The sequence below is a fragment of the Paenibacillus ferrarius genome (assembly GCF_002027705.1).
Classification (GTDB): domain Bacteria; phylum Bacillota; class Bacilli; order Paenibacillales; family NBRC-103111; genus Paenibacillus_E; species Paenibacillus_E ferrarius.
In genome coordinates, this window is record NZ_MBTG01000014.1 from 57,672 (window position 1) to 115,342 (window position 57,671).

Consider the following 57,671-nt stretch of genomic DNA (forward strand, 5'->3'; position numbering starts at 1 on the left):
GCAAAGAAATCGCGCTCATCCCGCAGTCTGTCCAGTATTTGGATCCTTTGATGCGCGTCGGGGAGCAGGTGCGGCAGTCCGTTCGTCAAGGTGATCCTGCAGTGCTTCAACGGAAAGCTTTTAACAAGTATGACCTTGCCGAGTATGTTGCAAAATGGTTTCCGTTTCAGTTATCCGGCGGAATGGCTCGTAAAATTCTCATTTCGACCGCAACGGTTAGTGGAGCTAGGTTGTTAATTGCCGATGAGCCGACTCCTGGTCTAGATGACTTGGCAATGACGGAGACATTGTCTCGTTTCCGTCAGAAGGCAGAGGAAGGCTGTGCGGTGATGCTGATTACACACGATGTTGAGGCGGCTTTAACTGTAGCGGATAGAATAGCCGTACTTTATGCAGGAACAGTTGTAGAAATCGCACTTCGCAGTGATTTTACGGCAGATGGAGAAATGCTGAGGCACCCCTACACGAAGGCGCTATGGAAAGCACTTCCCAGCCAACAATTTGCTGCAATCCCCGGCGTTCAACCTGCACCAGCTGCTTTACCCAAGGGCTGCGTGTTTGCTCCACGCTGTTCTCTGGCTACATCGGAGTGTGAAGAGTTTGCTCCTGAACCACGCAAGCTTAGGCATGGAGAAGTGAGGTGCTTGCATGCCACTTGAGGGACAGAAGCTCGGTTATCGTTATAATAAGGCATTATGGGTTTTTCAACATGTGGACATTTGTATGGAACGTGGAGAGATTGTGGGACTTGTCGGGCCTAGCGGTTGTGGAAAATCTACACTTGGGAAACTGCTTGCTGGTCATCTTCGACCACATGAAGGAAAAGTTATTGCTGATGGGGAACGGAAACCCCACGTTGAGCGAAATTCAGTGCAATTAGTGCTGCAGCATCCGGAACAAGCTGTGAACCCTAGGTGGAAGCTGCGTCGCACTCTTCAAGAATCAGGATCGAGCAACGATCATATACTTGCTGAATTGGCCATCGAAAACAACTGGCTAGATCGATATCCAAACGAATTATCAGGTGGTGAGTTACAACGTATTTGTGTTGCTAGAGCGCTTGGTGACGAAACCCGCTATCTGATAGCGGATGAAATGACAACTATGCTCGATGCGATCACCCAAGCGCAAATATGGCATTCTGTACTGAACTGGGCGAAACTCAATGGGACAGGTGTATTGATCATTAGTCATGAACGTCATTTAGTCAACAAAATATGTGATCGGGTTATTGAATGGAAGGATTTGGTTGAGTGACTAATCTCACATTATCAGCATGACTCGAAAGAGCTATTTTAAGACTCGATTTAAAAAGTTACAACGAATCTAGCATGTTCCTTGAACATAACCCATATAGTTGCAAGTAAGTACGTGGACTTGTATGGGAGGCAGGACAACGTGAATGAAAATTCGATGCTTCAAAAAGTGAGCTTGGATATTGAAGGGATGACTTGTGCGGCCTGCTCTGCGCGTATTGAGAAGGTCGTAGGCAAAATGGCTGGCGTTCGCGAAATTGCGGTAAATTTACCGCTAGGACGAGCAATGGTAGTGATCGACTCGGATTCTGCACTTAAAGAGCAAATTATTACCCGCATTGAACAGTTAGGGTATTCGGCTAGAAAGTCTAAAGAAAAGGACAAGACACAGAAAATAGCATTTGGCTTAGGCACAAAATTACTTATATCTGCGTTCCTGACGATTCCACTTTTGTGGGCAATGGTGCGTCATTATACGCTAACATCCAGTATTTGGATTCCCGATTTATTTCTTCAGCCGTGGTTTCAATGGGTACTTGCCACGCCTGTTCAATTTGTCATTGGTGCTCCTTTTTATTTTAATGCTTGGAAAGCTTTGAAAAGCAAAAGTGCCAATATGGATGTGCTTGTAGTTCTTAGTACGACATGCGCTTACTTGTACAGTCATTATATGACCATGCACATGATGCATGCTGGGGGATCTGACCCGCACGCCGTATATTTTGAGACGAGCGCTATGATCATAACCGTTGTGCTGCTTGGCAAATGGTTGGAGGCTGCGGCCAAAAACAGAAGTATGAAGACTATTCATCAATTGCAAAGCCTAAGTCCACAGACGGCTATAATCATCGGACGTGAGAACCATCAAGAGACCATCCTGTTAAGTAACGTCAAAGTTGGAGACACACTGCTTATTCTTCCCGGAGAAATTGTTCCTACGGATGGACGCGTATTGAACGGCATCTCTTCCGTAGATGAATCTTTTGTTACTGGAGAATCCGTTCCTATGGGTAAACGTCAACATGACCGTCTGATAGGTGGATCATTGAATATAGACGGAATCCTTACCTTGCAAGTGACTGCTGTTGGATCTCATACAGCTTTGAATAAGATGATCCTTTTGATGGAGGAAGCACAGGGTTCTAAGGCTGAAATCGCGCGGTCTGTTGATCGTATCGCAGCTGTTTTTGTTCCTGTCGTACTGGGACTTGCTTTGCTTACCCTATGTATATGGTCTTTCTGGCTAAGTCCTGGAGACTTCAAAGGGGCACTGTTTAAAGCCATAGCTGTACTTGTTATCGCATGCCCTTGCGCTCTAGGTTTAGCAACGCCAACCTCGATATTGGTTGGTACGAGTCGTGCTATGGAATCGGGCATCTTATTTAAAGAAGGTAAATATGTGGAGCAATTGGAGCAGATCGATGTCGTCTTGCTAGATAAGACAGGAACACTTACCCATGGTACTCCACGGGTTACAGATCTCATTACAGATTCAGGTCAGGAACATCGACTGCTTCGTTTGTTTGCTGCTGCTGAGAAGGGAACGGAGCATCCCTTTGCCAAAGCGATTGTGAAAGAAGCTGTGCGGCGCGGACTTCCAGTCAAAGACGCCGTTTCATCTCAAGTCGTTGCCGGAATGGGCGTGATTGCTCAAGTAGATAAACACCACATATTAATTGGCTCTAGAACTTTTATGAATCACTCAGAGATTTCGATTGTAAAGTTTGCCCAAGCAACAGAACAATTAGAAATAGAAGGGAAAACGGTTCTATTTGCTGCGGTAGATGGTGCGATTGCAGGTATTATTGCCCTTATGGACACATTGAAATCATCTACACCTCAGGCCATACGACGTTTGAAAAAGTTGCATACAGAGATCGTAATGGTTACAGGTGATCAGCGTAGAACAGCTCAAAGTATTGCTGCTAGAGCCGGTATAACGACGGTCTATGCAGAAATGCTTCCCCAGGACAAGGTAGACTTAGTAAGAACGCTGCAGCGAAAAGGCAAACGTGTCGCCATGGTGGGTGATGGTGTGAATGATGCCCCAGCCCTTGCAGCCGCAGATATCGGTATTGCCGTAGGCACCGGTGCTGAGATCGCGAAGGAAGCGGCAGACGTAAATTTGCTTCATAGTGACTTGGGAGGCGTTGCGGACGCCATTGTGATGAGCCGTAAGACGATGCGGAACATCCGTCAAAACCTGCTTTTTGCGTTCATGTATAATATTTTGGCTATACCGCTGGCTTTTATGGGTTACATGGCACCGTGGGTCGCAGGAACAGCAATGGCGCTTAGTTCGGTTTCGGTCGTTGCCAATGCATGCAGACTGCAAAGAGCATCATGGCGGAGTTAGGGCAGGTTCGAGTAATTGGCAAAAATTCTTCACAGAATCCAGCTATAAATAGCACTTTGGAGTCATCACGTCCCCTGCATATTGCTATATGATCAATGGCATATGAAACATAAAGGGGTGCAATTTTCTTGAAACGTTTAGGGTTAGTCATTGCAAGTACATTCATTTTATCAACATTAGCTATAGGGTGTTCACCCGCAAAGCCTACGGAAATATCATCCCCAAACTCAACAGTCACTGCGCAGCAGATTACGCCAACCACGCCTACTAACAGTATTGCTCCTCCGAATGGAAATTTTGCGATTTTCAAAGACAGTACGAAGCAAGAAATTACTTTAAAGGACAAACCTCAACGTGTTATTTTGTTAAACACAGAAATTCAGGAATTGTTCTATCAAGTGGGAGGCAAAGCTGTTGGATTAGCGACTGCTCCGGGAATTCCTGTTCCAGAAACAGCCAAAGATGCGGCTCAAGTCGGTGAAATTAACCATGTTAGCTTGGAAAAAGTGATGAGCCTAAAACCTGACCTCGTTATAGGTCAATCTATGTTCCACGCCGCCTTGAAAGATTCTTTAGCTGCTTCTAAAGTACCCTTGGCCTTAATCGATATCAAAAGCTATGAGGATATTAAAGCTACTGCAGAGCTATTCGGGAAAATAGCAGGGAAAGAAGATGAGACTAAGGCTGCGCTTGATCAAACGGAGAAAAAAATGCAAACCGTTATTAGTAAACTGCCACAACAAAGCCCCAAGTTTGCGATGATTACGATCATGCCAATGGGGATTAGCGTACAAAAGAATTCGACGATTTCACTGGACGTTACCAATCGCTTGAAGCTAAAAAATGTCGCTGAATCTCTCCCAGCAGGCAAGATGCCTAGTTCTGCTCCCTATAGCTTGGAGAAACTTGTTGAACTGGATCCAGACTTTCTATTCTTCTCCGTACATGGCACAGAAGATTACGGCAAAGAGAAACTTAAAACTGATTTAGAAAGTAATCCTGCCTGGAAAACATTGAGGGCGGTCCAAGAAAATAAAATCTATTTCCTCCCATCATCACTTTTTGTAACTAATCCGGGGTTAAACTTTGATCAATCCTTATCCTATCTGGCTAAGCTGGCTTATCCTGAGATTTATGGGGACAAGTAACATGAATATCGAACAAAAAAGTACAAAATGGCGTGCGAGTATGCTTGTCGTATTCGCACTCTTCGCTTTGTTGGGTATAGGTTTAAGTCTCATATGCGGAGCAGTGAATATTGCGATCCCGGAAGTTATCCATTCGTTATTCGGCGGAGAAAGCACATACCGCGATATTATATGGAATATCCGGCTGCCAAGAACAATCGTTGCTGCATTGGTTGGTATTAGTCTTGCTTTATCAGGGGCGCTTCTACAAGGAGTTATGCGTAATTCGATGGCTGATCCACACATTATTGGTGTATCCTCAGGAGCAGGTTTATTTGGAATTGGGGTTCTTATTTTATTTCCATCTTATGCGTATTTACTTACACCCGTGGCATTCATCGGTGCTATTGGGGCTGCTTTACTCATTTATCTGATGGCTTGGCGCGGTGGAGTAAGTCCGCTTAGAGTCATTCTTGCAGGAGTAGCTGTGTCTGCTTTGCTCAATGCTGGAATCTCTGCTTTGCTCACATTTTACAGTGATCGAGTGGGGGGAGCTCTATTATTCTTAGTTGGTGGATTATCAGCGAGAAGTTGGCCGCACGTTAACATCCTTCTTCCTTATACAATAATAGGAACTGTGCTGGCGTTAATAGGCAGCCAAAGATTAAATATTATGGCCCTTGGTGATACTCAGGCCAAAGCACTAGGTCTGCGTGTAGAAACTTATCGATTATACTTCACTGCTATCGCAACTTTGCTTGCGGCTAGTACCGTCAGTGTAGTTGGTTTGCTCGGTTTTGTAGGTATGATCGTTCCACATTCTGCTCGTTTGCTCATAGGCAGCGATTATCGTTGGCTGCTTCCAGCAAGTGTCTTATTAAGTGTAGCTGTACTTACACTTTCTGATACGGTGGCTCGTCTTGCATTTGCACCCATAGAGCTGCCGGTAGGAATTGTCATGGGTGTCCTTGGAGCACCGTTTTTCTTGTTTTTGCTTCGCAGGAGGGAATTATGAATATCATTAAAGTGGATCACCTATCCGTCCGGTATGGCGAGCATCCCATCATTTCTTCTTTGACAACAGATATAAAAAAGGGCCATATTACAACGATTCTAGGGCCAAATGGATGTGGGAAAAGTACATTACTAAAAACATTAGCTCGGCAGATGAAGATGGATCAAGGAAGCGTCATGCTGGACGGCAGGGAAATGAAGTCATGGAAGCCGAAGGAACTTGCCAGAGAGTTAGCTTTTCTCATGCAACAGCATGATCAAGCAACAGATGTTAGTGTCCGAAACCTAGTAGCTTATGGCCGATTTCCCCATAAAAATATGCTGCAAAGATTGGATGATGAAGATCAGAAAATTATTATCAATTCGATGAAACAAACAGGTGTGCTGCCGCTTGCAGACCGCGGCGTAGCTTCTTTATCTGGTGGAGAACGGCAGCGGGCTTGGATGGCTATGGCTCTTGCCCAGCAACCGAGATTGCTGTTTTTGGATGAGCCCACAACCTATCTGGACATTAGTCATCAGTTGGAAGTCATGGAGTTGGTTGTGAAACTCAAAGAGTCGATGGATATGACGATTATCATGGTGCTGCATGATTTGAATCATGCGGTCATGTACTCCGATGACTTAATCATGATGAAAGGTGGGGAAATACGCTACAAAGGGACACCTGAAGAAATTGTGAACCAGAAGTCGCTCGCTGAGGTGTTTGGGGTTCAGGCTCGAATAGAAATAGATACAGAAACTAGGAAGCCGTATATACGATCTATGAGATTGTTAGCATCGACTTAGATTTTTAAATAGTGATAAAAATATTCGAGTGAGTCCGCACACGTTGCTACAGCGGTGAAAGGCTTCACCCAACATGTTTGAACACATATGTCTGAACGTAGCCCGTCATGGTATAATAATAGGGTAAGAGGAATGGAGTTGATGACATGCTCGATAGACTTGATCCAAAGGTCGATTTCGTGTTTAAACGTATTTTCGGCGTGGAAGAAAACAAGGATGTGCTGCTGGATTTTGAATCCATACATCGATAAAAACGCGCTGCATGACAAGCAGTCCATTCTCGATATCCTCGCCCGCACGGCAGATGGGAAACAAGTAAACATCGAAATTCAACTATTCAACCGCTATGATAATGAAAAACGGACGTTGTACTACTGGAGCAAAATGTATGCCGGTCAGCTTGAAGAAGGGCAGAAATACAAAGATTTAAAAAAGACGATCACCATTAACATATTGAATTTCAGCTTCATCCCGAATGGACGTTATTATAATTTGTTTCATTTACGGGAGGATCACACGGGGCTTTTGTTGAACGATGACATCGAGATTCATTTCTTGGAACTGCCCAAGCTGCAAGAACAGAGTGTCAGCTTATCCGATAAGCTCGTCAAATGGTCATTGTTTCTCAAAGGCGTAGATAAATCAGAATTATGGGAGGTTATTGCGATGAACGAACCGGCTTTACAAAAGGCAATGGATACGCTGGAGTTTTTGAGCCAAGATGAAGAATCTAGGCGATTATACGAAATGCGGCAAAAAGCGCTGCACGATGAAGCGTCGATGATCGACGGAGCGAAAGAAGAAGCTCGGCGTGAAATCGCAGTTAAGCTTTTGAAGCGAGGCACAACAGTTTCTGACACAGCAGAGATTTCTGGACTATCCGAAGTCGAAGTCCAAAAATTAAAAATTGAGATTCATTAAGACCACTATTGGAGAGGTGAGTGATATCGCCCGCCAAGTGGCAATTGAATAAATGTGTAAATTGTAGGATCGAGATATCCATCTTGCAACGTGGGGCCTGACGAGGGGCATTAACCGGTTTCAAGCTCCTAGAGTCCCCGCCATTCAAAATGTAAAACTAGCCATCATATGCGATAACAGTGATGGAGCGGCTCGAACCATGATTTTGGATGGGATTAAGGAAAATGGAAAACCAAAAAAGAACCTGATAAATGTATCAGGTTCTTTCATATTGCATATAAACAAACACGATGATATAATCAGTTTGCGACTTTTATTTTCGTAAATAGATATATTGAATGCATCTTATATTACAAATATACCATGCCGCTAAGCTCTTGTCAAATGTTTTCTCAATTTAATGGTTAGGGGAGATATGGAATGAGTTCTTTAGTTCTCAGTTTTCAGGAAATGGATAAAACGCAGCTTTTGCTCGTTGGCGGAAAAGGGTTAAATTTAGGGGAATTATCAAAAATTGAAGGAATAAAGGTACCAGAAGGATTTTGTGTGACAACAATGGGATATCCTAAAGCCATTGAGCAAAACGCAGCGTACAACGCATTGTTGGATCGACTAACCAGGCTAAAAGCAGAAGATCGAGATCAAATTGGTGAAATCAGCAGGAAGATTCGGCAAATCATTATGGAAGTAGAAATTCCTTCCGATGTTGTGAAAGCCGTTACTCACTATCTCTCCCAGTTTGGTGATGAATATGCTTATGCTGTGCGTTCTAGTGCGACTGCTGAAGATTTACCACATGCCTCTTTCGCGGGTCAGCAAGACACCTATTTAAATATCATCGGCGTGGATGCCATCTTGCAGCATATCAGTAAATGCTGGGCTTCCCTATTTACGGATCGAGCGGTAATCTACCGTATGCAAAATGGCTTTGACCATAGTCAAGTTTATATATCCGTTATCGTTCAAAGGATGGTTTTCCCGCAGGCTTCAGGGATTTTATTTACCGCTGATCCCATTACTTCCAACCGAAAGCTGCTATCCATCGATGCCAGTTTTGGACTTGGAGAAGCGCTGGTTTCTGGCTTAGTATCTGCCGATAGTTATCAAGTACAGGAAGGGGAAATCGTCAATAAGCGGATAGCAACCAAAAAATTGGCTATCTATGGACGAAAAGAAGGCGGAACAGAGACCAAGCAGATCGATCCTGTTCAACAAAATACTCAAACACTTACTGAACAACAAATTTTGCAACTGGCACGCATTGGAAGACAGATCGAAGCTTATTTCGGTAGCCCACAAGATATCGAATGGTGCTTGGCCCAAGATACATTTTATATTGTCCAGAGTCGTCCAATCACGACTTTATTTCCTATCCCTGAAGCGAATGATCATGAAAATCATGTCTATGTATCTGTTGGACATCAACAAATGATGACCGACCCCATCAAACCATTGGGATTGTCTTTTTTCCTATTAACAACGAAAGCGCCTATGCGTAAAGCTGGTGGAAGGTTGTTTGTTGATATTGCACCTAGGATGGCTACACCTGTCGGCCGGGAAACTTTATTAAATACCCTGGGATCCGATCCGCTCATAAAAGGCGCACTTATGACCATAATAGAGCGAGAGTTCATAAAATTGTTACCAAATGATCAAAAAGAACAGAGTCTTGGTGAAAGCAATAAAGGTACGTCGTCTGCGAGTTTTCAAGCACAAATCGAATGCGATCCAACCATCGTTTCTAATTTGATTAAAAGCAGTCAAGCATCAATAGAAGAGTTAAAACAAAACATTCAAACGAAATCAGGATTAGATTTATTTGATTTTATTCTAGAAGATTTCCAGCAACTAAGGAAGTTTTTATTTGACCCACAAAGTTCGCGTGTATTTATGACTGCAATGGAAGCTTCATCATGGATCAATGAAAAAATGAACGAGTGGTTAGGTGAAAAGAACGCAGCAGATACGCTTTCTCAATCTGTACCTAATAACATTACTTCCGAAATGGGTCTCGCGCTATTGGATGTCGCTGATGTGATTCGTCCGTATCCAGAAGTAATTGATTATTTACGGCATGTAAAAGATGATGACTTTTTGGATGGACTGATGAAGCTTGATGGTGGACAGCAAACCCAGGACGCTATCTATGCTTATCTCAATAAATACGGAATGCGATGTGCTGGAGAAATCGATGTGACCAAAACTCGTTGGAGTGAAAAACCAATGACCATTGTCCCGATGATTCTTGGTAACATCAAAAGCTTTGAGCCTAATGCTGGCAAAAGGAAATTTGAGCAAGGGCGACAGGAAGCTTTAGAAAAAGAACAAGAGTTATTAAATCGATTGAAACAATTGCCAGATGGTAACCAAAAAGCCAAAGAGACAGAACGAGTGATCAGCCTAATCCGGAATTTCATCGGTTATCGTGAATATCCAAAATACGCCATGATTAGTCGCTACTTCGTCTATAAGCAAGCTTTGATGAAAGAAGCCGAACAACTCGTACAAGCGGGCGTTATTCATGAAAAAGAAGATGTCTACTATCTCACTTTTGAAGAATTTCACGATGTCGTACGCACCAATAAACTGGATGACCAGATCATCAGCAAACGAAAAGACGAGTACAAATTATTTGAAAAACTAACTCCGCCACGTGTTATTACGTCTGATGGTGAAATCATTACTGGTAAGTACGGACGTGAAAATATTCCAGCTGAAGCTATTGCAGGTCTGCCTGTTTCTTCTGGAGTGATTGAGGGACGTGCACGTGTCATCTTGCGTATGGAAGATGCTGATATAGAAAATGGAGATATATTAGTCACCTCCTTTACGGATCCTGGCTGGACACCATTGTTTGTATCCATCAAAGGACTAGTCACCGAAGTGGGTGGACTGATGACTCATGGCGCAGTTATCGCACGTGAATATGGCTTGCCAGCAGTTGTCGGGGTGGAGAATGCTACTAAGCTGATAAAAGATGGGCAAAGAATTCGCGTGCATGGAACAGAAGGGTATATCGAAATTTTATAATGGCTGAATGGATAAAAGGACGGTTGCCATGTTCGTCCTTTTACCCATCTTCATAGTACTGGCAAATCGACGTTACGACCTTGACTGAAGTATTTGACAGAAAACGAATCCTACATCATAATAGAATGAACATTCGATCTAAATCTCTATTCTGGATAGAATGAACGTTCAATTTATAAATGGAGGTATTACTATGAGTAAAACAGTATTTATTACAGGAACCAGTTCAGGCTTGGGAAAACTTACGGCAATTCGGTTTGCCGAAATGGGCTGGAATGTAGCGGCAACCATGCGTACACCCGAGAAAGAAACGGAGCTTACCGGCTATGACAATATCAAAATTTTCAAGCTGGACGTCACCAATGTGCATGAAGTTCAAGCATCGATAGAGCAAGCTATAGCTGCGTTCGGTAAGATCGACGTTGTCGTTAATAATGCCGGCATGGGGACTTACGGACCGTTGGAATTAGCCCAAGAGGATGCGATCGACTGGCAATTCGCCGTTAATACGCGAGGACCGATCAATGTTATACGTAAATTTATTCCTCATTTCAGAGCCAATGGCGGAGGCATGTTCATCAACATCAGCTCTTTCATGGGAATCACAACAGCGGTGCCGCTCGGATCTCTCTATAATATGTCTAAATTTGCTTTGGAAGGACTGACGGAAGGTCTTTATTACGAACTGAAGCCATTGAATATCGAGCTTAGATTGATCGAACAGGGAGGTTCTACAGGAAATAATTTTAAAACCAGTATTACTTGGAACCGAGATGATAACATACATGATTACGATAATTTAATGACGAAAGTTCAGAATTTAATGAATCATGCGGAGACTAGCTCTTCATTGGATGATCCTCAAATAATCGTGGATGCCATAGTCGGTTTGGCGACTGGAGAGAGTAATAAATTCCGCACTGTCATCGGAACAGCAGGCAATGATCTGATGGCGCTTAGAAATTCTGTGTCCATAGAACAATATTTGGAGACGATTGCTAACAATTATAAGTAAGCCCATTATGAAACGCTTCGTTATAACGCCAGGTCGATCTGACATTCTTGACTCCGGATTGTATGAGGTGTATGTTAGATTAGAATGATCATTCGATTCGATCTTATCGTGGGAGCGGGATAACCTCATGTTTGACAACTATAACAAGGTGCAGCAGGCTGTCCTTGAAACAACACTTAACATCATTATTCGAAAGGAATTGCAGGCTACCTCAATGGCGCTTATTGCCAAGGAGTCTGCGGTATCGACCGGGAATATTTATCATTATTTCAAAAGTAAAGAAGATATCGTTAATGAATTGTACAAAGCGATTGTTACATTTAACGGAGAGTATGTGCGAGCTGGCTTGCTGAAAGGCACAACGATTCGTGAAAGGTTTGAATTCGGTTGGAACCGGGTTATCGAATTGGGGAAACAATACCCTCAGGGTTTTCAATTTATTGAGCAGTATTCGTTCTCGCCATACATTTATGAAGAGGTAAAGAAAGAAGTCTATACCGGCGGATGGTGTGGGCCAATGAACGAGTTATATGCAGAAGCCATTCAGGAGAAACTATTTATCCCTATAAATCCGAAAATGATGGTGCAGATGCATTACGGCACATTTGTTTATATGCTGAAAGCTCATCTGCACGGAATCTTCGAGTTAAGCAGCGAGAACGTCAGCGATGCAATCCGTTCTTGTTGGAATGCTGTAACTCATAGAGAGATAACATAGTTAAGAGTGGAATGATCGACCGCGCCTTGCGAGTGCTTGATCCTAAGAATGATTTGAAAAAGCTTGAGATATCAAGCTTTTTTTGTGTATAGAGACTGGCAAGATGCATCTATATTTATTCTTTCAGACTATCGAGATCGCGAGATCAAAAAGGGCCACCCCTAAAGGATGGCCTTTAAACTTGCCGTTGCAGACAGCGCGGAGAAGGAAGAAAAAGCATGGATATACGAAAATTACATTACTTTATTGCAGTGGCGGAAGCACTTCATTTTAGTCGTGCAGCAGAAAAATTGAATATGACACAGCCACCCCTCAGTCAACAAATTCAAGACCTGGAAACAGAGCTTGGCGTGAAACTGTTGGAACGCAACAAGAGGCAAGTCCGTCTTACCCCTGCGGGGGCGGTTTTTTTAGAGGAAGCCAAGATGATTTTATCCCAGCTGGAGCGGTCCATTAAAACAACGCAACTGGCTGACCAGGGAATCATCGGGAATTTGGTCGTTGGATTCGTAGATTCAGCAGCAGGAGATATCATGGTTGACATTTTGAAAGGATTCCGGGAACAGTTTCCGCAAATACAGCTTACGCTGCACGAGATGACATCCACCCAGCAATGGCAAGCCTTGCAAGACGGAACCATTCATGTTGGCTTTCTACGTTTCATCGAGCCGTCAAAGCATATCGAGTACCGAACCTTTACAAATGAATCACTCGTTGCTGTTTTGCCCGAAAAGCATTCATTAGCCAGCCAGCCTGTCATTTCTGTCAGCTCATTGGTGAGGGAACCTTTCATCTTGTTTCCGCGCCATTTTGGAGCTTCTTTTCATGATCTCATCCTTGGTTTCTGCGCACAGCATGGTGTTTATCCCCATGTTGTTCAAGAAGCCATCCAGATGTATACCATTGTAAACCTAGTAGCTGCGAATTTGGGCGTTTCAATCGTGCCTTCTTCTGTTGCTGTTTTTCGGCGCAGCGGTGTCGTATTTCGGCCGTTTGAGGAAAGCGTGCCGGCGGTTCCTCTCTATACCGCTTGGAGAACCGATGTGAATAAATCTGTCTTGTCAGCATTTCTTAGGACAGTGGAAGAAGTGGGTTCAATAACATTGGATAGTAGATAGCACGGTACTCAACCGGTTTTTGCCGGATCTCGCTCCACTAGTCCATCTAATATTGTATCGATTTGCTTCATGACCTCAAGTTCAAGGCGAACTCCGGCAGCTTTGACGTTTTCTTGGACTTGCTCCGGTTTGGATGCGCCAATAATCGCGGCAGATACGTGAGGATTTTGCAGCACCCATGCGATTGCAAGCTGCGGCAAGGTCAATCCCACTTCAAGTGCTACAGAGGAGAGCTTGGATACTGCCAGCAATACATCGGTGCGAAGCCATTGACCTGCTAATCGCTCGAAAAAAGGAGCTCCCGCCGAAGTTGAGGCACGCGACCCTTGTGGCAACGGTTTGTCCGGCACATATTTCCCTGAAAGAATTCCTTGGGCTAGAGGTGACCAGACCACCTGCCCAATCCCTTCACGCTGGCAAGCGGGAATGACTTCATCTTCGATTACACGCCATAGCATCGAATATTGGGGTTGACTGGACACCAGTGGAACCCTCAGCTCCTGAGCCAATGCAGCGCCCCTTGTGATTTGGTCTGCCGTCCACTCACTTACCCCGACGTATAGAACTTTTCCTTGGCGGACCAAATCCGAAAAAGCCAAAAAGGTTTCTTCCAGTGATACCGTCGGATCAAAGCGGTGAGCATAATAGACATCGATGTAATCCGTTTGCAATCTATTCAGTGAAGCGTGGCAGGCATCCATTATATGTTTACGGGAAAGACCTCTGTCGTTGTGTCCTGTTCCTGTCGGGTGGTAAACCTTGGTGCATAGCTCGATACCCTCTCGACGAATTCCTTTCAGAGCTTGACCTAATACCGTTTCCGCCCTCGTTTCCGAGTACACATCTGCTGTGTCAAATGTCGTAATTCCCGCATCCAATGCAGCCTGAACACAAGCATTGGCCGTTTCATTATCCACTTGAGCACCATGCGTAATCCAGTTTCCCAAAGCAATCTCACTGACTGTCAAGCCGCTGGCACCTAGTTTTCGACCGTTCATCTTATCTGCCTCCTTTAGAATAACAAGTTTATAGTAGCAAACCTTTATAAATAGGTGAAATATCCTTTCCTATACATTTTGATTCAGAAAATATATGAGTGAATAGGAGGGGGATGCTAAATTATCCCTCTGTTACCTTTTTTGTGATATAATTTGCAAATACATTTTTATTACTTGGGGGATTGTAAAGGTGAGTGCGGGTGAAACAGTGGCATTTGAAGAATTGGTTGGGCAAGACGTTAAGCCCTCAAGCGTGAAGTTGTCAGGCTTATAAGAAATTGGCTGTCACTTTAGTAAGGAGGTAATCAATATGTGTCGATACGCTATGTATGGTCCTTATAAGGATATTTACGCATGTTTTAAATGCAGAAAGGTGTTTAAACAAACATCTGCTCGAGAACTAGATATAATTAAGATTCAAAATAGACATTATAAATGCCCTCAATGCAGCGAAAGTATGAAGGATATGGGACATGATTTTAAGGCGCCTAAACAAAACGATCTTAAGCAATGGATGAAAGTAGAACTATTGTATAATAACGGTTTTACATATCATTCCTGTGGATGTGGTTCTGGATATAGGCCGGCAAAATTATCTGAAATCGAGGAATTTATAAGATCCATGAAGGTCTTTAAATCTGAGGGTGAAATATTATTGCGAAATTTGACGTTACGTTAACGAAAAACGAAAGTGCAATAACCAGGGAGCAGATCGCCACGCGGCAGCTGCTCCCTGGTTTCGTTGAGGTAACAAGCAGCAACAAAAGAAATAGTATGATGCGGGCAACTAAACAAATTGTAAGAGGGCTCGTCTAATGAAGAGTACAAAAAGTCATTGGAGGGATATTCCAGTAAATGAATCGATTAATTGTATTTACCTTATTACTTATTTTATTAACTTCCTCTAGTGATGTTCTAGATAAGGAACTTGTAGATATGGCTCCTGTTAAAAAATCAGAGATTGCAGTTAAATCATATCTATGAACAACTTCTGAACAAGTTGAATTCAGAAAACAAAGAATCATTAATTAAAGCGCAAAGAGGCTGGTTACAGTATCACACAAATGAAATCGAGTTCGCAGAACGCTTCATTAACTTTCCTAATGAGAAAGGTTCATTGTTAGGCACTCAAGGGTATGTAAATACACTAATAGCTAAAAAGGAAAGAATAAGAAAACGGACAATACAGCTATATGAGTATTATTTTTTGCTTGATGAAAAAATTGAATTTGATTATAAATCCAAAGTAAGCTATTGAGTGGGGAACGTCCGGCTTTGTATTGGGATTAAAGTGAAGTTTTGAGAGTGAGGTGATTCAGTTGAACGCTATATGGTATACTGGCAACATAAAGGGGGGTGCCTTACTGATGGATAATCTATTGAGATTGTCTGTGACTTCTTTCACTCATGCAAAGCCAATATTGGAGAAGCGTTAATTTGTATGGGGCGATTTTTTTTCTAACGCTGAATAAGTTTTTCTAATATTTTGGCTTTGCACCTTATTTCCCAAATAAGGAGTGAAGCGGATTGAAATATACAAATGCCAAAAAAATATTACCCGAAAAGCTAATTATAGAGATTCAACAATATGTCCAGGGTGAGACGATTTACATTCCTAAGCAGGAGAAGGAATATAATCACTGGGGAAGTTTAAGTGGCGGAAGACAGTGGTTGGATCACCGAAATGCCGCTATTAAACACGCCTATAAGAAGAATAGGAGTATTGAACAGCTTGCTAAGGACTATTTTCTCTCTATTGAAACCATTAAGAAAATTGTTTATTCTGGAAATAAGTAGCAAGCGACACTGATGAAGCTTCTTCATCAGTGTTTTTATGTCGAATGTCTTAGTTGTTGAACTACATGTATTCCCTGAATAATACTTCAGAACCTAAGGAGGGCTTAGATTGAAATATACAATTAGAGAGGCAATAGCCAAGGATTGTTTAGCATTGAGCCGGTTAATGACACAACTTCTAAATAGAGAAATCACCGAGAGTATAATGAAAGACAGATTAGATTTTGTAGCTCAAAGTCCGTTTGATTCTTTATTTGTATATGAAGAAGATCAAATAATGGGGACATTTGGATTCAGAATTCGAGAGAATATAGAAGACATAGCAAGATACGGTGAGATTTCAGTAATTGTTGTTGACATAGAAGCCAAAAGAAAAGGAGTAGGCAGAATACTAATGCAATATGCTGAGGATCTGGCAATTCAAAATCAATGTAAGGGTACTTGGTTAGTCACAGGACATACAAGAATTAACGAAGCACATAAATTCTATAAAGAGCTTGGATATGAAGATACTGGAATAAGATTCGTAAAAAATTTTTGAGTATTCCAAGAAGTCAGCAGCATTAGAAAAAAACGCCCTCCAAACCATGTAACCGGCTTGAAGGACGTTTTTTCTTTGTTTACTTTATTAAAAAGCAGGGACTACAGAAACTCCATACTTATCTTGGATAAACTTCTTCACGTCTGAAGAAGTCAATGCAGCACCCAGTTTCTTGATTTCTTCACGGTTTTCGTCGCCTTTGCGGACCGTAATTACGTTGGCGTAAGGAGAGTTTGCATCTTCTCTGAATAAGGCTGTTTTGGGATCGATTTTAGCCTCAATAATAATGTTTGTGTTGATAACTGCGCCATCAAGATCTTGTAAGGATCTAGCTAAAGTAGGGGGTTCAGCTTCCACAAATTTCAGGTTCTTCGGGTTGCTGACGATGTCTTTAGGTGTTGCTTGGTAGGTAGTCAAACCGTCTTTCAACTTGATTAAGCCTTGCTGTTGAAGGAGTACAAGCGCTCTATATTCGTTGGATGGATTGTTCGGAATCCCAATTTTCGCGCCATCTTTAATTTCATCCTTTGACTTTAGCTTGGTGGAGTAGAAGCCAATTGGCTCTACGTGAACTTTAATTGGATTTACAAAGTCGAAGCCTTTTTCTGTTTTGACTGAATCGAAGTAAGGCACATGTTGAAAGTAATTCGCGTCGATTTGCTTATCTTTAAGCAGCTGATTCAACAGACCTTCATCCGTGACTTTAACAACAAGGTTAATTCCTTGTTCCTTTAGCTTCGGTTTAACGAAATTAAGGATTTCAGAGTGAGGGATCTCGGCCGATCCGATGGTTAAAGTGACTTCTTTTTTTGGCGCTTCTGTTGGAGCGCTGCTTGGTGTTGCGGCAGTTGCTGCTGGTGAGGACGCTTTAGGGCTGCTCGATGCTACCGTGCTGCCAGCAGCACCACAGCCAGCAAGGATAACGCTAAAAGCTGCGAATAATGAAACAATAGAAAATAATCCTTTTGTACCCATGGATAACTCACTCCTATTTCTTTTATGTATATTTGGTCATGCAATGAAACCGATAGGAATAATAGTGCTTTAGCTTTAATCAAACTTGAAGCGTTTTTTATTTATTGACCTAGAGATGTAGTCACCTGTCCATTGAAAAATTTGCACGAGAAGAATAATGATAATGACGGTAGCGATGAGGACGTCTTCACGAAATCTCTGATATCCGAATCGGATGGCCAAACTGCCCAGTCCTCCAGCACCGATGGCACCAGCAATGGCAGTAAACTCAGTGATGGCGATGATGGCAATCGTTACTCCGCGTACAAGCGCTGGCAGGGATTCAGGAATAAGTACTCTGAAAATAATCGTAAACGGGGAAGCTCCAACGGCTTTGGCCGCTTCTATTTTCCCGATGCTAACTTCCTTCAGCGATGTTTCGATAATCCTGCCTAAGAAAGGTGCGATACCGATCGAAAGCGACACAATAGCAGCGGTTGGACCCAAGGTGGTTCCGACAATCAAACGAGATAAAGGCAAAAGCAGCACGATTAAGATGATAGAAGGAATAGAGCGGATGCAGTTAATGACCATATTAATGACTCTATGGAGCCCCGTAGCTTCAAGAATACCGCCTTTCTCCGTTACCACAAGAGTGACGCCAAGTGCAGTACCCATAATCAATGCGAAAATGGAGGACCAAAAAAGCATATAGAGTGTTTCTAAAAGAGCAGGCCAGAGTAATTCGATTAATTCTTGAATCATAGGCTGACCCTCACCCTTTCTTCGACATAATGCTTATTGCGATAGAAATCTATGATTTTCACGAATTTCTTGGCTGTGTCGCTTTCCGGATTCAGGAAAAACTGGTCCACGGATCCTTGTTCAACGATTGTGCCTTTCTCAATGACCGCAAAGTTTTTGCATATATGCTGCAGGACATCGAGTTCATGAGTGATCAGCACAATGGTCAAATTAAGCTTACGGTTAATGTCTTTGAGCAGCTCTAGAATGGAGTAGGTCGTTTGAGGATCAAGCGCTGACGTGGCTTCGTCACTGAGCAGTACGTCTGGCTCGTTAGCGAGAGCTCTGGCGATGCCAACTCGCTGTTTTTGACCTCCGCTCAACTGGGATGGATGGGCATTCTCTTTATCACTTAGTTCTACAAGCTCCAGTATTTCTCTAACACGCTGGTGAATGTACGATTTGGGATGGCCTGCAACCTTCAAAGGGAAAGCCACATTTTCAAATACAGTCTTGGAATCAAGGAGGTTAAATTGTTGGAAAATCATACCGATTTTCAGCCTAGCTAGGCGCAGCTCTTTCTCTGACAGATCTGTAATGACCTTTCCTTCGATCTCAATGCTCCCGGAATCAGGTTCCTCCAACCGGTTTAGACATCGGATTAGTGTTGATTTGCCTGCACCGCTAAAACCGATAATGCCAAAAATATCTCCTTTTTCAATCTCAAGGTTGATATTCTCTAAGGCAGTAAACACGGATTGGCGTGTTCGGTATGTTTTATTGAGATTTTTGATGACGATCATGATAATCCCTCACTTTTAATACCGAGTATTCCTAGTTTATTAGTTTAATTTAAATGACTTCCTAAATTCTGTCAAGAAAAATTCTTTTGCCACTTGATTCAGCTTATTCCCTTAGGATTGACGGTTATTAGAGAGGGTGGTAAATTAATACATATTAAATTTATTATATTACTCGGAATTAATGGAGGGGATCTCATGTCTCGTAAAAGACAAATAAAATTGTCCGCCTATTTGGTGGGAACCGGTATGCACGTAGCATCTTGGAGACATCCTGATGCTCAGGCGGATTCCAGCATTGATATTGATTATTACAAACATTTGGCCCAAATTGCGGAGAAAGGGAAGTTTGATATTGCCTTTATTGCGGATAGTCTGGCTATCAATGAGGAGTCGCATCCGAATATCTTGACCCGCTATGAGCCTATCACTTTAATTACAGCGTTAGCAGGGGCGACTTCAAAGATCGGAGTTGTTGCAACAGCCTCCACCTCTTATGTGGAACCTTATAATCTGGCGCGACAATTCATGTCCGTTGATCATATCAGCAAGGGCAGAGCTGGTTGGAACATTGTAACGACAAGAGATTTGTCCGGGAATACAGCTCTGAACTTCAATAGCAGTGAGCATTATGAGCATGGCTTTCGATATAAGCGGGCAGAAGAGTTTATTGACGTGATTAAAGGCTTATGGGATTCCTGGGAGGATGACGCTTTTATCCGCGACAAAGAAAGCGGGCAGTTTTTTGACCGCAGCAAGCTTCACAAGCTGGACCATGTAGGCGAGTTTTTCTCGGTGCAGGGACCGTTAAATATTCATCGCTCTATACAAGGCCATCCTGTGCTAGTGCAAGCTGGATCTTCAGAGGCTGGGCAACTGTTTGCGGCTAGGAGCGCAGAGGTTATTTTTTCGCATAAGAATAGCCTCGAGGACTCTCAGGAATTTTATCGTTCTTTCAAAAATAAGGTCGTCTCATTCGGCCGATCCGCCGATGAAGTGCATATTCTGCAGGGGATTTCGCCGATTATTGGGGAAACCGAAGAAATTGCGCGGCAGAAGCTTGCCTACTTAGAATCATTAATAACCGACGAAACAGGCTTAAAGTTCCTGACCGACTATTTTGGAGGATTGGATTTGAGTGAGCATACGCTTGAAACCAGAACGCTTGATATTGGTTTTGGCGAGCTGACGGGTGTACGATTCGAATATGAAAAGTTTCGGTCGTTCGTTATCAAAGAAAACCCCACACTTAGAGAACTGTATTCTTTGCTAACCGGGTCTTATACCGTCAACGACTTTGTAGGAACGCCTGAAAAAATAGCCAATAATCTAGAAAAATGGTTTGTTCAAAAAGCCGTTGACGGCTTTATGCTGATGTCTCCGCTTTTACCGAGCAATTTAGAAGATTTTGTGAATCTGGTTGTCCCAATTTTGCAGGAGAGAGGTTTATTCCGGACCGATTATGAAGGTGATACGCTTCGTGATCATCTGAATTTGCCAGTGCCCCCAAATCGGTATAACGTAACGCGATCTCAAGTTTAAGAGGTGTTGTCGACGAAGCGAAAATAGGGTGTTCAATAAGCCAAATTAAGTAGGAAAGCGTCGATAGATGATGGGGGAGATTACTTTCATGTGGGATGAAGGGGCTTCCAGATCAGATCCGTTCACCCAAGTGTAAAAGCCTGCGAAAATACAGGAATTTCCGAGCGAATTCGGTTAAAAAGTGGAAATGCCTGCAATTGTGCAGGCATTTTTATCATTTTCAGCCGTACATTCAGAAAAAGCCTCAAAAACCTGCACAAAAGCAGGAATTTATTAGTTGCGGCTATTCCAAGAGCAAAAAAGATGCATAATTGCAGGTTTAGAGAAAGTAACTGGAGCTAGAGCGCAGAGAAAGTAGGAGGTTCATCAAGGATTACTAGAACCCGTAACAGCTATAGTGAAATACATCCGGACGCTATATTCATACGCATGAAAGAAGATCATGAGCAGAGGGGCAGCCCCTTTTCTTTTTTAATTAAATTTACCATGGAATCGAAAAGCGGTGGCGCGTCCTTTTCCAATTCAACGTACCCGTCAATACGAGTGTGACGAAATAGAGAAGCAAGGAACAAACGATTGAAGTGACTACGCACCATACCTGCAGAATACCATCGCTGGCAAGATAGTTATAGGTCCAGTGCCCGCATATCACCATCAGCATCATGCAGATCCCAACTTTGACATAAGGACGAATACTCCAATAAAATCCGATCGAGCTTGAGATGGAAAAGAAGTTCAGCAGTGTTTGCATCACAATGCCGATACCGATGCCGTACGCAACACCAATAATACCAAATTGGCTGCCGAACACGAAAATCGAGACACCCTTGAATATCGTGGCTATTATGTAATTCAACAGCGTAGCTTTCGCGCGGCCGAGCCCGAGCAGAATGGCATGAAGCGGAGCGTCGAAATAATGCAGAAAAAACATCGGCGCTAGTATTTTCAGCAGCAAACCTGCATCGGGCGCATGATAGACAAGTGTTGTTAGTGGAGTTGCCCACTCGTACAGAATAACGGTTGCTGGCGCACCGATCAGGAGTCCCAAGATCATAGCTTGATTCATCCGTTCATGTATGAGCAGACTGTTCTTATTCGCGGCTGCTTCACCAATCGCAGGAATGAGAGCGGTGGACAAAGACTGCGTGATAAAGCTTGGCATGAACAGCAGCGGAAACGCATAACCGGCCAACATACCGAATTGCTTCGTGGCTAACGCCGTACTGATGCCGGCCAGCGCGAGGCTGGTTGTAATAAGAAGTGGTTGAAAGGTGCTGTATAACGAATGAATGACACCGTAGCCGGTCGTCGGCAACCCAATCTGCAGCAGTTCGCCAAGTGTGCTTCTTCCTTGTTTCAGGTGGCTTGCCCAAGTTTCGCCTGGCATTTTCGATTCACCGTATAACTTGTAACTTGCTAAAAGGAATAGAAGGCTGATCGCTTCGCTGACAACAGAGGCAGCCATTGCTCCGGCTGCTGCATAAGCGACGCCGTAAGGCAGCAATAGGTGGACTAGTGCCAGTACACAAGCGATTTGCACGGTATGCTCCAGCACATCGGAAGCAGCGATGGTCTTCATCTGCTGCATGCCGCGGAAGTATCCTTTTAATACGGAGGAAACAGCGACGATTGGCGCGATTGGTGTAATCGCCAGCATCGCGTAATAAGCGCGTTGATCGCTTAGCAAAATGGATGCGATCCATTCAGATCCTAGCAGCGATATGGTGGTGAGCGCTACGCTCAAGAAGCCTGTGACAGCGAGCGAGACATGCAGAATGCGCCTCACTTTCATCCGTTCACCGCGAGCGTGAGCCTCTGCAACCAACTTAGATATGGCCACCGGCAATCCAAGTTCCGTAATCGTAATGACGAGCGGGACGAGTGGATGTGCCATCATCAAAATTCCGATTCCTTCTGCGCCTAGTACGCGAGCAATATACATGCCGCTGATGAAACCGAGTATCCGGTTGATGAAAGCAGCAACAGACAAGACCAACGTACCTCTCATGAACGATTGCCCGTGTTGTGACATGACATGTGTCCTCCTGTTAATCGAATACTTAAATGTATTCAAGAATTGGAAAAGCATGCGAACAAGCCGGTGTTGATGCCACTTTTGAACATATGATGGCGTATAGTGGGGGGCTTTTGCTATAGCTTGAAAATAATTAAATTGACAAGAAATTTGTTTTATTGCTAATATAGAGCAGTATTAATAGATGATAATGAAAATCATTATCATAAAAATGAGCTATTTAAACAAAATTCACTCTCTTTTTTTTCGTGCCATTGATAATGAATATCTTTATCAATTAATTGAGTTGTTTTGAGAGTAGAAGTGCGCAGCAAGGCTCAGGTTTGACAGCTACAGATTGATTTATGACAACTAGAATGGTGAAAAGGAAAGTGAGACAATGAAGAAAAGCAATTTAGTATTTTTGAAATGTGTTTTGTCAGCTACAGTGATGACGTCCGCGCTGTTCGTCGGATATGGAGAGAAGGCTTTTGCTGCTCCTGTGTTTAGTCAATGGGGAGAAGATGGCGAGGAAGAGGGTCAATTTAGTTTTCCTCAAGGGATGGCGATTGATCAAGCAGGAAATCTTTATGTAGCGGATACAATGAACAGCCGTGTGCAGAAATTCACATCCAATGGGCAGTTTCTGCAAGTATGGGATATTGACGGAATGGTATTCGGAATGCCACGGGCCATTGCGGTAGATCATAGTGGGCTTGTCTATGTGAATAATGGACAAGGCAACATTCGGGTGTTTCAGTCAGACGGCACCGAACTGAGGCATTGGGATGATATTCAATTTCTGAATGCTGGTGTATTGGGGATGGCAGTCGATCACGAGGGTAATGTGTATGTATCGAATGCCGGATTGCATCAGGTACGAAAATATGATCCGATGGGACAACCTTTGCTCACATGGGGAGCGCGTGGAGCTGCTCCCGGACAATTCAATGCGCCTTCCGGCGTTGCAATCGATCGCGATGGCATCATTTATATTGCTGACCCGGGCAACTTCCGCATCCAGAAATTCGATTCCATGGGCCAATATCTTGGACAATGGGGAGAGACGGAAAGCGCTGACCCGGGGAAATTCAGTTTTCCACAAGCTCTCACCTTTGATCAGTTCGGAAATCTGCATGTCATGGAGACGAAGAATTATCGAATTCAAGTACTTGATCCGTATGGGAAATCAATCAGGATGTGGGGCAAGGAAGGCTCAGCTCCTGGAGAATTTGAGGTTACATTCGGTGTTGCCGCCGACAATGCCGGAAATATCTATGTAGATGATTCCATGCTGCGCCGTGTGCAAAAATTTTCACTCACTTTGGAAAGCCCGCAAATCGTAACAACTTCAGACCAGGCGATCGTTACATGGCCTGCGGTAGAGGGGGCAACCGATCTCGAACTTGAATGGTCGCAAGACGGGAAAAATTGGAACAAAAAAGCCTTGGTTGCCAATGAAGCGCAGACAACAATTCATCCATTGACAGACAATACAAACTATCAGTTCCGCCTGATTGCCAATTTTGCTCCAGGCTACAGAATGGCATCCAATTTGGTAGAAGCCAGGACCGCGAACCTGCCGGTGCCACCCTCCTATCCGGAAAAGGATGAGCCTTCGACTCCACCACCACCACCAGTAGAAACTAAATTGACTTCAACTAATGGTCAAATAACGCTTCCTTTGGGTACAATAGGCGAGGTTAGTCTTGAAGATAAAATCGGAATATCGATTCCGGCTAATGCAACAAATAAAGAACTGAAATTAACGATAGAGAAAGTGCTAAACACCCAAAATATTTTAACTAATAAAGAGGTTCTGGGCAGTTCGATATTTGAAATTCTGAAAAATATCCCGGAAAACTTCAGTAAACCGGTAACGATAGCTCTAACGTTTGATCCAACAAGTTTAAAGGGCAATCAATCGGTGGGTGTCTTCTATTATGAAGATGGGAAGAAAGAATGGATGGGTGTCCCTGGAAGTAAGATCAATGGCAACCGCATTAGTGTGGAAGTCAATCACTCTGGGAAGTTTGCGGTATTCGTTGTAGACCCAGCTACGGGTCTGCCTGTAACGAATCACCAGGCGGAAACGCCACCAACGGAAAAGCCAAAGGTAGTTAATATTAGTGATATCTTCGGACACTGGGCAGAGGCGAACATCAAGCAAGCAATAAGCAGTGGAATTGTCGCAGGTTATCCGGATGATACATTTAAGCCGAATCATACCGTGACTCGTGCGGAATTTGCTGTAATGCTGATGAATACGCTGAAGCCGCAAGGAGCAGGAATGACACCGACCTTCACAGATTCTGCCGAAATCGGAGCTTGGGCGCAGAAGGCGGTCGCGCAAGCGGTACAAGCTGATATCATTAAAGGCAATGATGATGGTACATTCCGTCCTAATGCTGAAGTATCACGTGCGGAAATAGCCGTGATGATAGCTCGCGCTATGAGCTTGCCTATCGAAGCAGATGCCGTAACTGACTTCGCTGACGACAAGGATATTCCTACGTGGGCAAAAGGCAGTGTTGCTAACGTGAAGCAAGCAGGTATTGTGCAAGGTAAAGACGCGAACCAATTCGCCGCTCAAGACCATGCAACGAGGGCTGAAGCCGTAACGATTCTGCTGAAACTGTTGGCTCAAAAAAGCAAGTAAACTAAAAGATAACAAGCTTGGTTGGTCCTAGTGGACCTTCTAAGCTTACTATCATTCAATAGAATCTAGGGCTATCTCCGTCCAAGGACGAGAGAGGCCTTTTTATTTTGCTTTCAGTTGCCTTAAGACAGAATACGTGATAAAATCATCCTGACGAACGTTCGGAAGGGTGATGGGAATGACTGCAGCGCGGATTAAAGAGGTAGCTCTTAAACAATTTGCCAAAAACGGATACGAAGGCGCTTCGCTAGCGGATATTGCTGCGGAAGTTGGCATTAAGAAACAATCAATTTATACGCATTTCAAAGGAAAAGATGAGCTCTTTCTTGATCTGTTTGATGATGTGTTTGCGAAGCAAGTGCAATTTTCTGTTGATTATCTCGATCGCAATACGGAGCTTTCCTTTGATCAGATTCTTTATGGCTTTCTTACCGAACATCATGCGTGGTATGAAAAAGATGATAATGCCAAATTTTTCTTGCGTGTGTCCTTTTTTCCGCCTTCGCATCTTTATGATGTCATTGTGGAAGAAGGTTATCGCTATTGGGTTACCTTAGAAGAGATGCTAATCCCCGTTTTTGATCAAGCGATAGCAGCAGGGGAGATTAGTTCGGATGTTAGCAGTAATACCGCGACAGTTGCTTTTCTCGCTGTTTTGGACGGCATGTTTGTAGAATTGTTATTCGGAGGATCCGAACGATCGCTCAAAAGGATCGAGGCATCCTGGTTCGTATACTGGCGCGGCATCAAAAAGTAAAACAACAGGAGGATCACAACCATGAACCGCAATTGGATTTATATCTTTATTGGCGCTTTTTTTGAGGTCATGTGGGTTACAGGATTAAAACATGCAGATACTACATTGACGTGGATCGGCACGATCATTGCGATGTATATTTCGTTTCATTTGGTGATCAGCGCGTCTACCAAACTGCCGGTTGGAACGGTATACGCCGTCTTCACCGGGATGGGAACAGCGGGTACTGTGCTGGTGGAAATGCTGCTGTTTGGAGAACCGTTCAGCTTAATTAAAGTATTCCTTATTATTCTGCTTTTAGCCGGCGTATTCGGACTGAAATTTGTGACAAAAGAGCAGAATAAGAAAGGAGTCGCTGTATAATGGGCTGGATATATCTGATGTTTGCAGGAGTGTTCGAAGTCGTAGGCGTTGTGGGCATGAACCAGATTAATAAAGCAAAAAACGTTCGCTCGTTCAGTCTTTTCATCGTCGGTATTGTGATGAGCTTCGGGCTTCTGAGCCTGGCGATGAAAAGCCTGCCAATGGGCACATCCTATGCGATCTGGACAGGAATTGGAACGGTTGGCGGGGCTATCGTCGGGATGTTGTTCTATGGCGAATCCAAAGACTGGAAACGGTTGGTGTTCATTGCGATGGTGTTGAGTGCTGCGGTTGGTTTGAAACTAATGGCTTAACGATAGAAAAAATCGATAGATAAAAGTAAAAGACAGCCTTGGACGTGAAAGCCCAAGGCTGTCTTTTTGCCAAACCGCAGTTCCTTGGCACGGGAGCCCCAAAGGACTTTACGATTGTATTGACAGAGCGAATAAAAAAGGTATATTATGGTTTATAATTCGTAAAAATTACTATTAGTGTCTAGTCCTTATGGTTGTAGAATATTAAATATGGATAAGACAGACTAACCCACGTTTTGTAATAGTAATAATTACGCTTTAAGAGGAGGGTAGAAGTGGGGAGACAGATTGTAAATTTCATTAAGTGCAGTCCAACCCAGAACATGACCATTTTAGTTGAATCGAACCACAAGCTTGAAGAATACATACCTATCGCCGCCAAGCTCATGTCCTACGACCATGTTTATGCGGAGCAAGTCGGTTTTATTGAAAAGTCGGCAAACAATCAAGCAGCAGCATTTTTACAAATGGCCGGCGGTGAGTTTTGCGGAAACGCGTGTATGTCGTTAGCGGCCTTCCTTGCCTCTGAACGAGAGATAGCGCTTAATGATTCGACAGAAATCATTTTAGAAGTCTCTGGCCTTGAGAAAGCCATCAATTGTTCTGTGACGAGAAGGCGGAGCGGTTTCTACTGCAAGGTTGAGATGCCTATTCCACAAAAAATAGAAAATCGGATCATTCAGTACGAGGGAAAAGAGCTGGGTGTCATTATTTTGAGATACCCTGGTTATATTCATATCGTGATTGAAGTTGACGATTTTGGTGCATCAATTAGAAACAAAGCGGAGTCCTTGGCCAAATTACTCGGATTAACGCTTGGAGCTAGTTTGATAGGAATTTTATTATACAAGGCTGCAATGCAGGAAATGGCTCCGCTCATCTATGTTCCTCATTTGGACACCATGATTTGGGAACGGGGGTGCGGCTCAGGTACGGCTTCAATCGGAGCTTACCTGGCTTGGAAGCATGAAGCAACGATCGTTGCTGAGATCAAACAACCCGGCGGCATAATTCTAGTTAATGCGAGCTGGCATGCAGCAGAACCGACAAATCTCAATATTGAAGGCCTGGTCGGTATTGTCGCACAGGGTAAGGCATTCATTGATTTATCGATAGATAATGCATAAGGGGGAACGGTATGGAGGCTGTAGAAACGATGCAAGCAGCTTTAATTGCATTTTCACAACAATTTGATGAGCAGGCAGCATGCTATGATCACACCCTGACTCACAGTCCAGCGTTAGAACAATTAATCAATAGCTATTCTTCATTTATCACCAACCCCTCAAATAGAGAAGCTTGGGAAAGTATGGAACTGAATAAGCTTGAAGAAATTTCGCCGCTCGTAGAAGCTTTGAGAATCAAATCTTCGCTTGCTGTTGCCCATATGGAGAAATATCGGGCGCTCAAGCTGCGGCACGGATATTCGGATATCACCGACTATTTTCGAAATATTGAGTCGTGCATTGAGAAGGAGTTTGGAAGCGCTGAAGTAACCTCTGATTCCAAGGTTTTACTGATCGGGTCAGGTTCTTTTCCGATGACGCCGCTATTCATTGCCAAACGGACAGGGGCAGAAGTGGTGGGAATCGATATTGATGAGGAAGCCATCACGCTAGGATACGAGGTTGTGAAACAGCTAGGCAGAGAGCTCAACATTCGTTTGGAACAGCAAACAGTAGAAAAGCTGAATTTCACCAGAGAAGCAACTCATATCATATTCAGTTCAACCGTACCCAATAAGTATGATTTGCTGGATCAATTGCACGTTTTAACGAACGAGCATGTCGTTGTGGCTATGCGTTATGGGAATCAGTTGAAGTCGCTGTTTAATTACCCGATGGAGAAGGTAGACGAACATAAATGGATGCTAGCGGAAACGATCTTGCGCCCAGATCAAGTATTTGATATTGCTTTATACCGAAAGTCTTAGCAAGATTTCAGGAAGACAAGATGAAAAGGAGGGACTATGAGCAATCTCAAACAAATCTTGCTGTTGGGTACAGGCCCTGCAACGATTCAGCTCGCTGTATGCTTAAACAAACAGCTTTCATGCCGATTGGGAATCGCCGGTAGAGCGTCCGCGCGCTCCGAACAATTATATTCGGCGCTTAAACAGAGCAATCTGATGGTTCGAGTAAGCGTCCAGAATGATAATCATCGAGAGATGGAAGGCGAGTGTCCCATCGACCAACTATTCGAAGACTTCGGCACGATTACCGGTGAGTGGGATACGTTGATTCTGGCAGTAACGACAGATGCTTACATCGAAGTGTTGCAACAGATGAGCCGCAATGTTTTGAAAGATGTTAAATGCATCGTTTTAATTTCGCCTACGCTTGGTTCAAACAGTCTAGTCAATAATTATATGAAGCAATTCGACATAGAGGTTGAAATTATCAGTTTCTCCACCTATTTTGGCGATACAAGGTGGATACCTGAGAGCGCTCATCATCATGTTCTTACAACAGCAGTGAAGAAAAAAAATTTTGCAGGCTCCACGCGGACTGCTTCCGACAATCTCGAAGTGCTCAGACAATTGTTTGAACGATCTGGCATTGTGCTTGAGCAGATGGCAACGCCTATTGAGGCTGAATCAAGAAATATCTCTTTGTATGTGCACCCGGCGCTGTTCATGAATGAGTTTTCACTGGATGCTATATTCGGAGATTCTCCTATTCAAAAATATGTCTATAAGATGTATCCCGAAGGTCCTATCACACAATATTTGATCCGAGATATGCTGGCGCAATGGAAAGAAATCATGAACATGCTGGATGCTTTGCGGATTAAACGGCTAAATCTGCTTCAATTCATGACAGATGACAATTATCCCGTCAGACTGGAAAGCTTGTCCCGTGACGATATCGAAAACTTTAGCCGACTTGAGACGATTCATCAAGAATATTTATTGTACATCCGCTATACATCGCTGCTCATCGATCCTTTCTCTGAACCGAATGAAGACGGCAAATATTTCGATTTTTCGGCAGTTCCATTTAGGAACATATTTATGAATAAGGAAGGGGAACTAGACATCCCCCGCATGCCGAAAGAAGACTATTACCGCATCAAAATTATCCAAGGCATGATGACATACCTTGGTATACCAAGTCCAACGATTGACAAGTTTCTTCATACCTATGAACAAAAATTAGTTGAAGCCGCTGATTTTCATCAAAAACTCAAGCGGTCGAATGCCTTTACCATTCAAAGTTTCAATGAGGATATACAGCGAATATGCAGTGAAATCAATAAAGAAATGCAGGAGGAATTCTAGTGAGTAAAAGAAGAATCGTTATGCTGCAGATGTTCATCGTTTTTGTTCTGACTATCGCAGGCTGCAGCAGCAATAAGGAATCAACGTCGGCTCCAGCAGACCATGAAGCGGTTAATAAAAAGGATACTGCACTTATATATGCAACGCCCAAAGATATCAATGATATGAATCCTCATCTATATACAGGCGCTATGTCTGCTCAAGGAATGATATTCGAATCCTTGGTTGAAAACACGAAAGACGGCATCAAACCTGCTCTTGCAGAATCCTGGGACATCTCGGCAGATCACAAAGAATACACGTTTCACCTTCGGAAAAACGTTAAGTTTCACGATGGAGAATCTTTTAATGCCAAAGCCGTGAAACAAAATTTCGATGCGGTCCAGGCGAATGCAAGCAAACATGCTTGGATTAAGTTCTCAACGAAAATTGTAAAAAGCGAAGCGATTGATAACGATACGTTCAAATTGGTGCTGTCCGAGCCTTATGCCCCGGCTTTGCTCGAATTGTCCATGACCAGACCCTATGTCTTTCTATCCCCGAAAGATTTTGTGAACGGAAGCACGAAGGATGGGGTAAACGGCTACAACGGTACGGGGCCATATAAGTTGACTGCGCATAAAACCAATGAATATGCCATCTTTGAAGCCAATCCAAGTTACTGGGGCGGTGAGCCCCAAATTAAGAAAATTACCGCAAAAGTGCTTCCATCTGGAGAAACAACCTTGTTGGCTTTACAAAAAGGTGAAATCAACTTTGTGTTCACGGATGATCGGGGCACAGATAGCATCGATGTCGACGCCATGAATCAATTAACGGCTTCAGGCAATTATCAATTGGTTCGAAGCGAATCGATGAATACGAAGATGCTTGTGGCCAATAGCAGCAAAACGGATAGTCCAGTTAGTGAAACGGCCGTGCGCGAAGCCATCTGGTATGCCATTGACCGGCAGAGTATCAGCAAAAATATTTTTAACAGCACGGAGACTCCCGCTAATTCACTTTTCTCCTCGAACGTTAATTATGCGAATGTGGAGTTGAAGCAACGCGGTTATGATCCTGAAATGGCCAAAAAGATCTTGCAGCAAGCAGGCTGGACGTCAGAAAGTGGACCTTCCATCAGAATGAAAAATGGCAAGAAGCTGACCATTAGTATGTATTACGACAGCAATTCTGCTTCCCAAAAAACGCAAGTAGAATTTATTCAAAATTCACTCAAAAATGTCGGGTTCCAGCTAGTTATTGTTGGGGAGGATTCAACTTCAATTGCCAAAAGAAGAGCGACAGGCGATTACGATTTGCTGTTCAATCAGACATGGGGACTGGCTTATGATCCTCAAAGCACGATAGCTGCCTTTACGACGGAATCATCCTATTTGTATACAACAAAAGGTATTGCAAAAGCCGATGAATTGTACAAAAAAATTAATGAAGTGACATTGTCCACGGATGAGAACAGCAGAACATTACTGTACGCCGATATTATGAAAATTGTACACGATGAAGCCGTGTTTATACCGCTCACCAATGGCCGTGTAACCGTGGTAGCACCCAAGAATCTAAAAAGCATCTCGTTCAAACAAACGCAATTTGAACTGCCATTTGAACAAATGCATTTTGAATAACAAACTGGCTTGATTCGTGTTTTGAGACAAAGGAGAATTCTATGGGAAGGTATGCGATGAGAAGGCTGTTCCTAACCATTCCACTATTGTTAGTCATTTCATTCATAACGTTTGTACTGCTTAATCTTTCACCGTTGGATCCCGCCGAAGCAGTGCTGCATGCAAGAGATATCCCCCAAGTTACGCATGAGCTAATCGCCCAAACGAAAGATGAATTGGGGCTTGACCAGCCTTTTTTCATCCGTTATATGCGCTGGCTTACAGCTTGTTTGCACTTGGATTTCGGCAAGTCCTATGTGACAGGAAAACCTGTTAGCTCGTTAATAGGCCCAGCTTTTCTGAATACGTTAAAACTCACTTTCGCTGCTTCTGTTGTTATCATAGTATGGTCACTCCTGCTGGGGGTCGTTTGTGCGATGAAAGAAGGTACATGGGTGGATAAATCAATTAGAGGTTTGGCTTTTTTTGTAACAGCAATGCCAGCTTACTGGCTGGGTTCGCTGCTTATCTGGTATTGGGCTGTGAAAATGGATTTGCTGCCGACAAGTGGTATGGAATCCTACCGGAGCTATATCTTGCCGGTTTCGGTGATCTCAATCAGTTACGCCGGTATTTACTTCAGAAACGTCAGGAGCGCCATGCTGAATAACATTAATGAAGATTATGTGCTGTATGGCAGGGCCTGCGGCTTATCAGAGATGGTCATCACCAAGCACATCGTCAGAAATTCTTTGCAAGTCGCCGTTTCGATATTTTGCATGGCAATACCTACGATACTTGGAGGCACGGTCGTCATAGAAAATGTGTTTGCCTGGCCCGGATTAGGAAGCTTGAGCGTTAAGTCAATTATGGGAAGGGATTTCCCGGTAATTCAAGCTTATGTTCTGATTTTGGGAGTAGCATTCGTCGGATTTAATACCATTTCTGATCTCATTAATGCTGCCATGAACCCGAGATTAAGGAACAATATGTCATGAGGGTTGTACAGCGCTTAGCAAAAGATAAACTTGCCATTGTTTCTTCTGTCGTTATTATCGGTACGATAATTATCGGATTATGCGCGCCGCAATTTGCGCCCCATGACCCAGAAGAGGTCAATATGAATCTTCGTTATGCCGGTCTGTCTTGGAACTTTCTGCTAGGAAACGATCACTTGGGAAGATGTATTTTATCCAGATTAATATACGGAATTCGGCCCAGTGTGCTGTGGGTTGCCGTCGCTTTGTTCGCAGCTTTGCAGATTGGAGCCATTCTGGGACTCATGGCAGGTTATTTTAAAGGGAAAACAGATGCCCTGATCATGAGAATTTGTGATATCATGCTCTCTTTTCCCGGCTATGTCATGACATTGGCGATTGTTGGGATCCTGGGTACAGGGTTAGCAAATATCCTGATTGCATTTGTTATCATGAAATGGGCATGGTTCGCACGAGTGATTCGAGCTTCCGTCATGCAGTATGCGGAACTGAACTATGTGAAATTTGCCAAAGTCACGGGCATTAGCAATCTGAGAATTATTTATAGACATATTGTTCCGGCTGCCTGTTCCGATATTGCTGTGATTGCAAGTAGTGCGATGTGCTCGATGATTTTGCAAATGTCCGGCTTCTCCTTTCTAGGATTAGGAATTCAGGCACCACATGCAGAATGGGGGATGATGCTGAGCGAGGCGAGAAGCGTGATGTTCTCAAAGCCACAGCTAATGCTTGCTCCGGGGCTGGCCATTATGATCATCGTTTCGGCCTTTAATTTCTTGTCGGATGCCCTTCAGATTGCGCTGGACCCCAAATTAGGCGCCTCACCCAAAAAGCTGCAAACGAAAGAGGTGACGATTTAAACGATGAATGTGCTGGAAGTTGAGCATCTGAATTTATGGGATGCGAACACCAATGAACTAATTGTAGCCGATACCTCATTTCAGTTGAAGCAAGGAAGCTGTCTGTCTATTGTAGGAGAAAGCGGCAGCGGAAAGTCGATGACCTGTCGAGCGATTATGAGGCTGAACAAACCGTGGATTCATCAATCCGGTGCCATATACTTGAAGGGCGAGAATATCATGACGCTCTCAGCGAAGGAAATGAGAAAGAAAAGAGGCAAGCAGCTCTGCATGATTGTTCAAAATGGGATGCGAGCGTTTGATCCTACCTGTGTAATCGGTGTTCACATTAGAGAAACGCTTGCCCAGCACTTTAAATGGAATCGGAAAGAAAGTGAAGAACATATCATTCGTGCGATGGCAAGCGTCATGCTGCAGAACCCTGTAGATAATCTAAATAAATACCCGCACGAGCTGTCGGGAGGGATGCTTCAGCGCATGATGATTGCTTTATCTCTAGTTCTAGAGCCTGAGGTCGTCATCGCCGATGAACCAACAACAGCGCTTGATGCTATTTCGCAATTCGAAGTGGTTGAACAACTGATACACATGCGAGAACGAACAGGCTGTTCCATGATTGTAATTTCTCATGATTTCGCAGTTGTCAAAAAAATGGCAGATGAAGTGCTGGTCATGAAGGACGGAGCCATCATTGAAAGAGGTCGAACGCAGACTATTTTTACGGAAGCGCAGCATCCTTATACGCAATACTTAGTTTCTGCCCGATTGGCACTGAGTGCTCATTTCCAAAAGCTTGTGAAGGAGGAGAGGGTAGAGATTGCTAGTCGTTGAGCGCGTTTCCAAGGCTTATCGAAAAAATAGTTTTTTTTCAAAAGAAAAGCAGCAGATTGTGAAGAATGTCAGCTTTACATGCAAACACAGCGAATGCCTGGGGATTATTGGAGAAAGCGGAAGCGGAAAATCAACATTAGGGCGGTTGATTGCAGGTATCGAGAAGCCGGATCACGGGATTATTCAGTTTGATGGAAGAGACGTTTCGGATAAAACGGTCAGAGCTGATCAGATCAGCGTGGTTTTTCAAGACTATACGTCGTCTCTGAATCCATATTATACCGTTGAACAGGCGATGATGGAGCCGTTGAACCTGCAAAATGACTTGCTTTCCGAGAAACAAAGGAAACTCGACTCCTTATTGATACAAGTTGGCTTGAACACGACCTATCGGACCAAATATCCGCATGAGTTATCGGGCGGAGAGGTTCAGCGCGTATGTATCGCCAGAGCCATATCTACCCAGCCCCAATACATTGTACTGGATGAAGCCGTCAGTTCGCTTGATGTCTCTGTCCAGACACAAGTGCTTGATCTATTAAAAGAGTTAAAAGAAAATTACGGAACGAGCTATCTCTTTATCACTCATGATATTCAAGCAGCTGCTTATCTTTGTGACAGAATCATAATTTTTAAAGAGGGGCAGATTGAAGAAATCGTGAGGACAGAACATTTAAAATATGTTCAATCCGACTATGCAAAAAGTTTATTGAAGAAGCACATTACGTTTTAAAGGAGGAGGAGGCTTTGACTGGAGCATTGTCCTGGCCATTTGTGCGTTTATATACGCTTGCTCTTCTCTTTTTCAGCGCCAATGCTATATTAAATGTCATCATTCCGCTGCGTGGAGAAGCGCTGGGAGCGAGCAATACAGCCATTGGATGGATCATGGGGGCGTATATGTGTACTGCCATGCTATTTCGTCCGTGGGCAGGAGAGATCATCAAACGACGAGGGCCGTTGAAAATATTGCGTATTATTCTTATTATTAACGGTTGTGCACTGCTGCTGTATACGTATAGTGGCTTGGAAGGCTACTTGATTGCACGAATACTCCAAGGTTGTTCAACAGCATTTTTTTCTATGGCTTTGCAAATCGGTATTATCGACGCCCTTCCGGAAAAGGATCGCTCGCAGGGGATTTCGCTTTATTCTTTATTTACCTATATGCCCAGTATTCTTGGACCCCTTCTGGCAATCGGTATCTGGCAAACGGGGGGAATGAACTATTTCACATTGCTGCTAATCGCCATTGCAATTTGTACCGCCGTATTCGGCTATAGTATCCCCATGGCAACAGAAAAGAAGGCGACTACTGAAACGCATGAGGTGTTAGGATTTGGAGTTATAAAGTCATTGGGACAGTTAATCAAAAATCCGTATTTGTTTAAATGCGGTTTATTGATGCTCGTTGCTTCAAGTGTTTTCGGTGCTATCACAAATTTCCTGCCGCTGTACGCGGCGCAGTTGGAAAACGGCAGCGCCGGCGTCTATCTCATGCTTCAGGCGGGGGTCGTGGTCTTGGCCCGCTTTGCTTTAAGAAAAAAAATTCCGTCTGACGGGCGATGGCATTCGTTATTTATTATGGGCATTATGTGCACTCTGGCGGTAGCAGCTCAGTGCGTCAGTTATTCACTGGTAGGAGGGCCCTTTTTTTTCTACACCGGCGCAGTACTCATGGGAGCTGCTCAAGCGCTTCTATATCCGGCGTTAACCACCTATCTGAGTTTTGTGCTGCCTCAGATGAGCCGCAACATGCTGATTGGTTTATTCATTGCGACCGCTGATTTGGGTATGTCGCTTGGCGGTGTTGTGATGGGCCCGATCGCTGACGCTACTTCCTATTCGTTTATGTATATGATTTGTGCGATTATGGGCGCAGCGATGATTATTTTTGCTTACGATCGCCGAAAAATATTTGTTGGTGAAAGGGCATAGGGCCTGACCTCACGTAATGACAATATACTAGTTAAATTTTAAATCCGCTGAAATTGCGGATTTTTTATTTTCGTTCAAATATGAATTGCTAATAGAACTGGAATTGCTTCCTAAGAACAGGAATATCTCTGGCATGTTGAGTGGACTTCGTAGGTTATGATAAAATAATAAGATAATAAGAGAAAATAGAGGTGAAAAGCTTGGACCGACTTTATGATATGTTACAATTTAACTCAGAGTTTGTAGAGAAGAAGGAATTCGAAAAATATAAATCATCTAGATTCAAAGATAGAAAGATGGTTGTTGTAACTTGTATGGACTCAAGACTTACCGAGCTTCTTCCACGAGCATTAAATATCAAGGATGGAAATTCCAAAATTATTAAAGATGCTGGAGCGATTGTTCTGCATCCATTTGGCAGCGTGATGCGCAGCGTTATTGTCGCTGTATATGAATTAAATGCCGATGAAGTATTTGTGGTCGGACATCATGATTGTGGGATGAGCTGTATTGACCCTGAGGAAACCATTAATAAAATGAAGGAGAACGGCATATCATCTGACACTATCGATACCCTCGAGAGTTCCGGAATTAATTTGCAACAGTGGCTGCACGGTTTCGATAGTGTTGAAGAATCCGTCAAAGGAAGCGTGGAAACGGTCAAGAACCATCCCCTCCTGCCCCAAAACATTCCAGTTCATGGCCTTGTAATCGATCCGGAAACAGGAAAGTTGGATTTAATTGTTGACGGTTATAAACATAGGGAATCGTAGGGATATTCGAATTGAATGAAGCCTTTAAACTATAGCTTAATGAAGACTCGACGGCAGCCGGCCAGATGATCGGCTGCCGTTTCTATTGTAAACTAATGTAATCTAAATGAAGGTAAAAGGGAATTGGAATGATGTGTGGAATAAACTAAATTTGGAAGTGTAATTTGCCCGAATAATTATAGAAAATGAGGAAGAAAGCCATGATGATTAAAAACTTCGGAAAGCCTATAGCGCTTAGTATAAGTTGCCTTTTCCTATCTATTCATCCTGCTTTTGCAGTGGGCTCAACAGCAATTGCGGATCATCATGAGATGAAGCTAAGACTAAATGAGCAAGTTGTGTCAGTAAATGGTCAAAACCAGACGCTTGCGGCCCCGCCGACTTTAATGAATAACGTGACAATGGTGCCGCTTCGCTTTGTTGCTGAGTCTCTGGGGACTACAGTGAAATGGGATGAACTTACGCGGACCATTACATTGTCTACGGCCAAAACAAAAACTGCGATCACTCTGACCATCGACAGTAAGGATGCTAGGATAAACGGAGTCTCAACTTCATTGGAGCAGCCTGCGACCATTATCAATAACACGACAATGGTGCCCCTTCGATTTATTTCTGAAAATATGGATCAGAAGGTTTCGTTTGACAGTGCCACGCTGGCGATTACGATCACTAGTAAAGCCATTCAACCTGTTGCAGTTCAGACAAAGCGAGACAAACCTACTGTAGATAATTTATCGATAGCACTGCCCAGTGCAGAATCAAACTATGTTAAAATTAGAGATATCATTTCAGACTCAAATAACAATGTGTACATGATTGATGTCAATGAGAAAGATTACAATTACCGATATGGAATCTTGTCATATAATCAAAAGGAGGGGGATGGGAGAAACATCCAGAAAATTACATTCATTGATGGTAAATTTAACATACAATATAAAGATTCAAGGGGCAATATGCAACGTGTTCCGTCTAACAACATCACTCCCAAAAAGCTGTTTTACAATAGTTTAAATAGCAAGCTATATTTGATTGCACAGGCATCGGAAACCTATGTCGAAGAAGCAACAGTCATTTATGAGGTACTGCCAGAAGTGAAGATGGTGACGTACAATTTAGATAGTTCCATGAATGAAGAAAATAATTTCATCTCGTTTTTGGATCAAGAGCATTTTTACTACAGCAATACATTTTTGGGAAAGTTATACGACTTTCAGTCGCCAAGTGAAACTAAAGAAATTGGACGCCTTCCCGATAAGCAAGGGAATTATGTTTCTGTAAACATGGATGAGAACATTTATGTATTGGATAAAGAAAACAAAAAAATTAGCAAGATTAACTTGGATGGCACGGTTAGTGAGGTGGCTAAGGTTCATTTGGGCCAAATTACGGGAGCCGCAACGCGGAATGGATATTTCTACATATCCGACGCAAAAAAAATATATCGAGTTGATGTTTCTGGAAATTTAGAGGAGTATGTAAATATTGATAATTTAACGTATAACAAAGGTTTATTTGATCCTAAAACACAAACGTATGAGCCGCCTGCGGTTAATTATAAAATTGAAAATGGAGAATCCATAGCCTATCAGGTAGAGGGTCCAAGTGCATTAAATATAGGGGGGAATCCCTTATTTACGATCGATAATGCAGGAAAAATTATTATTTATGACAGCTTAAACCGAATTCTTCGACGGATAAATGTTTTCTAGTTTTTATATATGAAAAGAACAGAAGAAAGTACCCATGAGGGTGCTAATGCAAAACGTTATCTTCATACTGACAGACAAATAAGGCAGGCGCAGCGGCGACCTGCTTTATTCATTTGATGTATACTTGCTGCAATTAGACCCCTCGGTATGTTTTAAATTCTTTACGCAAACTTGTCTATTCGCAGGATTTCATCTTTTGAGGGCAGCAGAGTTCAATTTGCTTGGTTAATTTTAGCTATAACAATAGATTCTCTTGTTATTGCTCGACTACGTATATAAGATAAATCGAGGATGTTTATCTTAATCTAAGGTGGTGTTGTAAATGGTTAATGAAATTATTTCAATATCAGAGCAAAAGATACCCCTATTTATCGTAACAGGTTCTAGTGGATCGGGGAAAACCTACGTTATTAATGAACTGCGAAGCGTATTGCCAGAATTTAATATATTTGATATCGATAACCTTCGTGAGATAGGCATTTCAGATGAGCAGCAAATAAGAAACGTTTGGCTTCGAGTTGCGAGAAATATAGCTGAAAGTGGACGTATGACAATTATATGCGGAACAGCAATGACTTGGGATATTGAAAAATGCATTGACTTTCCTTATTTTAAGCATATCTATTACCTAAATTTACATTGTGATGATGAAACTCGCGAGAGGCGATTACGTGCAAGAAATTGGCCAGAAGAAATGATACAGGACTACAAGAAATTTGCAAATTGGTTGCTTGAAAATGCGGATAAGGCATATACACCGCCAATGCCGATTGTCGATACTACGGTTGCCGACGTAGCTGATGTAGCAGCTCAAATAAAGACCTGGGTTCTTCAGTACGCTTAAATTAACGGAAAACGATAACGTTCAGAAAGAGAGGAATGAAACCTTAGTGACTCAGGAAGAAGTGTTAAAAGGCGGTAATATTAATCACATCGTCCGCATGGCGAACACTGTTCGCCGCCCTATAGGTTATTGGAGCCCGAATGTTCATGAACTACTTAAACATTTGGAAAAACAAGGCTTTGAGGGAGCACCAAGATTTCTAGGAATGGATGACTCTGGACGTGAAATATTGACGTTTATTTCAGGGGAAGTTCCAGGGAACAATTATCCAAAACTTGAACCGTACATGTGGTCGGACGAAACGCTTAAGGGTTTGGCGCGCCTTTTGCGCCGTTTCCATGATGCGACTAAAGCGTTCACTCCTAATGCGGGGGACAGATGGCAGCTTAGCTATGCCGGTGATGCCGAACACGAAGTGATCTGTCATAATGACGCAGCCTTGTATAATGTTGTCTTTCAAGAGGGGGCTCCTGTGGCGCTGATTGATTTTGACATGGCAGGCCCAGGTCCGCGTATGTGGGACATTTCGTACTTCCTTTACACATCGGTTCCGCTTGCGAGTTTCGCACCTGACCATTCTTCTGGAAAAACTGTAGCCTACCAGTATGAAATTCACGCTTCAGAGCGCCGTCGGCGAATTCATTTGGTGTTTGAATCTTATGGAATTCCAGTCCCTAATAATCTGGGACAGTGGATTACTCGACGTTTGAAAGTACTGTGTGATACGTTGGGAAATGGTGCCGCCGAAGGGAATCCAGCCTATCAAAAAATGGTTGATGAAGGTCACTTGGCGCACTATGAGAGTGAGATTCGTTTTGTAACAGATCATTTCGAAGATTGGAAATAGAATCGAATATTCCGCTTACTGGGAAGGATTGCGCAATAGCCAAGTAGCTTAGAAAAGACAAAGGAGAACAATACATTGAAGCATGAAATAGTAATTAATTTGCCAATAGCAGCGGATGAAGTTCCTAATTTAAGGGAACTGGTTGGCTGGGACGGCAGATATTCAGATTATCCAACATTATTTGAACGATGTAACTTTTGGGCTGGTCTCAGAGATGAGGAAAATAAGCTTATAGCCTTCGGCTATGTTTCTGGGATGGGGTTGCAGCATGGATACATGGAAGACATAATTGTGCATCCGGAATTTCAGCAAAAAGGAATTGGCGAATCCTTAGTTAGGAAATTACTGCAAGAGGCAGAACGTGTTGGGTTAGAGATTGTGACATTGACATATGATTCAAAACATACTTCCTTTTATAAAAAGAGTGGATTTACCCCCTGTTCTGGGGGATTATGGAGGAGGAAAGATTAAACTAGCGGCGAAGGATAGCTCAATCAACAATAGTACTAGGCTTGGTTTTAGGCATAGCTATATTTAGAAAAGGATTGAGTCAAGACGAAGGAGCGGGGAGCTGAAGCCCGCTCTTTGTTTAACATATAAGCCGAATTTTATATGTTTTGGGGCTGGGGTGAGCGAAGCTGACCCCTTATTGTATGAAAGCCCGTGCTGTAGTAGATAATTATATGCAATATGATCTCAAACCTGTCGGAACGAGTCGGTAAGTATAAAGCATTTTCCACTAATTGGTTAAAAAAATATTAAAAATGGTCAATTTATTTTCTTATATGGGATTATGTTTTTCATTATACTTCATAGTAAGGACGTGTGGAATCGTACCTCATTACAGACAAGAACCTCTACTATCCACCGTCTCTAATGAATGCAGATGAAACGTTGCCATTCTATGCGAAAGTTTAGAAAGATTTTTTCTTTTTAAACCGTTAAGGGTGTAATGATGTGCCTTTTTGGTAACGCTTTCATGTAATCTGCATGGACAGGATTACGATATTAAATTGAAGAGGAGGTGGTTATGTTTTGGGAACTACCCAAATTCAAATTTAGGGAGCCTATTCAGAAAAAGATTTGCAAAGGAGAGGGAGTAAACGAACTGTAACTTGATTTCATTGAGGAGGAATACGAAGTTATGATCAAAAAAGTACTATCAGCTGTCTCGGTTATGGCCATGGCTACGAGTTTGTTGGCCGCTTTTTCCGGTGCCGCCGGAGCGGCATCCATCAGCGACGCGAATACTACGATATTCGGGGCGAATGTTTACGTCTTCGATCCAACGATGGCTGCCACCGACATTGAAAGTGTGGCAACTAACATTTTCAACACTCAGGAAACAAATCAATTCGGTACACAGAGATACGCGATGCTCTTCAAGCCCGGAACCTACAATGTAAATATTCGGGAAGGTTTCTATACACATATTGCCGGGCTGGGACAGAATCCCGGAGACGTGAATATTACAGGCGGACTCAACGTAGACGCTAAATGGGCTAACGGCAACGCGACACAGAACTTTTGGCGCTCGATCGAGAATCTGAAAGTTACGCCGTCGAGCGGCAAGATGCGATGGGCGGTTTCGCAGGCGGCACCTATGCGGCGATTGCAAGTTCAAGGCAATCTTGAGTTGTTCGACTTTGACTCGAACTTTAATGCCGGTTGGGCTAGCGGTGGCTACATGGCCGATTCCATCATAAGCAATAAAATCACTCCTGCCTCACAGCAGCAATGGTTTAACCGGAATGACCAGTATGCATCATGGGGAGGCTCCGTCTGGAATACAGTGATGGTTGGAGACACTACGCCACCAGCTGCTACTTTCCCAGATCCTCCGTACACAATCGTCGATAGTACACCTGTCGTTCGCGAGAAACCATATCTTTACATCAACAGCTCCGGGCAGTATAGCGTTTTTGTCCCATCGCTTCGGACGAACGCCAAAGGCGTAAGCTGGGCAAGTGGATCGACACCGGGTACATCCATCTCCATCGACCAATTCTATATCGCTCATCCTGAAACAGCCACAGCAGCTAGTATTAACTCGGCGCTCAGCCAAGGAAAGCACCTCCTGTTTGTGCCTGGCGTTTTCCATCTGAACGATACCATTCGTATTACAAATGCCAACACCGTCGTATTGGGCATCGGCATGCCGACACTGATTCCCGATAACGGGAAAATTGCGATGTCCGTTTCCGATGTGGACGGCGTGAATATCTCGGGAATTTTGTTCGATGCCGGTCCGTCTAATTCACCTTCGTTGCTGGAAGTCGGACCCACCGGCAGTTCGCTGAACCACTCCTCCAACCCGACCTCCCTGCAGGACCTTTTCTTCCGAGTAGGCGGCGCCGGAGCAGGCCTGGCTGATACCGACCTGAAGATCAACAGCAACAACGTCATCGGCGATCATTTTTGGATTTGGCGAGCCGACCACGGCACAGGAACCGGTTGGGCGGTTAACGTGTCCAATAACGGACTTGTAGTCAACGGAAATAATGTCACCATCTACGGCTTGTTCGTCGAGCATCACAACAAGTATCAGACACTATGGAACGGCAACGGCGGAAGAACCTATTTCTATCAGTCGGAAATCCCTTACGACGTGCCTAACCAGTCCTCGTGGATGAGTAAGAATGGAACGGAAAACGGATATCCTTCCTATAAGGTGGCAGATACGGTAACCACGCATGAAGCTTGGGGGCTAGGCGTATATTCCTTCTTCAGGGACGCAGCCGTCAAGCTTAACAATGCGATCGAAGTGCCCAACGTGATAGGTGTCAAAGTTCACCATATGACGGACATCTGGTTATCCGGAACGGCAGGCAGCGAAATCACTCACATCATCAATGACACTGGCGGGCGCGTGTACGCTAATTCTCCAAGTGCCGCAATGAGACAGACCGTTACCGAATTCCAGGGCAGCGGCACGGGCGATACCCAGCCGCCGAGCGTTCCGGCAAACCTTACGGCGACTGCCGTTTCGAACAGTCAGATCAACCTCAGTTGGACTGCCTCGACGGACAATGTGGGTGTAAGTGGATATGATATTTACCGGAACGGCACGCTAGTCGGCAGTTCCACATCGAATTCGTACAGCGATACGGGGCTGACTGCCTCGACGACATACAGCTACACCGTAAGAGCGAAAGATACGGCTGGCAACATTTCAGCAGCCAGTAACACAGCCACCGCTATAACGCAGGCGGCAGGCGGAACGGTGCTCGACCGTACTGGCTGGACGGCGACTACCTCTCCGGTAAACAGTAGCCCTGCCAACATGCTGGATGGCAATACGACCACCCGCTGGACGACCGGGAAGGACATGGTGCCGGGTCAATATTTTATCGTCGACATGAACACATCGAAAACCTTTAACAAGCTCACCATAGACTGCACTGGCAACAATAATGACTATGCTCGAGGATACGAGGTGTTTGTCTCTAGCGACGGAACCAACTGGGGGAGCGCGATTGCGAGCGGCACGGGCACAGCTCCGCTAATTACCGTCAACTTCGCATCGAAGACTGCCCGATACATCAAAGTTGTGCAAACTGCTACGGCCACTAATTGGTGGTCCGTGAGAGAGTTTAACGTTTATAACGGATAAGGAGTTGCAAGTTTGGGGGAGTGATAACAACTTTCACTCCCCATATTGCTTTTGAATAGGCCCTGCCAACTTATGAAAGTGGAGGTATTCAACTATGAAAAAACGTTTTTTGGTTACAATCTTGCTGTTACTAGTTTTGAGCCTGCTTCCCGCATATTCCGCTTTATCTGCTCCTACTGACAACTGGCAGCTGGTCTGGTCCGACGAATTCAACGGAACGAATGGCTCGGCGCCAGATTCCACAAAATGGAGTCTCGTCGACCAAGGCGGTGGATTCGGCAATAGCGAGCTTGAATACTATACCAGCCGAAGAGACAATTCGTACCAGGAAAACGGATCGCTAGTCATCGTAGCCAAAAAGGAGAATTATACTGGACAATCGTACACGTCCGCAAAATTAATTTCCAAGAATAAAGGCGATTGGAAATATGGGCGTTTTGAGATTCGCGCCAAACTTCCTCAAGGAAGAGGCATGTGGCCGGCGATTTGGATGCTTTCGACGGATGCTATTTACGGCGGCTGGCCGAAGAGCGGCGAGATCGATATTATGGAAAATCGCGGAGACCAGATGGACAAAGTGTCCGGTACCATCCACTATGGAAACGATTGGCCGAACAATACGTATTCCGGAGCAAGTTACTTACTGTCCAGCGGCCAATCTTTTGCGGATACGTATCACACTTTTGCAGTTGAGTGGGAGGAAGGCGCGATCCGATGGTATGTAGACGATGTGCTCTATTCAACGAAAACAAATTGGTTTACGCCTTCCGCTCCCTATCCGGCACCGTTCGATCAAAAATTTTATTTGATGCTCAATCTCGCAATTGGCGGACCCAATACACCGTTTACAGGTAAAACAAGCCCAGATGACTCCGCTTTACCGCAAAAATTTTATATTGATTACGTACGTGCGTATACAAAAACCGCCAGCAGCACGGCACTAGACCGCACCGGCTGGACAGCAACTACCTCGCCAGTGAACAGTACCCCTGGCAACATGCTGGATGGCAATATGAGTTCACGCTGGACAACAGGTGCAGACATGGTCCCTGGACAATATTTTATCGTTGACATGAACTCTTCGAAAACCTTCAACAAGCTCACCATAGACTGCACTGGTAATAATAATGACTATGCCCGGGGATACCAGGTGTTTGTCTCCAGCGACGGTACCAATTGGGGGAGTGCGATTGCGAGCGGCACAGGCACAGCTCCGCTAATTACTGTCAACTTCGCGTCAAAGACTGCCCGATACATCAAAGTCGTGCAAACCGGTACGGGCACCAATTGGTGGTCCGTGAGAGAATTTAACGTCTACAATTAAAAAGGTCAGTGCAGACTGTGTCATTGCAGTCAATAAACATACTTCATACTCCTCATGAATAGATTGTGAAGGGGCTCGGATCGAGCATCTTGAACAATCATTCGGAGGTGAAAACCTTGCAATACTCTTATCCAGTGTATCCCTTCCTTGGTTATCAAACCAAAGTAGTACAGGAACCGATTGCATTTCCGCCGCAGCATCAGGATCAAGTCCCTGGACTGGAGTATCTTATGGTGCCGCGTCCCATTTTCGATTACCCGGGGTATGTTGGCAGCTGCAAGCTGAAAGGGAAGGTTGCAATCATTACCGGGGGGGATAGCGGATTCGGACGTGCAATAGCAGCTGCTTATGCTAAAGAAGGAGCCGACTTGGCTATTGTATATTTAAATGAACATATCGATGCGGAGGAAACCAAAAGGTATGTTGAGCAATTCGGAACTCGTTGTCTGCTTCTGGCCCGAGATCTTCGCGATCCAGCCAGTTCGCCGGATATTGTAGCTGCAACGCTCAATCATTTTCATAGACTGGACATCGTAATCAATAACGCTGCCGTGCAACCATTTACTGGGAGTATTATGGACATTTCCAATGAACAACTCGAAGATACGTTTCGAACCAATATATTCCCATTGTTTTATTTGACTAAAGCGGCTCTGCCTTATTTGGATAAAGGCAGTTCCATAATCAGTACAACCTCAAGAGTTGCCTACGAAGGAGATAAGAATGTCATTGATTACTCAGCAACTAAAGGTGCTATAGTAAGTTTTACTCGCAGTATGGCACTGTCTTTGGCCGAAAAATGGATCCGAGTAAATGCGGTCGCTCCGGGTCCGTCATGGACGCCGCTTAATGTGAGTACATACTCCAAGGAACATGTAGCTACTCTAGGCACTGACAGCCCGATTGGGCGTGCGGCACAACCATTCGAGATAGCACCAGCCTTTGTTTACTTAGCAGCAAATGAATCCATGTACGTTACAGGTCAAGTTGTTCATGTTAATGGAGGTTTGATCCGCTACTCTTGAAGTCATTCGAAGAAACCTCGAATAGATTAAGTTCCGTTACTGGAGCAATTCCAAGAAATCAATAAAAGCAAAGAAGGAAATGCCGCGATCGGGAGGCATTTCCTTCTTTTTTTCACTTGTATAATCATTTCATTACCCTGGTACTCCAATATATGGAAAAGGTTGAGTCAGCAGACTATCTGCTAGATGGAAAGCATCAAATCCGAGAACGTCTACTAAGTTTCACTAAGTATTTTTCGAAAGTCACTTGGTCTCACACCAGTTTTACTAAGGAACAGGTTCGAAAAATAATGAGAATCGACATATCCAAGTTTATAGCCAATATCGCTTATGGTCAGCTGGGTGTCGAGCAGCATCCGTTTAGCGGATTCTATCTTTTTGGAGATGACATAGTGATAGATAGTAGTTCCGACTTCTCTTTTGAATAAGCGATTCATTTGTTTATTGGAAATGCCAATATGTGAAGAGAGCTGAGTCGAGTCGAAAGGATGAAGGATACTGTTGTCCAAAAATTGTTTGATAGCTTGAACCGTTGATGTTAAAGCATCCCCTCTTTTACGCAAAGTTTCGTAGAGGCTGACGATGATTCTCATCAGGATGACCTGAAACTCTGATTGCAGTTCTTCAACTGATTTTGCTTTGACGCTTTCAATAGCCTCTTTAAATAAAGATTCCAACCCGCTTCTTTGAGTTACGACAAGGGAAAGCAGTTGATAAGCTTCAAGCATCTTCAGAATCCAAATTCCGCTAACGTTTAGCCATATATAGCTCCATTGCTCTTTGTGGTCAAGGTCTGAGGTAACTTCATGGCGGCAGCCTGCCGGAAGGATGAACACATCTCCCTGGCGAGCCATATGTGTTTGGGAACCAACCTTTACACATCCTTGACCGGAGAGTACATAACCGAACACGGTAATTTGGGCAAGCTTTCGAATATTGCAGTAATCCGTTTCGCAGTAATTAATCCCTAAGAACTGCACGCTCAGAGGAGGAGGCTCTCCAACCGGAGGCAGGTGAAATATAGGCCCATATTTGCTGGTTTTAGTCAATATCGTCATCGACCTCTCTGTTATGAGTCTCATTTCTATATTTAGATTAGGGGATGTGAGGGGGATTGGAAATATCACGATTTCAGATTGATTTAACATTTTGTTAGGTAATTGCAATCTTGAGTTAAAAGGGGGAAAGGAATATGATGGAGTCAAGTGCTTTGAGTTATAATGAAGACTTGAGGAGAAATAACACCATGCAGGAATATGCTCACGAATATGCACAACAGCTATATTTGAACCCCACTGAGTTTTTAAAAATGAGCGGTTTGTGGTGTCTTCGTCTTGGACATAACATAGCCAAACCAACCTATCAGATTGGGCCTAAAAGAATCGAATGCTACAGCCTTCATTTTGTAATTGAAGGTCAATTGCTGCTTCAATATGAAGACCAGGAAGCGATTCTCCAACCTGGCGATATTTGCTGTTTTTTCCCAAATGAATCGTATTCATATCGCATCTACGAACCGGAAAAGACTTTAAAGCTTATCTGGATTGCTTTTCAAGGGCCCCAGGCTGCACCTCTGCTGCAATCGCTGGGACTATCTCAGGACAGCCCGATTCTGCGTGCAAGGTGCAGCAAGGAAATCTGCAATAAGCTATATGCATTGCTTCATCATATCTCGGATCAATCGGATAGAGTCCAGGATATGGGCTTTTCAATAGAACTGCTGGAAAAGCTATATGCTATCTTTGCCATGCTTATGAAAGCGGGGAGGACTCTTAACGATGTCAAAGGCAACGTGGCTGACATACCATGGCTGCAGCGCTCACTTGATTTTATTCATTTGCATTATATGGAAGGAATCAGCATCAAGGAGGTTGCCGAAGCAGCGGGGGTACACAGATCTTACTTCTCGGATGTCTTCAAGAAAATGATAGGCGTATCACCTAATCGCTATTTGTACCGGCTCAAAATGGAAAAGGCCGCAGCATTGATCTCATTAGGGGATCGGAATATAACTGAGGTCGCCTATACGGTCGGCTATCCGAGTCTTTATTCGTTCTCACGAGCTTATCGTAATTACTATGGCCACTCTCCAGGCAGCAAGTCGTAATTCAAATGTCCCTTTTCCTCACTTGACGCACCGCTTTCTCTATTAAGCGTTTGGATAAAGCACGATATACTTATCATATAAACATCACAGGGAAGAGGAAAGGAAGATTACAATGAAGAGCGATTTTATCATGCAGCCTCCGCATCCTGAAACGGAATGGTCCTCATGCACAGGCTATTCGGAATCTGCCGTATTAATAGAAAGAATTATAGATGTCTCCCTAAAAGATGCCAGTATTTGCACAGGGCCGGATTATATGTACTATATGACCGGAACGACAGATGGGTCAAGCTTGCAAGTATGGACATCCGCAGACTTACAGTCATGGACGGGGCCAGTCGCAGTATGGAGCATGGAGCAAGAGGGAACGTGGCAAAAGGAGAGCGAGGGTTTATCTGGTATTTGTGCTCCGGAAATTCACTATGTGAAAGGAAAGTTCTGGATCACATACGGGCTAAGTCAAGGCGGCACCGGCTTGCTCCAAAGCTTTTCCGCCTCCGTCAAGGGCCCTTACCAGGATATGGGAAGGATAACAGCCGACGGGCAGGATGCCTCTTTATTTGAGGATGAAGACGGAGTTGTCTATTGGATTTACAGCAATGGCCAAATCGCCAAAATGAATGCGGACATGAACGGTCTTGAGGAAACTCCACGTATGGTAGAAGTACAGCCTTGGAAGGTCGCGGGGCGGGAGGATCATCCCTCGTACATAGGGAATCTGCAGGTAGGAAGTTACGGGGCGTTTCTGTACAAGCGGGATGGGTATTACTATATGTTCTGTGCAGATGCGCTCAAGAGGATGGGAAGCGATGGCGTAGATACTTTTGTAGCGGTGAGCCAATCGATCTATGGTCCCTATAGCCGGCGGTATTTGGCGCTTCCCCATGGCGGACAAATCTCTTTATTTACCGGACCGGACAATCAACTGTATGCCTCTTTTACGGGCTGTGGCAGTTATTCATCGGTTGAGCATTATCCTTCCGTTGTACCAATGTCTTTTGGAGGACCAGGATTCATTAGACCGATTGAAGGAGCGGTGCTTGAGAAGGGAGCGGTGGGAAGTCTTAAACCTGTCGCGGACTTCCTGATTCGGGATCCTCATATTAGCACAGGACCGGATGGAACGTATTATTTGACGGGGACTTCAGACAAGCCACATCGAAATTTTTGGGATCGGAACAACCAGCTTCATTTGTGGAGCTCATTAGATCTGAAGGAATGGAACCATGTAGCGAAAGTATGGGATTTATCCGAGAATGGCACATGGGAGAACAACATTTATGAGAATCCTTGTCTCTGGGCCCCAGAGATGATCTATTTGTACGGAACGTTCTGGATCACGTATTCGCTTCAAGGCGGAGGCACCGGTATGATTAAAAGCATATCCGGTCAAGCAGAGGGACCATATATCGATATGGGCCGGATGACGAATACGGATATAGATTCTAGTTTGTTCCAGGATGAGGATGGTCAAGTGTATTTTGTCTGGCAGGACGGTAAAATTGCCAGGATGAAGAAGGACATGACCGGCTTCGCAGAAGATCCTAGCAAGTTGTTAAGCTCGGATGGCCAGCGTGTAGGCTATGAGGGTGCATTTATCGTGAAGTATAAAGGCAAGTATATTCTTGGCGCCGCAGAGTGGAATGGAGATAAGCGAGTGGACGGCACCTACGATTTGATGTATGCCGTTGCGGATGATTTGTACGGCCCGTATACCCCTAGGCGGCTTGCGGTACCTCATGGCGGCCATGGAACGATGTTTATCGATCATAATGGCAATCTGATGTCTACTTTTTTTGGCAATGATCGAACCGCTCCTTTTCGGACACGTGTAGGCATTGTTCTGCTTCAAGCTGAAGAGGATGGAGCAGGACTATGCATAACGCCTTGTAATGAGTAATATAAAAACATGAATCAAGCTCTGATCGGGCTAGATTCATGTTTTTTTCTATCAAACGTGAAATGGAAAGGAGCTGCCTGCCCATGAAGTTTTTCTCTTTCAAAAAGTTGATTTCACCTACGGGTAGCATCCAAGGGAAGATCTTTGTTGCCTTTAGTTTGGTGACTTTGATTGGCATTGTGGCTGTGACGAGCATTGTTTATTTGTACATGAGACAAACGGTGAAGAATAATGCGATTACGTCTGTAACGGAGAGCATACGCCAGGCGGACGAATCGTTAAATTTGCGGCTGGAGGAAGTAAGTCGATTAAATACCGTGGTTGCTACCAATAAGACGGTTTTGGATACGCTGCTTAGCAAGACGGAGGAACCCAGCTATGAGTGGTTTCAGGAGCAGAAGCGAATCGAGGAGTTTTTATCCGCCCTGATTGCGTACAAACCATACATTTCACGAGTTGCTGTCATCGGGCTGAATGAGAAGGTATTTTTCGTCGGCTCCCCTTGGCTCGATAAGAATATTTTATTCACCCCGATGATGAATGATTTGTTGCAAAATGGCTCAGGGCATGCTTATTTTCATCAAACCGGCTTCAGCAACTCCATTGTAACCGGGCGTGAGCTCCGTTATAACCGTAATTTAATCGGCATGGTGATGTTTGATTTGAATGACGAGATCATTAAAAAAATCTACGATGTTAAACCGACACCGGACAGCATGTTGTATGTGGTTGATCAGAAAAATGAGTTTATTTATGAACCTCAGACGAGCGCGATTGCGAAGGGAACGGTCATTCAATTGGGTGAGGAGCTGGCTGGCAAAGACGGTTCCGTGGAAAGAGTTATTGACCAGAAATCGTATCTAGTCATCACGCGGAAATCGGATTATACAGGATGGTGCACGGTAGCCCTGGTACCTATGAAGTCGCTATTGACCGAAACGGCTCGAATCCGCAATGTATTGGCGACGGTAGCCATTATTGTATTTATCATTATCGTCATCGGTACGCTGCAGGTATCCTCGAGGATGACAAGAAATATTCGAAGGCTGAGATCGATGATGATGCATGTGATGGAAGGCAACATGACGCTTCCGACCGTCGAAATTCATTCCAAGGATGAAATAGGCCAGTTGTATCATGTTTTCAAAAGTATGGTAGAACAATTAAAGCGTTTGCTTGAAGGCATTGTAACGACGGAAAGAGAGAAGCGCGAAGCGGAACTAGCTGTTTTGCAGGCTCAAATTCGTCCTCATTTTCTGTATAACACACTGAATACGGTGAAGTACTTGGCCAAACTTAACGGGGTTCCGAATATTGTTGAGGTATCAGAATCCTTGATAGAACTCATGCGAGGTGTACTGGGAAATACGAATGAATTTCTTTCCTTGCAGGAAGAACTGCAGTATGTCCGCAGTTACGTCAATATTGAAAAATACAAATATGTGGAACCGATTCACTTGCAGATAGAAGTCGAGGATGAAGAGCTTTTACAGCTCCATGTTTTAAAATTGATGCTGCAGCCGCTTGTAGAGAATGCTATCATTCATGGTCTGTCCACCTCCGCGCAGGAGGGACATGTTCTGATACGCATTTATGAAGCCAATAAAGAGCTGAAAATTGAAGTCAGAGATACGGGCAAAGGAATGTCGAAGGCGCAGATTGATGCGTTATTCGAAATGAATAACGTTCAGACCAACACTCGTTTCAGCGGCATGGGCGTACGCAATGTACATGAACGCATCGTTCGACTGTTCGGAGAGCCTTACGGCGTGTTTGTATATAGTGAGCCAGAAGCGTATACCACGGTGCAGATTAGATTTCCATTGCTGCCAGGTACGGAACGAATCGAAGAGGAGGAGGGCTCAAGGCATGTTTCAAATATTATTGGTAGATGATGAGGCGTTGGCACGCAACGATGTGAAGAGTATGCTGGACTGGGAGAAGCACGGGTTCACCCTATGCGGAGAGGCGTATAACGGTTCCATGGCACTTGCCATGATGGAGCAGCATACGCCGCATATCGCAATTATGGATGTGAGTATGCCTGTCATGAATGGCGTAGAATTGAGTCTCATGATCAGAAACCGATTTCCCAAAGTGAAGATTATTATGTTGAGTAGTTTTGACGATTTCGATTATGTAAGGGCTTGCCTCATGAACGGGGCGATGGATTATTTGCTCAAACATCGATTAACGCAGGATGCACTTTTGACACTTCTGAATAAAGCGGTACAGCAATTGCAGATGGAAGAGCGGGAACAGGATGTTCGCAGCGCTCAAACCCAAATGATGGAACGTCTAAGTCCTGTTATTCTTCGGGAATATGTAGCCAATTTGGCCAGGGATGTGCAGGGATCTGGAGAAGAACTATATGCTTATGCGCGTGACAATAAGCTATTTCCCCATTCCGTCAATTATGGCGTGGCTGCTGTACAGATCGTTCCTTTTTTATTGTTGACGGAGCTGTTTACCGATGTAGAGAAGAACCGGTTCGTACAGCGGGCACTGGATGTGATGCAAATGGCAATTGGCGATAGTCAGACGCGGACGGTAGGCTATGTGGGGGAGGGACGATTTATTGTCCTAATTTCTTCTGTGGATCGGAGTGAGCACACGGTTACTACTCAAATGAGTCAAGCGATGAACAGTCTGTCCCATTCAATGGGGAAATTCCTCAACTTGACATGTATTTATGCCATAGGTCCCCTATATGGAAGTTTGAGACAACTTGCCGCGAGTTATAGTAGAGCTAATCAGGTAATGAACGAAATTTTCTATCAGGATATGCATACTTCAACGCTTAGAGATCCTTTGTTCATGGAAGAAAGGAAGCAGTTGCAGCTTTTTCTAGAGCAGCTCGATTGGGAAAGAACGAACCAAATCATTTCAACCATTTTTGCAGGGCTTGCCAGTCAGCCTGTCTACGCCATGCCGGTACAGCTCATTGTCAGTGAAATGCTTCATCTTGCTGAGATGTCGCTCAAGCGGCATGTTCCCCGTACCTCCTTCGAAGAAGACGGGCTCCCCTCAAGGAACGAACTGGGACAATTAAAAAGCATTGCCAATCTGGAGATATGGTTGTTGCAATACTATGCACGTATGATGGAGATCATTAAGAAACAGCATGCAGGGGGGACTTATTCGCGTCATATCCTGAAAGCGGTTCAATTTATTTCTGACAATTATGCCTCTAACAACATATCCTTGGAGATAACAGCGAATGCCCTCAATTTGAATCCATCTTATTTAAGCCGATTGTTCAAAGAGGAGACGCAAATGACCTTTAGCGAATATTTGAACCGAGTTCGTATTAAAACAAGCTGTATGCTCATGGAATCAGGCCGCATTGTTTTGAAACAGATTAGCTTGGAGGTCGGTTTTTTGAATTATACGTACTTTTTTAAAGTGTTTAAACTAATAACCGGTCTGACACCTCAGGCTTATATAGATAGCCTGAAACCATCAAAAAAGTAGAATGGAAAGTCATATATGTGGAATCAACTGCAACAATGAATTGCTTATAATAAGTTCAACCCTTAGAAAACGCTTTCTTGAAAAGGGTGACAACCATTTGATCGGAGGAACGAATGAATGAAAAGAAATTGGGGGACAGTATTGCTTTCAACCTTAGTCGTTTCCAGTATGACACTTACCGCCTGCAGCTCGGATGCACCGAGTAAAGAGAAAGAAGGGAAAACCCCGGCGAAAGATGTGAAAAGTGTGTCAGTAGATGGATTTCCGATTGTGAAAGACCCGATTAAGCTGAAGATGTTCACAAGAATTGCGCCAACCAATGGACCCTTCAAGGACATGCCGGTGTTTCAGGATTATGAAAAAATGAGCAATATTCAAGTTGAATTTATTGAGGCGCCAACGGATGGTTTTAATGAGAAGAAAAACCTGTTGTTTGCCTCCAATGAGCTCCCTGATGTGATGTATCGCTCTGGCCTCACTCCTTTAGAAGCTATTCGCTATGGTACCGGCGGTCAATTAATTCCGCTTGAGAAGCTGATTGATTCGTATGCCCCTAACCTCAAAAAACTAATGGATGCTTATCCAGAGATTCGTTCATCCATGACAACACCAGAAGGTCATATTTATGCCCTTCCAGGTATCGTGACCGTCAACTCCGCTAGAACGGATAAGCGATGGATGAATCAAACCTGGCTGAAGAAGCTGAATCTGAAGGAGCCTGAAACGACGGATGAGCTGTACGAGGTGCTGAAAGCTTTCCGGGATAAAGATCCGAATGGCAACGGCAAACAGGATGAAATTCCGATGACTGCACGCAATGGTTTGAGTATCGTACCTATCATGGCTGGATCTTTCGGCTTGGATTTTCAGTTAGGTTACAACATTAATCTTGAGAATGACAAGGTTAATATTTGGATGGGCAACGATCGGAATAAAGAATTACTGATGTATTTAAATAAGCTGTATTCAGAAAAATTGCTCGATCCAGAGCTTTTTGCCCAGAAGGAAGCGCAATATTTGACGAAGCAAGGAACAGGTAATACCGGTTTCTTCTTCGATCAGACGAACAATCCCATGTTGGAATCGAAAGTTAACGATCAGTATATCGGCATAGCACCAGTCAAAGGGCCGCACGGTGACAGTCTGCAGCTGGCCGCACCCGTACCAAGGGATTTTGGGGCGTTTGCCATCACTTCGGTGAATAAGAATCCGGAAGCAACGATGCGTTGGATTGATTATTTCTACAGCGATGAAGGATCCACTTTGCTGCGATTCGGTCGTAAAGGCGACAATTATGAATTGCGCGATGGAATTCCTTATTATACCGATGCCTTCCTGGCGACAGGCAATCAATCCAAAATCACCCCTTATGCCGGAGGCGGGGCGCCGCATCTGATTAGCGAGAAGGTAGCTTCTTACATTAATCCGCCTCAAGTACAGGAAGCTCAGAAGAAGCTGGATCCTTTCATGCCGAAGATTCGCTATGCTGCACCTATGTTTGATGAGCAAACAGCGCAACAAATCAATATACTGCGTAACGATATTGATAAATATTATGAAGAGCAGAGCACCAAGTTTATTGCAGGAGCACTTAGCTTCGATAAGTGGGGAGAATTCCAGAATACGCTCAAAAAGATGAAAATTGACGAGCTGCAAAAACTTTACCAAGACGCTTATGACAACCTCAAAAAGCAAAAATAAGATTAACATGATGGCTGGAGGGCTACACATGAAAAGTACGACAAATAGGGTGACGCTTGCGTCTCAACCCAAATCGAGGCGCTCCAGCCTCCTTAAATCAATAACTAGTAGATACGATCTCTACTTAATGCTGCTGATACCTATCGTATGGTACCTTGTGTTCCATTATGGACCTTTGTATGGCTTGCAAATCGCCTTCAAGAACTTCAGTCCAGCCAAAGGAATCAGCGGAAGCGCGTGGGTTGGTTTGGATCATTTCAAGCGCTTTGTAGCATCTTATTATTTCTGGAGACTGTTGTGGAACACGATTTCGATTAACTTGTTTTCTTTATTGTTTGCTTTTCCTATTCCCATTCTTCTAGCTTTAATCATTACCGAAATTCGCAACAAAGCCTTCAGCAAGATCGTGCAAAATATTACGTACATCCCTCATTTTATTTCTATCGTTGTTATGGTAGGGATGCTGCAGTTGTTTTTATCTCCGCAAGGAGGTCCTGTTAATTCGATTCTTGCAGCATTTGGCGCAGCGCCGGTCCGATTTCTCGATTCAGCGGGCTGGTTTAAATCCATCTTTATCGGGTCCAACATATGGCAAAATATGGGGTGGCAATCCATTATTTATATTGCGGCCCTTAGCGGTGTCAATCCGCAGCTGTATGAAGCGGCCAAAATGGATGGCGCAAGTCGGCTACGGCGCATTTGGCATGTATCAATTCCAGGCATTCTCCCGGTTATCGTCATCTTGCTTATTCTCGATGTAGGACATTTCATGAATGTCGGTTTTGAGAAGATTTTGCTCATGCAAAATAATTTGAATTTGGAATCCAGCGATGTCATTTCTACCTTCGTTTACTCGGCAGGTATTCTAAAAGGGGAGTACAGCTATACAGCTGCGATAGGTTTGTTTAACTCTATTATTAACCTTGCGCTGCTGCTGCTCGTGAATCGCTTTGCTCGTAAAAAGGCCGAGACAAGCTTATGGTAAGGAGGGTCGTATGATGAAGGAACTAACACGCAAGAAAATGAAGTCGGATGAAAAGCTATTCGATGCCATCGTGGGTGCATTGGCTGTTCTAATTGTTGTAGTAGTGCTGTATCCGTTGCTCTTTATCGTCAGCGCATCCTTCAGTGACCCTGCACTAGTGCTGAATGGGGAAGTGATCTTGCTGCCTAAACAAATTACTTTGGAGGCGTACAAGAATGTATTCCATAACAATCAGATATGGAACGGATATGGAAATACAATTGTATATACACTGATCGGAACTGCGATCAATCTAATCATGACGACTTTAGCGGCCTATCCGTTATCAAGACCAGATCTGCCTGGACGGGGAGGCATCATGTTTTTTGTAACACTTACGATGTTTTTCAGTGGCGGACTCATTCCATCGTATCTCCTTGTTAAAAATTTAGGCATGGTGAACACCATGTGGGCGTTAGTAATTCCGGGTGCAATTGCCACCTATAATTTAATTGTGATGAGAACTTATTTTCAATCCAATATCCCATGGGAAATTCAGGAGGCCGCACATATCGACGGGTGCTCCAACTGGAAGCTGCTCACACATGTCATATTGCCTTTATCCAAACCGATATTGGCCGTCATGGTGTTGTTTTACGCTGTAGGTCACTGGAATTCCTACTTCAATGCCTTAATTTATATACGCAACAAGGATTTATATCCATTACAGCTCGTGCTGCGTGAAGTGTTAATGGTTAGCCAAGCAGACGCAGTTGACAGCAATGTGGGACTGGAATCCAAAGTGCTGCTGGCTGAGAGTATCAAATATGTGGTGATTATTATTTCCAGCTTGCCGGTACTGCTGATGTATCCTTTTGTACAAAAGCATTTTGTGAAGGGTGTTATGATAGGTTCATTAAAAGGATAAAGAATGGAAGGAAGCGTTGTGTTCATGCAAGCAAGAGCTAAGATCCAGGTGAATAAGAATCAAGTCGGCAATGATAGAATTAATCCTTATCTATTTGGGCATTTTGTAGAGGATATCC

General features: G+C 43.8%; 49 protein-coding genes and 1 pseudogene (2 of these 50 cut by a window edge). 44 read left to right on the forward strand and 6 right to left on the reverse strand.

Annotation, left to right across the window (positions count from 1 at the left end; all coding sequences use genetic code 11):
* The 11 genes and pseudogenes from BC351_RS16755 to BC351_RS16805 all read left to right on the forward strand — a co-directional run.
* Window positions 1-659 carry the 3' portion of an ABC transporter ATP-binding protein gene (locus BC351_RS16755; RefSeq protein WP_079413891.1) on the forward strand. 259 nt of this gene lie to the left of the window's left edge, so 659 of the gene's 918 nt are visible here — the last part of the coding sequence; its start codon lies off the left edge, out of view; the stop codon is at window positions 657-659.
* Window positions 649-1,257 carry an ABC transporter ATP-binding protein gene (locus BC351_RS16760; protein WP_079413892.1) on the forward strand — a complete coding sequence of 203 codons (609 nt, stop codon included), beginning with the start codon at window positions 649-651 and terminating at the stop codon, window positions 1,255-1,257. The genes BC351_RS16755 and BC351_RS16760 overlap by 11 nt, the downstream gene beginning before the upstream one ends.
* A gap of 141 nt (window positions 1,258-1,398) precedes the next feature.
* Window positions 1,399-3,612: a heavy metal translocating P-type ATPase gene (locus BC351_RS16765; RefSeq protein WP_244209044.1), complete on the forward strand. Its 2,214-nt coding sequence runs from the start codon at window positions 1,399-1,401 to the stop codon at window positions 3,610-3,612.
* 128 nt (window positions 3,613-3,740) lie between these two features.
* Entirely contained in the window at window positions 3,741-4,760 is a 1,020-nt protein-coding gene (locus BC351_RS16770; protein WP_158082114.1) for an ABC transporter substrate-binding protein, read from the forward strand.
* Between the two features lies 1 nt (window position 4,761).
* Complete coding sequence (locus tag BC351_RS16775; RefSeq protein ID WP_079413894.1) at window positions 4,762-5,754, forward strand: FecCD family ABC transporter permease; 993 nt, start codon at window positions 4,762-4,764, stop codon at window positions 5,752-5,754.
* Window positions 5,751-6,542, forward strand: a complete 792-nt coding sequence (locus BC351_RS16780) for an ABC transporter ATP-binding protein (protein ID WP_244209045.1) — start codon at window positions 5,751-5,753, stop codon at window positions 6,540-6,542. Before BC351_RS16775 ends, BC351_RS16780 begins: the two co-directional genes overlap by 4 nt.
* A gap of 146 nt (window positions 6,543-6,688) precedes the next feature.
* Window positions 6,689-7,463 (forward strand): annotated as a pseudogene (locus BC351_RS16785) (Rpn family recombination-promoting nuclease/putative transposase).
* A 420-nt stretch (window positions 7,464-7,883) separates the two neighbouring features.
* Window positions 7,884-10,493 (forward strand): phosphoenolpyruvate synthase, encoded by a 2,610-nt coding sequence (ppsA, locus tag BC351_RS16790; RefSeq protein WP_079413895.1) that lies wholly within the window; start codon window positions 7,884-7,886, stop codon window positions 10,491-10,493.
* A gap of 193 nt (window positions 10,494-10,686) precedes the next feature.
* Window positions 10,687-11,508, forward strand: a complete 822-nt coding sequence (locus BC351_RS16795) for an SDR family oxidoreductase (RefSeq protein WP_079413896.1) — start codon at window positions 10,687-10,689, stop codon at window positions 11,506-11,508.
* Window positions 11,509-11,635: 127 nt separating this feature from the next.
* Window positions 11,636-12,226, forward strand: coding sequence for a TetR/AcrR family transcriptional regulator (locus BC351_RS16800; RefSeq protein ID WP_079413897.1), 591 nt, complete (start codon window positions 11,636-11,638; stop codon window positions 12,224-12,226).
* 218 nt (window positions 12,227-12,444) lie between these two features.
* Entirely contained in the window at window positions 12,445-13,344 is a 900-nt protein-coding gene (locus BC351_RS16805) for a LysR family transcriptional regulator (RefSeq protein ID WP_079413898.1), read from the forward strand.
* An 8-nt stretch (window positions 13,345-13,352) separates the two neighbouring features.
* Here the strand turns inward: BC351_RS16805 and BC351_RS16810 are convergent, their stop codons facing one another.
* Complete coding sequence (locus BC351_RS16810) at window positions 13,353-14,342, reverse strand: aldo/keto reductase family protein (RefSeq protein ID WP_079413899.1); 990 nt, start codon at window positions 14,340-14,342, stop codon at window positions 13,353-13,355.
* A 943-nt stretch (window positions 14,343-15,285) separates the two neighbouring features.
* On the opposite strand from BC351_RS16810, the gene BC351_RS44350 reads away from it, so the two are divergent.
* The 3 genes from BC351_RS44350 (at window position 15,286) to BC351_RS16830 (ending at window position 16,680) form a co-directional block, all read left to right on the forward strand.
* Window positions 15,286-15,600: a lysozyme inhibitor LprI family protein gene (locus BC351_RS44350; protein ID WP_425270931.1), complete on the forward strand. Its 315-nt coding sequence runs from the start codon at window positions 15,286-15,288 to the stop codon at window positions 15,598-15,600.
* Between the two features lie 269 nt (window positions 15,601-15,869).
* Entirely contained in the window at window positions 15,870-16,139 is a 270-nt protein-coding gene (locus BC351_RS16825) for a CD3324 family protein (RefSeq protein WP_079413902.1), read from the forward strand.
* A 109-nt stretch (window positions 16,140-16,248) separates the two neighbouring features.
* Window positions 16,249-16,680 carry a GNAT family N-acetyltransferase gene (locus tag BC351_RS16830; protein ID WP_079413903.1) on the forward strand — a complete coding sequence of 144 codons (432 nt, stop codon included), beginning with the start codon at window positions 16,249-16,251 and terminating at the stop codon, window positions 16,678-16,680.
* Window positions 16,681-16,767: 87 nt separating this feature from the next.
* Here the strand turns inward: BC351_RS16830 and BC351_RS16835 are convergent, their stop codons facing one another.
* The 3 genes from BC351_RS16835 to BC351_RS16845 form a co-directional block, all read right to left on the reverse strand.
* Window positions 16,768-17,655 carry a MetQ/NlpA family ABC transporter substrate-binding protein gene (locus BC351_RS16835; protein ID WP_079413904.1) on the reverse strand — a complete coding sequence of 296 codons (888 nt, stop codon included), beginning with the start codon at window positions 17,653-17,655 and terminating at the stop codon, window positions 16,768-16,770.
* Window positions 17,656-17,730: 75 nt separating this feature from the next.
* Window positions 17,731-18,399: a methionine ABC transporter permease gene (locus BC351_RS16840; RefSeq protein ID WP_079413905.1), complete on the reverse strand. Its 669-nt coding sequence runs from the start codon at window positions 18,397-18,399 to the stop codon at window positions 17,731-17,733.
* Complete coding sequence (locus BC351_RS16845) at window positions 18,396-19,181, reverse strand: methionine ABC transporter ATP-binding protein (protein WP_079413906.1); 786 nt, start codon at window positions 19,179-19,181, stop codon at window positions 18,396-18,398. The genes BC351_RS16840 and BC351_RS16845 overlap by 4 nt, the downstream gene beginning before the upstream one ends.
* 195 nt (window positions 19,182-19,376) lie before the next feature.
* Here BC351_RS16845 and BC351_RS16850 point away from each other — a divergent pair, with 195 nt between their 5' ends.
* Window positions 19,377-20,720, forward strand: coding sequence for an LLM class flavin-dependent oxidoreductase (locus BC351_RS16850; protein WP_079413907.1), 1,344 nt, complete (start codon window positions 19,377-19,379; stop codon window positions 20,718-20,720).
* A 481-nt stretch (window positions 20,721-21,201) separates the two neighbouring features.
* Here the strand turns inward: BC351_RS16850 and spoVB are convergent, their stop codons facing one another.
* Complete coding sequence (spoVB, locus tag BC351_RS16855; RefSeq protein ID WP_079413908.1) at window positions 21,202-22,752, reverse strand: stage V sporulation protein B; 1,551 nt, start codon at window positions 22,750-22,752, stop codon at window positions 21,202-21,204.
* Window positions 22,753-23,134: 382 nt separating this feature from the next.
* On the opposite strand from spoVB, the gene BC351_RS16860 reads away from it, so the two are divergent.
* From BC351_RS16860 to BC351_RS16960, 21 genes are all read left to right on the forward strand, one after another.
* Complete coding sequence (locus tag BC351_RS16860; RefSeq protein ID WP_079413909.1) at window positions 23,135-25,393, forward strand: S-layer homology domain-containing protein; 2,259 nt, start codon at window positions 23,135-23,137, stop codon at window positions 25,391-25,393.
* A 178-nt stretch (window positions 25,394-25,571) separates the two neighbouring features.
* Window positions 25,572-26,150, forward strand: a complete 579-nt coding sequence (locus BC351_RS16865) for a TetR/AcrR family transcriptional regulator (protein WP_079413910.1) — start codon at window positions 25,572-25,574, stop codon at window positions 26,148-26,150.
* A gap of 21 nt (window positions 26,151-26,171) precedes the next feature.
* Window positions 26,172-26,513 (forward strand): DMT family transporter, encoded by a 342-nt coding sequence (locus BC351_RS16870; RefSeq protein WP_079413911.1) that lies wholly within the window; start codon window positions 26,172-26,174, stop codon window positions 26,511-26,513.
* Complete coding sequence (locus BC351_RS16875) at window positions 26,513-26,827, forward strand: DMT family transporter (protein ID WP_079413912.1); 315 nt, start codon at window positions 26,513-26,515, stop codon at window positions 26,825-26,827. Before BC351_RS16870 ends, BC351_RS16875 begins: the two co-directional genes overlap by 1 nt.
* A 275-nt stretch (window positions 26,828-27,102) precedes the next feature.
* Window positions 27,103-27,954 carry a histidine racemase CntK family protein gene (locus BC351_RS16880; protein WP_482811864.1) on the forward strand — a complete coding sequence of 284 codons (852 nt, stop codon included), beginning with the start codon at window positions 27,103-27,105 and terminating at the stop codon, window positions 27,952-27,954.
* A gap of 11 nt (window positions 27,955-27,965) precedes the next feature.
* Entirely contained in the window at window positions 27,966-28,760 is a 795-nt protein-coding gene (locus BC351_RS16885) for a methyltransferase domain-containing protein (protein ID WP_079413913.1), read from the forward strand.
* 36 nt (window positions 28,761-28,796) lie between these two features.
* Window positions 28,797-30,107 carry an opine metallophore biosynthesis dehydrogenase gene (locus BC351_RS16890; RefSeq protein WP_079413914.1) on the forward strand — a complete coding sequence of 437 codons (1,311 nt, stop codon included), beginning with the start codon at window positions 28,797-28,799 and terminating at the stop codon, window positions 30,105-30,107.
* Entirely contained in the window at window positions 30,107-31,732 is a 1,626-nt protein-coding gene (gene cntA, locus BC351_RS16895; RefSeq protein ID WP_079413915.1) for a staphylopine-dependent metal ABC transporter substrate-binding lipoprotein, read from the forward strand. The genes BC351_RS16890 and cntA overlap by 1 nt, the downstream gene beginning before the upstream one ends.
* Before the next feature lie 41 nt (window positions 31,733-31,773).
* Window positions 31,774-32,709 (forward strand): nickel/cobalt ABC transporter permease, encoded by a 936-nt coding sequence (gene opp1B, locus BC351_RS16900; protein WP_079413916.1) that lies wholly within the window; start codon window positions 31,774-31,776, stop codon window positions 32,707-32,709.
* Window positions 32,706-33,569, forward strand: coding sequence for a staphylopine uptake ABC transporter permease subunit CntC (cntC, locus tag BC351_RS16905; protein WP_079413917.1), 864 nt, complete (start codon window positions 32,706-32,708; stop codon window positions 33,567-33,569). The genes opp1B and cntC overlap by 4 nt, the downstream gene beginning before the upstream one ends.
* Before the next feature lie 3 nt (window positions 33,570-33,572).
* The gene (gene cntD / locus BC351_RS16910; RefSeq protein WP_079413918.1) at window positions 33,573-34,400 is read left to right on the forward strand and encodes a staphylopine uptake ABC transporter ATP-binding protein CntD; all 828 of its coding nucleotides are present in this window, start codon (window positions 33,573-33,575) and stop codon (window positions 34,398-34,400) included.
* Window positions 34,387-35,133, forward strand: coding sequence for an ABC transporter ATP-binding protein (locus BC351_RS16915; RefSeq protein WP_079413919.1), 747 nt, complete (start codon window positions 34,387-34,389; stop codon window positions 35,131-35,133). The genes cntD and BC351_RS16915 overlap by 14 nt, the downstream gene beginning before the upstream one ends.
* 14 nt (window positions 35,134-35,147) lie before the next feature.
* A complete protein-coding gene (gene cntE / locus BC351_RS16920; RefSeq protein ID WP_079413920.1) occupies window positions 35,148-36,338 on the forward strand; it encodes a staphylopine family metallophore export MFS transporter CntE in 1,191 nt (396 codons plus the stop codon).
* A gap of 200 nt (window positions 36,339-36,538) precedes the next feature.
* Window positions 36,539-37,111: a beta-class carbonic anhydrase gene (locus tag BC351_RS16925; protein ID WP_144028433.1), complete on the forward strand. Its 573-nt coding sequence runs from the start codon at window positions 36,539-36,541 to the stop codon at window positions 37,109-37,111.
* 200 nt (window positions 37,112-37,311) lie between these two features.
* A complete protein-coding gene (locus BC351_RS16930; RefSeq protein ID WP_158082116.1) occupies window positions 37,312-38,826 on the forward strand; it encodes a stalk domain-containing protein in 1,515 nt (504 codons plus the stop codon).
* Window positions 38,827-39,148: 322 nt separating this feature from the next.
* Window positions 39,149-39,670, forward strand: a complete 522-nt coding sequence (locus BC351_RS16935; RefSeq protein ID WP_079413922.1) for an AAA family ATPase — start codon at window positions 39,149-39,151, stop codon at window positions 39,668-39,670.
* A 46-nt stretch (window positions 39,671-39,716) separates the two neighbouring features.
* A complete protein-coding gene (locus BC351_RS16940) occupies window positions 39,717-40,517 on the forward strand; it encodes a phosphotransferase (protein ID WP_244209046.1) in 801 nt (266 codons plus the stop codon).
* 75 nt (window positions 40,518-40,592) lie between these two features.
* Window positions 40,593-40,988, forward strand: a complete 396-nt coding sequence (locus BC351_RS16945) for a GNAT family N-acetyltransferase (RefSeq protein ID WP_079413923.1) — start codon at window positions 40,593-40,595, stop codon at window positions 40,986-40,988.
* A gap of 673 nt (window positions 40,989-41,661) precedes the next feature.
* The gene (locus BC351_RS16950; protein WP_079413924.1) at window positions 41,662-44,130 is read left to right on the forward strand and encodes a discoidin domain-containing protein; all 2,469 of its coding nucleotides are present in this window, start codon (window positions 41,662-41,664) and stop codon (window positions 44,128-44,130) included.
* 94 nt (window positions 44,131-44,224) lie between these two features.
* A complete protein-coding gene (locus BC351_RS43455) occupies window positions 44,225-45,454 on the forward strand; it encodes a family 16 glycosylhydrolase (protein ID WP_158082117.1) in 1,230 nt (409 codons plus the stop codon).
* A 116-nt stretch (window positions 45,455-45,570) separates the two neighbouring features.
* Window positions 45,571-46,479: an SDR family oxidoreductase gene (locus BC351_RS16960; RefSeq protein ID WP_079413925.1), complete on the forward strand. Its 909-nt coding sequence runs from the start codon at window positions 45,571-45,573 to the stop codon at window positions 46,477-46,479.
* Window positions 46,480-46,694: 215 nt separating this feature from the next.
* On the opposite strand, the gene BC351_RS16965 is transcribed toward BC351_RS16960, so the two are convergent.
* Window positions 46,695-47,528: a helix-turn-helix domain-containing protein gene (locus tag BC351_RS16965; RefSeq protein WP_158082118.1), complete on the reverse strand. Its 834-nt coding sequence runs from the start codon at window positions 47,526-47,528 to the stop codon at window positions 46,695-46,697.
* A gap of 143 nt (window positions 47,529-47,671) precedes the next feature.
* On the opposite strand from BC351_RS16965, the gene BC351_RS16970 reads away from it, so the two are divergent.
* The 8 genes from BC351_RS16970 to BC351_RS17005 form a co-directional block, all read left to right on the forward strand.
* Window positions 47,672-48,586 (forward strand): AraC family transcriptional regulator, encoded by a 915-nt coding sequence (locus BC351_RS16970; protein WP_079413927.1) that lies wholly within the window; start codon window positions 47,672-47,674, stop codon window positions 48,584-48,586.
* Between the two features lie 112 nt (window positions 48,587-48,698).
* Window positions 48,699-50,486, forward strand: coding sequence for a family 43 glycosylhydrolase (locus BC351_RS16975; RefSeq protein WP_079413928.1), 1,788 nt, complete (start codon window positions 48,699-48,701; stop codon window positions 50,484-50,486).
* A gap of 83 nt (window positions 50,487-50,569) precedes the next feature.
* Window positions 50,570-52,381, forward strand: a complete 1,812-nt coding sequence (locus tag BC351_RS16980; RefSeq protein WP_079413929.1) for a cache domain-containing sensor histidine kinase — start codon at window positions 50,570-50,572, stop codon at window positions 52,379-52,381.
* Window positions 52,356-53,960 carry a response regulator gene (locus BC351_RS16985; protein WP_079413930.1) on the forward strand — a complete coding sequence of 535 codons (1,605 nt, stop codon included), beginning with the start codon at window positions 52,356-52,358 and terminating at the stop codon, window positions 53,958-53,960. The genes BC351_RS16980 and BC351_RS16985 overlap by 26 nt, the downstream gene beginning before the upstream one ends.
* 117 nt (window positions 53,961-54,077) lie before the next feature.
* Window positions 54,078-55,661: an extracellular solute-binding protein gene (locus BC351_RS16990; protein WP_079413931.1), complete on the forward strand. Its 1,584-nt coding sequence runs from the start codon at window positions 54,078-54,080 to the stop codon at window positions 55,659-55,661.
* Between the two features lie 28 nt (window positions 55,662-55,689).
* The gene (locus tag BC351_RS16995; RefSeq protein WP_079413932.1) at window positions 55,690-56,646 is read left to right on the forward strand and encodes an ABC transporter permease; all 957 of its coding nucleotides are present in this window, start codon (window positions 55,690-55,692) and stop codon (window positions 56,644-56,646) included.
* 13 nt (window positions 56,647-56,659) lie between these two features.
* Complete coding sequence (locus BC351_RS17000; RefSeq protein ID WP_079413933.1) at window positions 56,660-57,553, forward strand: carbohydrate ABC transporter permease; 894 nt, start codon at window positions 56,660-56,662, stop codon at window positions 57,551-57,553.
* Between the two features lie 24 nt (window positions 57,554-57,577).
* Window positions 57,578-57,671, forward strand: partial view of an alpha-L-arabinofuranosidase C-terminal domain-containing protein gene (locus BC351_RS17005; protein ID WP_079414003.1) — the start only. The gene runs 1,919 nt beyond the window's last position; only the first 94 of its 2,013 coding nucleotides appear in the window; its start codon is at window positions 57,578-57,580; its stop codon lies off the right edge, out of view.

Bases quoted from the DNA above. Each gene is read 5' to 3' on its own strand.
- BC351_RS16760 (WP_079413892.1), top strand. From the start codon at position 649: ATGCCACTTGAGGGACAGAAGCTCGGTTATCGTTATAATAAGGCATTA.
- BC351_RS16775 (WP_079413894.1), top strand. From the start codon at position 4,762: ATGAATATCGAACAAAAAAGTACAAAATGGCGTGCGAGTATGCTTGTC.
- BC351_RS16780 (WP_244209045.1), top strand. From the start codon at position 5,751: ATGAATATCATTAAAGTGGATCACCTATCCGTCCGGTATGGCGAGCAT.
- ppsA (WP_079413895.1), top strand. From the start codon at position 7,884: ATGAGTTCTTTAGTTCTCAGTTTTCAGGAAATGGATAAAACGCAGCTT.
- BC351_RS16795 (WP_079413896.1), top strand. From the start codon at position 10,687: ATGAGTAAAACAGTATTTATTACAGGAACCAGTTCAGGCTTGGGAAAA.
- BC351_RS16800 (WP_079413897.1), top strand. From the start codon at position 11,636: ATGTTTGACAACTATAACAAGGTGCAGCAGGCTGTCCTTGAAACAACA.
- BC351_RS16805 (WP_079413898.1), top strand. From the start codon at position 12,445: ATGGATATACGAAAATTACATTACTTTATTGCAGTGGCGGAAGCACTT.
- BC351_RS16810 (WP_079413899.1), bottom strand. From the start codon at position 14,342: ATGAACGGTCGAAAACTAGGTGCCAGCGGCTTGACAGTCAGTGAGATT.
- BC351_RS16835 (WP_079413904.1), bottom strand. From the start codon at position 17,655: ATGGGTACAAAAGGATTATTTTCTATTGTTTCATTATTCGCAGCTTTT.
- BC351_RS16840 (WP_079413905.1), bottom strand. From the start codon at position 18,399: ATGATTCAAGAATTAATCGAATTACTCTGGCCTGCTCTTTTAGAAACA.
- BC351_RS16845 (WP_079413906.1), bottom strand. From the start codon at position 19,181: ATGATCGTCATCAAAAATCTCAATAAAACATACCGAACACGCCAATCC.
- BC351_RS16850 (WP_079413907.1), top strand. From the start codon at position 19,377: ATGTCTCGTAAAAGACAAATAAAATTGTCCGCCTATTTGGTGGGAACC.
- spoVB (WP_079413908.1), bottom strand. From the start codon at position 22,752: ATGTCACAACACGGGCAATCGTTCATGAGAGGTACGTTGGTCTTGTCT.
- BC351_RS16860 (WP_079413909.1), top strand. From the start codon at position 23,135: ATGAAGAAAAGCAATTTAGTATTTTTGAAATGTGTTTTGTCAGCTACA.
- BC351_RS16865 (WP_079413910.1), top strand. From the start codon at position 25,572: ATGACTGCAGCGCGGATTAAAGAGGTAGCTCTTAAACAATTTGCCAAA.
- BC351_RS16870 (WP_079413911.1), top strand. From the start codon at position 26,172: ATGAACCGCAATTGGATTTATATCTTTATTGGCGCTTTTTTTGAGGTC.
- BC351_RS16875 (WP_079413912.1), top strand. From the start codon at position 26,513: ATGGGCTGGATATATCTGATGTTTGCAGGAGTGTTCGAAGTCGTAGGC.
- BC351_RS16885 (WP_079413913.1), top strand. From the start codon at position 27,966: ATGGAGGCTGTAGAAACGATGCAAGCAGCTTTAATTGCATTTTCACAA.
- BC351_RS16890 (WP_079413914.1), top strand. From the start codon at position 28,797: ATGAGCAATCTCAAACAAATCTTGCTGTTGGGTACAGGCCCTGCAACG.
- opp1B (WP_079413916.1), top strand. From the start codon at position 31,774: ATGGGAAGGTATGCGATGAGAAGGCTGTTCCTAACCATTCCACTATTG.
- cntC (WP_079413917.1), top strand. From the start codon at position 32,706: ATGAGGGTTGTACAGCGCTTAGCAAAAGATAAACTTGCCATTGTTTCT.
- cntD (WP_079413918.1), top strand. From the start codon at position 33,573: ATGAATGTGCTGGAAGTTGAGCATCTGAATTTATGGGATGCGAACACC.
- BC351_RS16930 (WP_158082116.1), top strand. From the start codon at position 37,312: ATGATGATTAAAAACTTCGGAAAGCCTATAGCGCTTAGTATAAGTTGC.
- BC351_RS16935 (WP_079413922.1), top strand. From the start codon at position 39,149: ATGGTTAATGAAATTATTTCAATATCAGAGCAAAAGATACCCCTATTT.
- BC351_RS16950 (WP_079413924.1), top strand. From the start codon at position 41,662: ATGATCAAAAAAGTACTATCAGCTGTCTCGGTTATGGCCATGGCTACG.
- BC351_RS43455 (WP_158082117.1), top strand. From the start codon at position 44,225: ATGAAAAAACGTTTTTTGGTTACAATCTTGCTGTTACTAGTTTTGAGC.
- BC351_RS16970 (WP_079413927.1), top strand. From the start codon at position 47,672: ATGATGGAGTCAAGTGCTTTGAGTTATAATGAAGACTTGAGGAGAAAT.
- BC351_RS16975 (WP_079413928.1), top strand. From the start codon at position 48,699: ATGAAGAGCGATTTTATCATGCAGCCTCCGCATCCTGAAACGGAATGG.
- BC351_RS16980 (WP_079413929.1), top strand. From the start codon at position 50,570: ATGAAGTTTTTCTCTTTCAAAAAGTTGATTTCACCTACGGGTAGCATC.
- BC351_RS16985 (WP_079413930.1), top strand. From the start codon at position 52,356: ATGTTTCAAATATTATTGGTAGATGATGAGGCGTTGGCACGCAACGAT.
- BC351_RS16990 (WP_079413931.1), top strand. From the start codon at position 54,078: ATGAAAAGAAATTGGGGGACAGTATTGCTTTCAACCTTAGTCGTTTCC.
- BC351_RS16995 (WP_079413932.1), top strand. From the start codon at position 55,690: ATGAAAAGTACGACAAATAGGGTGACGCTTGCGTCTCAACCCAAATCG.
- BC351_RS17000 (WP_079413933.1), top strand. From the start codon at position 56,660: ATGAAGGAACTAACACGCAAGAAAATGAAGTCGGATGAAAAGCTATTC.